Here is a 53,543-nt window from a genome sequence, read left to right on the forward strand (position 1 = left end):
GAACACGGAAGTTAAGCGCTTCAGCGCCGAAAGTAGTTGGGGGTCTCCCCCTGTGAGGATAGGACGTTGCCAGGCAACATGAGACGATCAAGCATCTGCTTGGTCGTCTTTTTTGTGCGACGATGCGCTGCATCGTCGCTTTTCGTTTGCCTTTTTTTGAATCAATGATAAAATATAGTCAAAAGTCAAAGATGGTCAGAGGGTGGTGGAGATGAGAAACATATCTGATGTAATCGAACAGTATTTGAAGCAAGTACTCAAAGAAAGTCAGGCCAATGCAATTGAAATTAAACGACAAGATATTGCGAAACGTTTCGAGTGTGTCCCGTCTCAAATCAACTATGTCATCAACACACGATTTACCGTCGAAAAAGGCTATCTTGTTGAAAGCAAACGAGGGGGAGGCGGATATATTCGCATTCGCCGCGTCATCTTACATGAGAAGCAAGATTTATTAGCTAGTCTCATCGACTTCTTGCATGATCAACCTAATTTGAATGAACAAGTCGTCGAAAACATATTAATTCGTCTATTTGAAGAAGGATTGTTAAGTGAACGGGAAGTTCGACTTCTTTTTCACGTATTGTCTGATGAATCACTCGGTCTCCACGCAACCGATCGTCACTTGATTCGCCGACAACAATTATTAGCGCTTATGAAATTGTTAAGTTATCGCTGACGGAGGCGGGATAACATGCTATGCGAACGATGTAAACGGCGACCTGCCGTCAATGAAATGGTCATTAATGAGAACGGGGTATCTGTCACACGTAAACTGTGTCGGAATTGCGCGTTTGAAGTCATGACAGGTTACGTCCCGGTCGTGAAGCGGTGTCCGACGTGTCAAATGACGCAACATGCGTTACAACAAACGAGAAAAGCCGGCTGTACAATGTGTTACACCGTGTTTCGAGATGATTTATTAAAAATAACGCGTCAATATCAACAAGGGCATGATCATCACGTCGGTTCAATTCCGAACTTGTTACGTACGCCTGACGAACGAATTGAAGAACGACTCGTCAAGCTGGCAGGGGAGTTGGAGCAAGCTGTCGAACAAGAAGATTATGAACGTGCAGCCCGTATCAAAAAAGAAATGATTCAATTGAAAGGACAAGGTGAGGCGTGATGGAGACATTCCTCGAACAACCGCTCGGTCCGAAAATGCGTGAACGAGCGAAACTTGACGACCTTGTCATCTCAACGCGAATCCGACTGGCTCGCAATTTGAAGGACACGGTCTTCTCCCCAGTACTTTCAGAAGAAGGACAACGATATTTATGTGAACGTGTCGAATCTTCTCTTGGTGGTTTGCAAGGATTTAAGTATATTCATATGGGTTCCTATGATTACGTGACCCGCCAAGCGCTTGTCGAGAAGCATCTAATCAGTCCAACCATTGCTACAAAAGATGAAAGTGCCGTCTTTTTAAGTGAAGATGAGACGATTAGTGTGTTAATCAACGAGGAAGATCATTTACGAATTCAAACGTTACTTCCAGGGTTTCAGGTGATTGAGGCATTTGAACTCGCTAAACGCGTCGATGCTTTGTGTGAAGAATCACTTCCTTACGCCTTCGATGAAACATTAGGGTACTTGACGACGTGCCCGAGCAACATCGGGACAGGTCTTCGCGCCTCGGTCATGCTTCACTTACCAGGCTTGGTATTGACAGGTCGAATTACTCCTATACTAAAAGAACTTCGCAAACTAGGTTACACAATTCGTGGCCGGTACGGGGAAGGTAGTGACGCAGCGGGACGTTTATTCCAGTTGTCGAATCAACGTACACTTGGGAGCCATGAATCCCAACTCTTATCGGACTTTATGGAAATAACGGAACAACTCATTCAGGCCGAACGCCAAGCACGTGAGGATTTGCTCAAAAACAAGGAAGACGAGTTAGAAGATCAGTTTTATCGCTCTTATGGGGTGTTGCGTTATGCGAAGTTACTGTCTTCGACAGAAGCAATTGAGCGTCTGTCTGACTTACATTTAGCGAGCGATCTTGGCCTATTGTCAGATTGGAGCCCGCCACAGTTTCATGAACTGATTGTAAGGTTGCAATCAGGTTTCCTACAAAAACATTTCGGGAAAACATTATCTACGAAAGAACGAGATCGGGAACGAGCAACGCTCGTTCGTCGCATGCTAGATCACGGTTTAGTTTGATTTAACTCTCAAGGAGGTTTTGTCCATGATGTTTGGTCGATTCACAGAACGAGCTCAGCGCGTATTAGCTTTAGCACAAGAAGAAGCGGTACGGCTTGGCCATCATAATATTGGTACGGAACACATTTTACTCGGCTTGATTCGAGAAGGCGAAGGGATTGCTGCAAAAGCACTTTTCGCCCTCGGTATGACGTCTGAGAAGATTCAACAAGAAGTAGAGGCGCTCATTGGACGCGGGTCAGAGAACGGGTCAACGATTCATTACACGCCGCGTGCGAAAAAAGTGATTGAACTTTCGATGGACGAGGCCCGTAAACTCGGTCACTCATACGTTGGGACAGAGCACATCTTGCTCGGCTTGATTCGAGAAGGCGAGGGTGTGGCGGCGCGCGTCATGAACAACCTCGGCATCAGTTTGACAAAAGCACGTCAACAAGTGCTTCAATTGCTCGGTAACACAGAATCGTCAGCTAACGCCTCACAACCTGGAACGAGCGCTGCGACACCGACACTCGACGGATTAGCTCGCGACTTGACGCAACAAGCTCGTGAGTCACGTCTTGATCCGGTGATCGGGCGCGCTGGTGAGATTCAACGGGTCATCGAAGTCTTGTCACGCCGGACGAAAAACAACCCGGTTCTCATCGGTGAGCCAGGTGTCGGGAAGACGGCTGTCGTCGAAGGATTAGCTCAACAAATCATCAATAATGAAGTGCCAGAGACGCTTCGTAACAAACGAGTGATGGTCCTTGATATGGGAACACTCGTCGCGGGTACAAAATACCGCGGTGAATTTGAAGATCGATTGAAAAAAGTGATGGATGAGATTCGTCAGGCGGGGAACGTCATTCTCTTCATTGACGAATTGCACACGTTAATCGGCGCTGGTGGGGCGGAAGGGGCAATCGACGCCTCGAACATCTTGAAACCATCACTCGCCCGTGGTGAGCTTCAATGTATCGGTGCGACGACGTTAGATGAGTATCGGAAGTATATCGAAAAAGATGCCGCGCTCGAGCGTCGCTTCCAACCGATTCAAGTGAATGAACCGACTGCAGAAGAAGCAGAGCAGATCTTACTCGGTTTACGCGACCGTTATGAAGCGCACCATCGCGTGACCATCACGGACGAAGCGGTCCACGAAGCTGTCGTTCTTTCAGACCGCTACATTTCAGACCGTTTCCTTCCGGATAAAGCGATTGACCTCGTCGATGAGGCCGCGTCAAAAGTCCGCCTCCGTTCGTTCACGGCGCCACCGAACTTGAAAGAGCTCGAAGCACGTCTCGAATCGATTCGTAAAGAAAAAGATTCGGCCGTTCAGAGCCAAGAGTTCGAGAAAGCAGCCTCGCTTCGAGATACGGAACAAAAAGTTCGAGAAGAGCTCGAACAGTTGAAGTCCGAATGGCAGAACAAACAAGGCAATGAGAAACTTGAAGTGACGAAAGAAGATATCGCCCAAGTCGTCGCCAACTGGACCGGCGTTCCGGTCACAAAAATCGCAGAGGAAGAGACAGATCGTCTCTTGAAACTCGAGTCGATTTTGCATAACCGTGTCATCGGTCAAGACGAAGCGGTCAAGTCGATTTCGCGGGCAATCCGCCGGGCCCGTGCCGGGTTGAAAGACCCGAAACGTCCAATCGGATCGTTCGTCTTCCTTGGGCCGACCGGTGTCGGTAAGACCGAACTTGCCCGTGCCGTTGCCGAAGCGCTCTTCGGCGATGAGGACGCGATTATCCGCATCGACATGTCCGAGTACATGGAGAAACATGCGACGAGCCGACTCGTCGGTTCGCCTCCAGGGTATGTTGGGTATGAAGAAGGTGGACAATTGACAGAAAAAGTTCGCCGGAAGCCATACTCGGTCATCTTGCTTGATGAGATTGAGAAAGCGCACCCGGAAGTGTTCAACATCTTGCTCCAAGTGCTCGACGACGGCCGCTTGACAGACTCGAAAGGCCGCACGGTCGACTTCCGCAACACCGTCATCATCATGACATCAAACGTCGGGGCCGCCGCGCTCAAACGGAACAAATATGTCGGATTCACGGTTGAAGACGATGTGAAACGTGAATATACAGAGATGAAGGACAAAGTCATGGAAGAGCTCAAAAAAGCGTTCCGTCCTGAGTTCTTGAACCGGATCGATGAGATCACGGTATTCCACTCGCTCCAAAAAGAGCATATCCAACAAATCGTCAAGCTCATGGCTGAGACACTCACGAAACGTCTTGGTGAACAAGGCATCGATTTCACATTGACGGAATCGGCGCTTGAGAAGATTGCTGAAGTTGGATACGACCCAGAGTACGGAGCTCGACCGCTCCGCCGGGCGCTCCAACGTGAGGTGGAGGACCGACTCTCAGAAGCGATGCTCAGTGGAGACATCACCAAAGGCAGTAAAGTCGCGCTCGACGTGCAGGACGGAGAGTTCATCGTCCGTAGCGAAGGTGTCGTTCAATAATGCGAAGCTCCCTCTCTCAAGTGAGGGAGCTTTTTTAAACAGAGAGGATTAAGTATGGCTAAACTAAAAACAAAGTACGTGTGTCAATCGTGCGGCTATGAGTCCGCCAAATGGATGGGACGTTGCCCCGGGTGTAATGAATGGAACACGCTCGTCGAAGAGTTTGTCGAAGAGAAGAAAGCGAAGCGTGGGGCCGCGTTCGTTCACAGTTCATCGCGACAGTTGAAACCGGAGCGCCTCGCCGACGTTGTCTCACAGGAGGAGACGCGGGTTCACACGAACAGTCAAGAGTTCGACCGTGTGCTTGGCGGGGGAATCGTCCCGGGATCACTCGTTCTTGTCGGGGGTGACCCGGGGATCGGGAAGTCGACGATTCTCCTTCAAGTGAGTGCGCACCTTGCTCATAGTGGTCGAAAAGTGCTCTACATTTCTGGTGAGGAATCGCTCAAACAGACGAAGCTTCGTGCGGAACGACTCGGTTTGCCGACACAGGATTTATATGTCCTCGCCGAGACCGATATGTTGATGATCGAACGGGTCATCGATGAAGAAAAGCCGGGATTCGTTATCATTGACTCGATTCAAACAGTATATATGGATGAGATTCAATCGGCGCCGGGTAGTGTCGCCCAAGTACGGGAATGTACGGCAGCGCTCATGAAAATTGCTAAAACGCGGGGTGTGGCCGTCTTTATCGTCGGGCACGTTACGAAACAAGGTTCAATTGCGGGACCACGTCTACTCGAGCATATGGTGGATGCGGTGTTGTATTTCGAAGGTGAGCGTCATCATACGTTTCGGATTTTACGGGCCGTGAAGAATCGATTTGGCTCGACGAATGAGATTGGTATTTTTGAGATGAAAGAGAGTGGGCTCGAAGAAGTGCTGAACCCGTCTGAGATTTTCCTCGAAGAACGGACGGCCGGTGTATCCGGCTCAACGGTCGTCGCTTCGATGGAAGGGACGCGAACGGTACTCGTCGAACTCCAAGCGCTCATCTCACCGACGTCATTCGGGAATCCGAGACGCATGGCGACGGGAATCGACCAAAACCGCGTCGCGCTGCTCATGGCCGTGCTCGAGAAACGTTCCGGTCTCTTGCTCCAGACGCAAGATGCGTATTTGAAGGCGGCTGGTGGCGTGAAGCTTGACGAGCCGGCCATCGATTTGGCAATCTGTGTCTCCATCGCCTCAAGTTTCCGCGACCGTCCGACACGCCCGACCGACGTCTGTATCGGGGAAGTCGGATTGACCGGTGAAGTACGCCGGGTGTCACGAATCGAACAACGCGTCGCCGAGGCGGCTAAGCTCGGCTTCACGCGTGCGATCATTCCGAAAAACAACCTTGGCGGCTGGACGGCACCAGCCGGAATCGACGTCGTCGGGGTCAGTACTGTCGATGAGGCGCTACAACTCACCATTCCGTTCTGACGGGCGCCTCCGACAGGTTTTTAACGCTTTGTAACGAACGCTTTCAAACGAACCGTGTTACAATAAAAGTGCTGTTTTCATGAAATTTAAATTCAAACGAAGGAGGTGGAATGAGTGAAGATTGCAGTGCGAATCGGATTTATTTTAATCGGTCTCGTCGTCGGATGGTTCGGGATTATCGAGTTGATGATTTTACTAAGTGACCTCGGTGTGAACGTGCCGGCATGGTTGACGATTCCATACGTAGCTAGTTTGATTGGTGGACTTATCTTCTTCATTCTCAGTTTATTCTTGACCGACATGGTCGTTAAATTCATCCGTTTTGTCGAAGAACGGCTCGTCCGTTTGCCGGTCGGGGATATTTTGTTCGGCTCGATTGGATTGATTATCGGGTTGTTAATCGCCTTTTTGATTAGCGTCTCGCTCGAAGTGACGAACATTTTCTTGCTCAGTAAAATCGTCCCGATTTTCGTGACCGCTTTGTTCGGATACTTCGGATTTGCCGTCGGGTACCGAAAGCGCAACGAGTGGATCAAACTGTTCGTGAAAAGTGAACGCGAAAAGCAGCCGGCTGAGCCGGTACGCCGTTCGAACGATAAGATTTTGGATACGAGTGTCATCATCGACGGTCGTATCGCCGACATCGCGAAGACAGGCTTTATTGAAGGAACGCTCATCGTTCCCCAGTTCGTCATCGGCGAACTCCAATATATCGCGGACTCTTCAGATACGTTGAAACGGAATCGCGGTCGACGCGGACTCGATATCTTAAAAGAGCTTCAAGACAACGACCGCATCGAAGTCGAGATTTATGATGGAGACTTTGAAGATGTAGCGGAAGTCGATATCAAGCTGATTAAACTCGCTGAAGTGAAGAACGGGATCGTCGTGACGAACGACTACAACTTGAACAAAGTATGTGAAGTTCGAAACGTCCCGGTGTTAAACATTAACGATTTAGCTAACTCGGTGAAACAGATTGTCATTCCAGGTGAAGAGATGGTCGTTACGGTCATCAAAGAAGGAAAAGAACAAAATCAAGGAGTCGCCTACCTCGAAGACGGGACGATGGTCGTTGTCGAAGGGGGACGTAAGCTCATTTCGAAGACGTTACCTGTCGTCGTGACGAGTGTGCTCCAGACCTCGGCAGGTCGAATGATTTTTGCTCGTCCTGAATAACTGTGAAAAAGAGACGCGCTTCGCGCTCTCTTTTTTCACGAAGTGAGGGGAATTAGTGATGCGATATGCAGTCGTCATCCCAGCGGCCGGTCAAGGCAAGCGTATGGGGGCGAACGAGAATAAATTGATGTTACAGCTCCAAGGAAAGCCGATTATCGTGTGGACGGTCGAGGCGTTCGCCCGTGACACATGGTGTGACGCCATCATCTTGGCGATTCGTCCGGAGGAAGAGCCGTGGTTTCGCTCGATGCTTAACCATATTCCGACCCCCATCACGTATGTGACCGGCGGGAAAGAACGGCAAGAAAGTGTCCGTGCCGGCCTGCATGCCGTGACGCGAGACGGTGTCGTCTTGATTCATGACGGAGCGCGTCCGTTCATTCGAGTCGAACAATTGCGGCAAGTGGCTCAAGCAGGACAAACGGGCGGTGCGATTTTAGCTGTTCCCGTGAAAGACACGGTGAAGCAAGTGGATGCTGGACAAATTACCCGCACGGTTCCGCGTGAGACGCTTTGGCTCGCCCAGACCCCGCAGGCGTTTCCGATTGAGCGGATTCGGCGCATTCACGACGAAGCGGCGGCGCAAACGTTTACGGGTACCGACGATGCGAGTCTGTTCGAATGGGCAGGTCATGAGGTCGCGGTCATCCCGGGTGACTATCACAACATAAAAATCACGACACCCGAAGATTTATTGTTCGGGGAAGCGATTTTGACGAAGGAGGATTATCGATGAGAATAGGACAAGGATTTGATGTGCATGCATTTGCGGAAGGGCGCCCGCTCATTTTAGGGGGAATCGAGATTCCGCACGACCGTGGTCTACTCGGTCATTCCGATGCGGACGTGTTGCTCCACACGATTGCCGATGCGGCCCTCGGTGCGATCGCAGCCGGAGATATCGGCAAGCATTTTCCGGACACGGACCCAGCTTTTAAAGATGCCGATTCGAAAGTGTTGCTTCAACACGTCTGGCAACTCGTGAAAGCAGAAGGGTACGTCCTTGGAAACGTCGATGCGACGGTCATGGCACAGCGGCCAAAACTTCGTCCATATATCGATGACATGCGAGCGGTCATTGCTGAGTTGCTTGAGGCTGACATCAGCCAAGTGAACGTAAAGGCGACGACGACGGAACAGCTCGGCTTCACGGGACGAGAAGAAGGAATTGCTGCCCAGGCGGTCATCCTGCTCAACCGTGCTTGACAAAAGTGGTATACTATTTGGGCAGAAGAGAAGAAAGGTGGAAATAGTATGAGTGAAGTGCGTGTACGCTATGCGCCAAGTCCGACGGGTCACCTTCATATCGGGAACGCCCGGACCGCGCTATTCAATTATTTATATGCTCGCCACGCCGGCGGGAAGATGATCCTCCGAATCGAGGATACCGATCAAAAACGGAACGTTGAGAACGGTGTCGAAAGTCAGATGAAGTATCTTGAATGGCTTGGAATCGATTGGGACGAAGGTCCAGGCCGCGGTGGTGACTACGGCCCTTACTTCCAAATGGAGCGACTCGACCTCTACAACAAACATGTGAACGAGTTGATGGAGAATGGACTCGCCTATAAGTGCTATATGACGTCGGAAGAACTCGAGGCAGAGCGCGAAGCACAAATCGCGCGCGGCGAAGCGCCGCGTTATTCGGGTGCCCATCGCAACTTGAGCGCTGAGGAGCAGGCCGCATTCGAAGCGGAAGGTCGCAAGCCGTCGATTCGCATCCGTGTGCCTGAGGGCGTCACGTACAAATGGCATGATGTCGTCAAAGGTGACGTCTCGTTTGAAGCGAAAGACTTCGGTGATTGGGTCATCGTCAAACAAGACGGGATTCCGACGTACAACTTTGCGGTCGTCATCGATGACTACTTGATGAAGATCAGTCACGTGTTACGGGGCGACGACCACATCGCCAACACACCGAAACAGATGATGGTCTATGACTCGCTCGGATGGGAGTACCCGACGTTCGGGCATATGACGCTCATTTTCAATGAGAACCATAAGAAACTCTCGAAGCGTGATGAGTCAATTATTCAGTTCATCGAGCAATATGCCGATCTCGGATACATCCCGGAAGCGCTCTTCAACTTCATCTCGCTTCTCGGCTGGTCGCCGGTCGGTGAAGAAGAGATCTTCACGAAACAACAGTTCATCGACATGTTCGACGCGGGTCGACTCTCGAAGAGCCCGGCCGTGTTTGATCAACAGAAGCTCGCGTGGATCAACAGTGTCTACATGAAACAGGCTTCGCTTGACGAAGTGGTGGCACTCAGTTTACCATTCTTACAAGAAGCGGGCCGTTTACCAGAAGCGCTCTCGATGGAAGAAGCGGATTGGGCGACAGCGCTCATCGCGCTCTATAAAGAACAGATGACGCACGGCGCTGAGATCGTCGCGTTGACGGACTTGTTCTTTAAAGACGAAGTCGAGTATGACGAAGAGGCGAACGCGGTGCTTGCCGGTGAGGCGGTACCGAGCGTCTTGGCTGAGTTCAAGGCGCAACTCGAACAGATCGAAGATTTCACACCGGAAGCGATTAAAGCCGCGACGAAAGCGACACAAAAAGCGACCGGTCAAAAAGGAAAGAACTTGTTCATGCCGATCCGTGTCGCGACGACAGGGCAGACGCACGGACCAGAGCTTCCAAATGCAATCGCATTGATTGGAAAAGAGCGTGTCTTGGCACGTCTCTCAACTTTATTAGCTTAAAGGCAATGATGAGGAAAGTAAGCGGATTGACACTTAACAGAGACTAGAACCAAGGCTGGAAGTTCTAGAAGAGTCCCCCGTCGAAGTGCACCTCGGAGCCGTTCCGGCGATACGTAGTCGGGACCGCGACTCGGCGTTAACGAGACTTGAGAGGGGAAGTTTCCCAAACAGAGTGGAACCGCGCTTACGGCGTCTCTGTGCCTTGGCACAGGGGCGTCTTTGTTTTTGATATGGAAAAGGAGAACAATTATGGGATTTTGGAAAAGTGTACGGGCCGATATTCAAAACGTGCTCGAGCTTGACCCGGCCGCGCGGTCGAAAGCGGAGGTCGTTTTAACGTATCCGGGACTGCATGCGCTCTGGGCGCACCGTATCGCACACGGCCTATGGAAACGGAACGTGAAGCTCGTCGCGAAATTGATTGCCCAAACGAGCCGTTGGTTGACTGGGGTAGAAATTCACCCGGGCGCCGTCATCGGCGAACGTCTGTTTATCGACCATGGTTTTGGCATCGTCATTGGCGAGACGGCCATCATCGGTAACGATGTCACGATTTATCAAGGCGTGACGCTCGGCGGAACGGGAAAAGAGAAAGGAAAGCGTCACCCGACGATCGGGAATGACGTGTTGATTTCGGCAGGTGCGAAAGTGCTCGGCAATATCACGATTGGCGATTGCGTCAAAATCGGAGCGAGTTCCGTCGTCTTAAAAGACGTGCCGTCGGACTCGACGGTCGTCGGAATTCCGGGTCGTGTCGTCATCCGAAACGGTGAGCGGGTCAAACAACACGACCTCGATCATCGCTTCCCGGACCCAGACCGAGAATGCCAAGAGCGACTCGAGAACGCGGTCGAACAATTAGAGAAAAAGTTAGCTTCTTTAGAGAAACGGATGGAGGAGAAGACACATGATTCAGTTTTACAACAGCCTCACGAATAAAAAGGAACCGTTCGTCCCAATCGTACCAGGGAAAGTGTCGATGTACGTGTGCGGGCCGACCGTCTACAACTATATCCACGTCGGAAACGCCCGTCCGGCGATTGCGTTTGACACGGTGCGCCGCTATTTGACGTATCGCGGGTATGATGTGAAGTACGTATTGAACTTCACGGATGTCGACGATAAAATCATTCGGGCCGCAAACGAGCTCGGAGAAGACGTCTCGACGCTGACGAACCGCTATATCGAGGCATACCTGGCCGATACCGGGGCGTTAAACGTGAAACCAGCCGACGTGCACCCGCGCGTCACTGATACGATGCAAGAAATCATCGAGTTTATCCGGAACTTAGAGACGGAAGGGTATGCGTACGCGTCCGAAGGTGACGTCTATTTCCGCACCCGTAAATTTGACGAGTACGGCAAGCTCAGTCAGCAGTCGATTGAAGACTTGCGGGCCGGCTCGCGCGTCGACGTCGGCGAGAAGAAAGAAGATCCGCTCGACTTCGTCTTATGGAAAGCGGCGAAATCGGGAGAACCGGCTTGGGAGAGTCCATGGGGACAAGGGCGTCCGGGCTGGCACATCGAGTGCTCGGCGATGGCGAAAAAGCATCTCGGCAAGACGATTGATATTCATGCCGGCGGTCACGATTTGAAGTTCCCGCACCATGAGAACGAAATCGCCCAGTCCGAGGCGTGCAACCATACGAAGTTCGCCAACTATTGGCTCCACAACGGCTTCATCAATATCGAGAACGAGAAGATGTCCAAATCGCTCGGGAATTTCTTGCTCGTCCATGAGGCGCTCAAAGAAGTCGATGCGATGGTGCTCCGCTTCTTCATGCTATCGGTGCATTATCGTCATCCAATCAACTATAGCCGGGAGCTAATCGAACAAGCAGCGAACGGGTGGGACCGAATCAAGGAGGCGTATCACAACGTCGAGCACCGATTGTCTGTAACAGCTGGCTTAGACGAGCCGAGCGAGGCGATGGAACGAAAACTTGCTGGCATTAAATCGGCATTCATTGAAGCGATGGATGATGACATCAATACGGCCAACGCCGTCACCGTGCTGTTCGACTTGGCGAGAGAAGCGAACATCTACGCGAAAGCGGACCACGTATCGAAAGAGACGCTTGAGCACGTCATCGACTTGTTCGACGAGTTGACCGGTGTCCTCGGTTTGACGTTGTCAGAAGAGAAGGAACTGTTAGATGCCGAGATTGATCAATTGATTCAAGAGCGCGACGCGGCCCGTGCCGAACGAAACTTCGCGCGTGCCGACGAGATTCGTGACCTACTGAAACAACAACAGATTCAACTTGAAGATACGGCGCAAGGCGTCCGGTGGAAGCGTCTATGAGTGTGAACCCGGCCCAACTGAACGCACTCGCGCTCGCATATATGGGCGACGTCGTCTATGAGATGGCGGTGCGGAAACGATTGCTCGAGCGGGGCTTGACGCGACCGAACGATTTACACCGTGGGGCCATCCGTTACGTCAATGCATCGTCACAAGCAGGCGTCGTCACCCACTGGCTCGAGACGAACGTACTCTCGGAAGAAGAACAGGCGGTCGTAAGGCGAGGACGGAACGCCAAGTCCGGCTCGATTCCGAAGCGGACCGACGTCCATACGTATCGGTACTCGACGGCGTTTGAGGCATTGATTGGTTACATCTACCTTACAGAAAGAAGGGATCGTCTTGAAGAACTCATCGAACAAGCGTTCATTTGGCTCGAAACCGAGCAACCCGAAACGACATGAAGGAGGCAAGTCGCGCGATAAACGTTCATTCGATCGTCCACGTAGTGACGACCGCCCGAAACGACAAAAGTTAGAACGACCGGATTATCAAGAAGTCGACGTGATGGAAGAAGGGATCGACTTCCTATACGGGCGTAACCCGGTCATGGAGGCGCTCCGGAGCGGGCGCGACATGAACAAAGTCTTCATCATGGAAGGCCAACAAAAAGGGCCACTCGCCCAAATCATCGCGATGGCGAACGAAGCGTCGGTACAAGTGTCATTCGTCCCGAAAACGAAACTCGAGAAAATGGCCGGCAGTGAACACCACCAAGGTGTCGTCGCGGCCGTCGCGGCATACGAGTATAAGTCGATTGAAGACATGTTCGCGCTAGCTGAATCAAAAGGGGAGACACCGCTCTTCATCTTGCTCGATGAGCTTGAAGACCCGCACAACCTTGGCTCGATTTTACGGACGGCGGACGCTGTCGGCGCCCACGGGATTATCATCCCGAAACGTCGTTCGGTCGGGTTGACGCAAACGGTCGCGAAAGCATCAACGGGCGCAATCGAGTACATCCCGGTCGCGCGCGTCACGAATTTGACGCGAACGCTCGAAGAGTTGAAAGAGAAAGGGTTGTGGGTCGTCGGGACTGACGCGAGCGAGAGCCAAGACTATCGCCGCCTCGATGGCAACATGCCGCTCGTCGTCGTCATCGGTAGTGAAGGCAAGGGGATGAGCCGACTCGTACGGGAGACGTGTGACTTCCTCGTCCATATGCCGATGGTTGGTCATGTGACGTCGCTCAACGCCTCGGTCGCAGCTGCGCTTCTCTTGTATGAAGTGCATCGCACCCGCCATCCGCTGTCATGAGTGTGAAAAAGCGGGAACTTCTACTCGTTGACGGCTATAACATTATCGGAGCGTGGCCACATCTTCGGAAGTTACGCGAAATCGACTTCGACAAAGCGAGAAACGACCTCATTGAAGCGATGGCCGAGTATCAAGCCGTCACCGGTCGGGAAGTGACAATCGTCTTCGACGCCCATATGCGCTATGGTCGCGAGTCGAAAGCGACACAGAGCCGGGTCGCGGTCGTTTATACGAAAGAGAACGAGACGGCCGATGAATGGATTGAGCGTCGGGCGCATGAACTCGTCGATAACCGTCTCGTCACCCTGTTCGTGGCGACGAACGACTTCACGGAGCAATGGGTCATCTTTGGTCAAGGGGCGCTCCGCGTTCCGGCGACCGAACTGTTGAAGGACTGGAAGCACGCCCAGCTGTTAATCGAACAAGAGCGATCGGCGCTCAAACAAGACCGGTCGAACCGAAAAACGATCGACCTCTCGCCGGAAGTGCGAGCCCGATTGGAAGAAATGCGTCGTCGCAAATGAGGCGGTGACGCACGTCACGGACGAGTTCATGAAATGAACTCGTCTTTGTTTTTAGTTTGACATTTTTTTGAAAGGAAATGTTGTATACTAATAGATGTATGCGTTACACGAATTGTAATTGACGGAATTTTTAGAATTTTGTTTGACGGTCGTTTTACCTGCTGTCTATAATGAGGTCACAAACTTACATAGTTCATCATCAATTGCCGGGGGGTATGAAACATGAACGGATGGCCATACGAACAGTTTGAAAACATGTCGGACGAAGAGCTCGTCTTGCTCGCGCGCAACGAAGGGGATAGCGATGCGTTAGAATTTCTGATTGAGCGCTATCGTTATTTCGTGCGAGCGAAAGCACGGTCGTACTTCTTGATTGGAGCCGATCACGAGGACATCGTCCAAGAAGGGATGATCGGGCTTTATAAAGGGGTTCGGGATTACCGCGACGAGCGGCTCGCCTCATTCAAAAGCTTTGCCGAGATGTGTATCACGCGTCAAATGATTACGGCGATTAAGACGGCCACGCGCCAAAAACACATCCCGCTCAACTCGTACGTGTCACTCGATAAGCCGATCTTTGACGATGAGTCAGACCGCACGTTGCTTGACGTCATCTTGCCCCCGCACCCGACCGACCCACAAGAACTGCTTGTCACGCGGGAAGACCAGTTGTTCATGGAAGAAAAGATGGATGAGCTGCTTAGCGACTTGGAACGAAAAGTGCTTCGGCTTTATTTGGATGGCCGCTCGTACCAAGAGATCTCGGACGACCTCGATCGTCACGTCAAATCGATTGATAACGCCTTGCAGCGTGTGAAGAAGAAGTTTGAACGTCACGTCGATGTGAAGACGTTGACGAGTTAACCGATATTGACCCCACGCCTCCTATGTGATACTTTTAAGGCAGCGCCTTGTCCGTAGACGCCATTTTACAGGAGGCGTTTTTTTTTCGCTCTTTTTTAATGAGAGCCGTCGAAAGGGGCGCTTATGAATGGCAAAGAAAGTAAGTCTCGCCTGTGCACAATGCGGATCACGTGAGTACTCGACGACGAAACGCGATGACGTCGCGACACGCCTCGAGCTGAACAAGTTTTGCCGTCGTTGCAATGCGCATACGGTGCATCGAGAATCAAAGTAACGTCAATTGGCATTCAATGTAGGAGGAAGCTACCATGAACTTTTTGCGTGATGTATGGAAAGAGCTAAAGAAAACGAGTTGGCCGACTCGTAAAGAGCTCACGAAATATACCATCACAGTCATCGCGACCGTCGTCGTGATTGGCTTGTTCGTGTTTGGCGTGGATACTGGTGTCAGCTATCTCGTCAACTTATTGATTAACTAAGGAAAGAGGTGAAAGCCGTGGAGAAACAATGGTTTGTTGTCCAGACGTATTCTGGCTTTGAAAACAACGTCAAAGAAAACCTAGAACGTCGAATCGGTTCGATGAACATGGAAGATAAAATTTTCCGCGTCCTCGTTCCGACTGAAACAACGCAAGAAGAAGTCACATTGAAAAGTGGCGAGAAAAAGATCAAAGAACGTGAAGTGAAAAACTTCCCGGGCTATGTGTTCGTCGAGATGATCATGACGGACGATTCATGGTACGTCGTTCGGAACACACCGAACGTCACAGGCTTCCTCGGTTCGACGGGTGGCGGCGCCAAGCCGATCCCGCTTCAACCGGACGAAGTGACGAACGTGCTTTCACAGATGGGCCTCATCGAGAAGAAAGACCGTTACAACTACGAGCTCGGCGATCTCGTCCGTGTCAAAGAAGGCGCGTTCGAGAACTTTGAAGGGACGATTGATGAAATCGAAGCTGACAAAGAGAAGCTCAAAGTCGTCGTCGACATGTTCGGCCGCGAAACGAAAATCGAGCTTGATTTCGAACAAGTTCAGAAAATTAACTAAACCCACTTGCCATCTTCGGAAACGGATGGTACAATCGGAAATGTTTGATGTTGTGCTTTTTTTTCGGTACAAACTCGACCTAATAGATTGAGTGGGAGGGCGCACAACGTCCAAGAAACCACATTTTAGACTTAAGGAGGTGTGTCTCGTGGCGAAAAAAGTTACTAAACTCGTTAAACTTCAAATCCCAGCTGGTAAAGCTAACCCAGCACCACCAGTAGGACCAGCACTTGGTCAAGCAGGTGTTAACATCATGGGGTTCTGTAAAGAGTTCAACGCTCGTACACAAGACCAAGCCGGATTGATTATTCCTGTAGTCATTACGGTATACGAAGATCGTTCGTTTACATTCATTACGAAAACTCCACCAGCTGCAGTTCTTTTGAAGAAAGCTGCTGGTATCGAGAGCGGTTCTGGTGAACCGAACCGTAAGAAAGTAGCAACGGTTAAGCGTGATAAAGTTCGCGAAATCGCTGAACTTAAAATGCCTGACCTTAACGCGTCGTCTGTAGAAACAGCGATGCTTATGGTTGAAGGTACTGCGCGCAGTATGGGTATTGTAATCGAAGACTAATTGATTAGTCTCTGGGATTGACGGTGAATATTGTACTCACCCTCAATCCCTTCATTATGTGGGAGGAAATTCCGCTAACCACAAGGAGGAAAAGAATCATGGGTAAAAAACACCAAGAAGCAGCGAAGCTTGTTGATCGCACGAAGTCTTACGACCTCGCTGAAGCGGTCGAACTCGTTCAAAAAACTGCTACTGCTAAGTTCGATGAAACAATCGAAGTGGCTGTACGTCTCGGCGTAGATCCAAAGAAAGCAGACCAACAAATCCGCGGTGCCGTTGTACTTCCACACGGTACTGGTAAAACACAAAAAGTTCTCGTCTTCGCAAAAGGCGAAAAAGCTAAAGAAGCTGAAGCAGCTGGCGCTGACTATGTCGGTGACTCTGAGTTCATCACGAAAATCCAACAAGGATGGTTCGACTTCGATGTCATCGTTGCGACACCTGACATGATGGGTGAAGTTGGTAAACTCGGTCGCGTTCTCGGACCAAAAGGCCTCATGCCTAACCCGAAAACAGGCACAGTTACGTTTGATGTCGAGAAAGCAATCGCTGACATCAAAGCTGGTAAAGTAGAGTACCGCGTTGACAAAGCCGGTAACATCCACGTACCAGTTGGTAAGAAGTCGTTTGAAGCAACGAAACTCTCTGAGAACATCGAGACAATCATCGAGACACTCATGAAAGTGAAGCCTGCTACTGCAAAAGGAACTTACCTCAAAAACATCGCGCTTTCGTCAACAATGGGTCCTGGAATCCGTGTTGCGACTGCCGACTTCATCAAGTAATCTACTTGAAATAAACTGTTGACAACGTGTGATACCGCTGTTAAAGTAAGACACGTTCAACCGAATATGTTGGATTACCGCAGACAGAAGGTGGACATCGGTCCGTAAACCCTTCCGAGGTGTCTTTGCTCGAACTTGAGCCTGTTGTCACAGGTTTACTTTCAAACAATTACGCCCTCGTATGTCTTCATACGAGGGATTTCTTTTTGAAGAGCAGCCTCTCGTCCGGTACAAGAAATGACTAGGAGGTGCAAACACATGGCAAGCGAAAAAATCGTAGCTCAGAAATCGGCACTCGTCGATGAAATCTCTGAGAAAATGCAAGCGAGCGTTGGAACAATCGTTGTTGACTACCGTGGACTTACAGTTGAAGAAGTGACTACACTCCGTAAATCACTCCGTGACGCTGGAATCGAGTTCAAAGTATACAAAAACGGACTTCTTCGCCGCGCGGCTACTCAGTCTGGTTTTGACGGTCTTGACGAAGTCTTCACAGGTCCTACAGCAGTCGCGTTCTCGAACGAAGACGTTGTCGCTCCAGCGAAGATCTTGAACGACTTCTCGAAAGAGCACAAAGCGCTCGAACTCAAAGGCGGAATCATCGAAGGCAAAGTAACTTCACTTGAAGAAGTGAAAGCTCTTGCAGAACTTCCATCACGCGAAGGTCTTCTCTCGATGCTTCTCAGCGTACTTCAAGCTCCAATCCGTGGGCTCGCAGTCGCAACAAACGCAATCGCAGAACAAAAAGAAGAGCAGTCTGCTTAATTTTTGTCGCGTAGCGTAACCAAACATGTTCACAACATCAAAGGAGGAAAACCATAATGGCTTTCAACAAAGAGCAATTCATCGAAGACCTCAAATCAATGACGGTTCTCGAACTTAACGAACTCGTAAAAACAATCGAAGAAGAATTCGGCGTATCAGCAGCAGCTCCAGTAGCAGTTGCAGGTGCAGGCGCAGCAGCAGCTGAAGAGCAAACTGAATTCGACGTAATCCTCACAAACGCTGGCGCTGGTAAAATCAACGTCATCAAAGCGGTACGTGAACTTACTGGCCTCGGTCTTAAAGAAGCGAAAGCACTCGTTGACGGAACTCCAGCTCCAGTCAAAGAAGGCGTTTCGAAAGAAGACGCAGACGCAGTTAAAGCTAAGCTTGAAGAAGCTGGCGCAACTGTCGAAGTTAAGTAATCTAACTTTTACTTCACAACCTATAGAAGCTCGCCGTGGCGAGCTTCTTTTATTTCCTTGAAGATTGGGTTAGGAGGTTCAACGCATGGGAGATCATTACTATACGAACGATCCGAGTTCGAAAAGTGACCCTGAGACGTGGTCGTATGAGTTGCGAGGGAAGACGTATCGCTTCACCTCGGACCGCGGCGTGTTCTCGAAAGGATCGGTCGATTTTGGGTCACGTCTCTTAATCGAGTCATTTGAAGTGCCTGTCGTTTCGGGCCGTATTTTAGATGTCGGCTGTGGTTACGGTCCAATGGGGATCTCGCTTGCCGACGCCTCTGGGCGTGAAGCACTCCTCGTCGACGTGAACGAGCGGGCGCTCGCTTTGTCCGAACAAAACGCCACCCAGAACGGAGTGACGATTGAGACGCGACTCAGTCACGCTTACGATGCGGTCGGAGAGGAACGGTTCGCCGCAATTGTGACCAATCCTCCGATTCGCGCCGGTAAACAAGTCGTGCATACGATCCTTCGGGACGCGTATGACCATCTTGTGAGTGGTGGTGCACTCTATGTCGTCATTCAAAAGAAACAAGGAGCACCTTCTGCGAAGAAGTTGCTTGAAGACGTGTTTGGTCACGTCGAGACGCTTGCGAAAGAAAAAGGCTATTTCATTTTCCGTGCAATTCGGTCTTGACAAACGGCGAAGTCTTGTTGACTCGCTATAACGTATATGCTAACATTATAAAATGCCATTGGAATGGAATTCGCTTGAAACTGCCGCGTTTGCCGCTTTTTAGACGCGGAAAACGAGCGACATTCAATGACAATGTTCGATTATTACGCCCGAAAAATTCGCTAAAGAATTGGGGGTCTGCGAGGTGAATCAGTTGACTGGTCAACTTGTTCAGTACGGTCGTCACCGTCAGAGAAGAAGCTTTGCCCGTATCAGTGAGGTATTAGAGCTTCCGAATTTGATTGAAATTCAAACTGCTTCGTATGAGTGGTTCTTGCGTGAAGGATTGAAAGAGATGTTTACGGACATTTCGCCAATCTCTGACTTCACAGGAAACCTCGTACTCGAGTTCATCGATTACTCGCTCAGCGAGCCGAAGTACTCGATCGATGAGTCGAAGGAGCGAGACGTTACTTACTCTGCGCCACTTCGCGTAAAAGTACGTCTGCAAAACAAAGAAACAGGTGAATTGAAAGAGCAAGAAGTGTTCATGGGTGATTTCCCGCTCATGACAGAATCAGGAACGTTTATCATTAACGGCGCCGAGCGCGTCATCGTTTCTCAGCTTGTTCGTTCACCGAGCGTTTACTACAACTCGAAACTCGATAAAAATGGTAAGCGTGGTTTCGGTGCGACAGTCATCCCGAACCGTGGTGCATGGCTCGAACTCGAAACAGATGCCAAAGATATCGTGTATGTCCGTATCGACCGTACCCGTAAAATCCCGGTAACGGTGTTGTTGCGTGCGCTCGGATTCGGCACGGACCAAGAAATTATCGACCTTTTAGGCGACGACGAATATCTTCGTAACACCCTTGAAAAAGATAACACCGAGTCGACAGAGAAAGCGTTGATTGAGATTTATGAGCGTCTCCGCCCTGGTGAGCCACCAACGGTTGAGAACGCGAAATCACTTCTCGTCTCACGTTTCTTCGACCCGAAACGCTATGACCTCGCAAACGTTGGTCGCTATAAGATGAACAAAAAGCTTCATCTAAAGAATCGCTTGTTCGGACAGAAGTTGGCGGAAACGCTCGTTGACCCGGAAACAGGCGAAGTGATCGCGGAAGCTGGCACGGTACTTGACCGTCGTAACTTAGATCGTGTTCTTCCACACTTGGAGAACGGTCTTGGCTACATGGACGCAGAGCCGACTGGCGGCGTCGCGGAAGGTGAACCGTTCGGTCTTCAGTCGATTAAAGTCATCTCACCGGATGACCCAGATGGAGAGCGTATTTTGAACATTATCGGTAACGGCAATATCGACCGGAGCGTGAAACATATCACACCGGCCGATATCATCGCATCGATCAACTACTTCTTCAACTTACTTCACGAAGTCGGAACAACAGATGACATCGACCACTTAGGAAACCGTCGTCTTCGTTCAGTCGGAGAGCTTCTCCAAAACCAATTCCGCATCGGTCTTTCGCGGATGGAACGTGTCGTAAAAGAACGGATGTCGATTCAAGACCAAAACGCGATCACACCTCAGGCGCTCATCAACATCCGCCCGGTGATTGCATCACTGAAAGAGTTCTTCGGTAGCTCGCAGTTGTCACAGTTCATGGACCAAACGAACCCGCTCGCAGAATTGACGCACAAGCGTCGTCTGTCTGCACTTGGACCGGGTGGTTTGACGCGTGAGCGTGCCGGCTTCGAAGTTCGAGACGTTCACTATTCGCACTACGGTCGGATGTGTCCAATCGAAACACCAGAAGGACCAAACATCGGACTCATCAACTCACTTTCGTCTTATGCGAAAGTAAACGAGTACGGGTTCATCGAAGCGCCGTACCGTCGTGTTGACCCGGAAACTGGTCTCGTCACAGACGAGATTCAATATATGACGGCGGACGAAGAAGATCTCTACGTCGTCGCCCAGGCGAACATGCCGCTCACGGAAGACGGTCACTTTGCCGACGCACAAGTCCTTTGCCGCTTCCGCGGACAAAACTTGTCAGTTGAGCCGAGCCGAGTCGATTACATGGACGTTTCACCGAAACAGGTTGTTTCTGCCGCAACGGCATGTATCCCGTTCCTTGAGAACGATGACTCGAACCGTGCCCTCATGGGAGCGAACATGCAACGTCAAGCTGTACCACTTCTCCAACCAGATTCACCGATTATCGGGACTGGAATGGAGTACGTGTCAGCGAAAGACTCTGGAGCCGCGATTATCGCCAAGTTCCCAGGTGTCGTCGAGCGTGTCACAGCACGTGAAATCTTGGTCCGTCGCACGTCTGACGTGAACGGGTCTGAAGTTTCAGGTGACCTCGACCGCTACAAACTTCAAAAATATGTCCGCTCGAACCAAGGGACATGCTACAACCAGAAGCCAATCATCGCTGCTGGCGACCGTGTCGAAAAAGGAGAAATCCTTGCTGACGGTCCGTCGATGGATATGGGTGAGCTCGCGCTCGGCCGTAACGTCGTCGTCGCCTTCATGACATGGGACGGTTACAACTATGAGGATGCGATCATCATGAGTGAGCGTCTCGTGAAAGATGATGTGTACACGTCGATTCATATCGAAGAGTACGAATCAGAGTCACGCGATACGAAACTCGGACCTGAGGAAATCACACGTGATATTCCAAACGTCGGTGATGACGCACTTCGCAATTTGGACGATCGTGGGATCATCCGCATCGGTGCGGAAGTCAAGGATGGCGACATCCTCGTCGGTAAAGTAACGCCTAAAGGTGTGACGGAATTGACGGCGGAAGAGCGTCTCTTGCATGCGATCTTCGGTGAGAAGGCACGTGAAGTCCGTGATACGTCACTCCGTGTACCAAACGGTGGCGACGGCATCATCTTGGACGTCAAAGTGTTCGATCGTGAAAACGGTGACGAACTCTCACCAGGCGTGAACCAAATGGTTCGTGTCTACATCGTTCAAAAGCGTAAGATTCACGAAGGGGATAAAATGGCGGGACGTCACGGTAACAAAGGTGTTATCTCGCGCATTCTCCCAGAAGAAGATATGCCATACATGCCAGACGGCACACCAATTGACATCATGCTTAACCCACTTGGTGTTCCATCACGTATGAACATCGGTCAGGTACTCGAACTCCACCTTGGGATGGCGGCGAAGAAGCTCGGCATCAAAGTGGCGACACCTGTATTCGATGGTGCGCGTGAGGAAGACGTATGGGCAACGATTGAAGAAGCTGGAATGGACAAGGATGCCAAGACTCGTCTCTACGACGGTCGTACTGGTGAACCGTTCGATAACCGTGTCTCGGTCGGTGTCATGTACATGATCAAACTCGCGCACATGGTTGATGATAAACTTCACGCTCGTTCGACTGGACCATACTCACTCGTCACGCAACAACCGCTCGGTGGTAAAGCACAGTTCGGTGGACAGCGCTTCGGTGAGATGGAAGTTTGGGCACTTGAAGCGTACGGCGCAGCCTACACGCTCCAAGAAATCTTGACAATCAAGTCGGATGACACGGTCGGTCGTGTGAAAGCATACGAAGCGATCGTGAAAGGCGAGAGCGTTCCGAAAGCGGGCGTTCCTGAATCGTTCCGCGTCTTGATTAAAGAGCTTCAAGCACTCGGTATGGAAGTCAAGATGATGTCTGCGGACGATGAAGAAGTCGAAATGAAAGATGAAGATGACGACAACATCCCGAACGCAACATCGGCGTTAGAACAAGTCGTTCAACCGACTGTTACGGAAGAGGAATAAGGCGAAAAGGGAGGTCGGCCCCTTGGTAGATGTTAATCGATTTGAATATATGAAAATCGGCTTGGCTTCACCGGAGAAGATCCGTTCGTGGTCTTACGGGGAAGTCAAAAAGCCGGAAACAATCAACTATCGTACACTTAAACCAGAGAAGGACGGATTGTTCTGTGAACGAATCTTCGGTCCGACGAAAGACTGGGAATGTTACTGCGGGAAGTACAAACGAATCCGTTATAAAGGAGTCATTTGTGACCGCTGTGGCGTTGAAGTGACGAAAGCGAAAGTGCGTCGCGAGCGTATGGGCCATATCGAGCTCGCGGCACCGGTTTCGCACATCTGGTACTTCAAAGGAATTCCAAGCCGGATGGGCCTTGTGCTCGACATGTCACCACGTGCGCTCGAAGAAGTGATTTACTTCGCGTCGTACGTCGTGACCGAGCCAGGTGACACGCCGCTCGAGAAGAAGCAACTCCTCTCGGAAAAAGAATTCCGTCTCTACCGCGAGAAATACGGTAGCGACTTCAAAGCAGACATGGGTGCGGAAGCGATTCGGACACTCCTTCAAGACGTTCAACTCGAGAAGGAAGTCGGAGAACTCCGCGAAGAATTGAAGACGGTTCAAGGACAGCGTCGTACACGTGCGATCAAACGCCTTGAAGTACTCGATGCATTCTTCACGTCAGGGAACAATCCGGACTGGATGATCCTTGAAGTACTTCCTGTCATCCCGCCAGAGCTTCGCCCGATGGTGCAGCTCGACGGTGGACGCTTCGCGACATCGGACTTGAACGATTTATATCGTCGTGTCATCAACCGTAACAACCGTCTCAAACGTTTGCTCGACCTCGGCGCGCCGAACATCATCGTGCAAAACGAGAAGCGTATGCTTCAAGAAGCGGTTGACGCTTTGATTGATAACGGTCGTCGTGGACGTCCGGTCACAGGTCCTGGTAACCGTCCGCTCAAATCACTTTCACACATGTTGAAAGGGAAACAGGGTCGTTTCCGTCAAAACCTTCTTGGTAAACGGGTCGACTACTCAGGACGTTCGGTTATCGTCGTTGGACCAAACTTGAAGATGTACCAGTGTGGTCTCCCGAAAGAGATGGCACTCGAACTCTTTAAGCCGTTCGTGATGAAAGAACTCGTCGGTCGCGGCATCGCGTCGAACATCAAGAACGCAAAACGCAAGATTGAGAAGATGCAACCTGAAATCTGGGGCGTCCTTGAAGAAGTCATCCGTGAGCATCCGGTTCTCTTGAACCGTGCCCCGACGCTTCACCGTCTCGGAATCCAGGCGTTTGAACCGATTCTCGTAGAAGGTCGCGCGATTCGCCTTCACCCGCTCGTATGTACGGCTTACAACGCCGACTTCGATGGAGACCAAATGGCGGTTCACGTTCCACTTTCTGCAGAAGCGCAAGCGGAAGCTCGTCTTCTCATGCTCGCAGCACAAAACATTTTGAACCCGAAAGATGGAAAACCAGTCGTTACACCATCGCAGGATATGGTCCTCGGTAACTACTACATCTCGCTTGAGCGCGACGATGCCATCGGTCAAGGGAAAGTCATGTCGAACGTCAACGAAGCACTCATCGCGTACCAAAACGGTTACGTCCACTTGCACTCGCGTGTGGCGGTTCCGGCGCGGACACTCAACAACCCGACGTTCACAGACGAACAAAATGAGAAACTATTGATCACGACGGTCGGGAAGATGATCTTCAACGAAATCTTGCCGAACACGTTCCCATACTTGAACGAGCCGTCAATGGAAAACTTGCAGGAAGCAACACCTGACAAGTACTTCATCGACAAAGGTGCGAACGTCGCGGAAGAAATCGCCGCACGTCCACTCGTCGAGCCGTTCAAAAAAGGATTCCTTGGAAAAGTCATCGCGGAAGTGTTCCAGAAGTTTGAAACGACTGAAACAAGCCGCATGCTTGACCGGATGAAAGACCTCGGCTTCAAACACTCGACAAAAGCGGGTGTGACGGTCGGGATCTCGGACATCATCGTTCTTCCGGATAAACAAGAAATCCTCGATGAAGCACAGAAACAAGTCGACCAAATCATGAAATCGTTCCGCCGTGGTCTCATCACTGAAGATGAGCGCTATGAGCGTGTCGTCCGGTCGTGGAACGAAGCGAAAGATGAGATTCAGTCACGCTTGATGAAATCCCTCAACCGCTTGAACCCGATCTTCATGATGTCTGATTCTGGTGCCCGTGGTAACGCGTCCAACTTCACGCAGCTCGCAGGGATGCGTGGTTTGATGGCCGCTCCATCTGGCCGCATCATCGAACTTCCGATCAAATCGTCGTTCCGTGAGGGACTGACGGTTCAAGAGTACTTCATCTCGACGCACGGTGCGCGTAAAGGTCTTGCCGATACAGCCCTTAAGACGGCTGACTCAGGTTACTTGACGCGTCGTCTCGTCGACGTTGCCCAAGATGTCATCATCCGTGAAGAAGATTGTGGAACGGACCGCGGAATCCGCGTCGCCGCTCTCCGCGAAGGCACGGAAGAAATCGAGAGCTTGTATGACCGCCTCGTCGGCCGTACATCGTTCGAGACAGTGGCACATCCGGAAACGGGAGAAGTCATGGTCGAGAAGAACCAACTCATCACCGAAGAGCTTGCCCGTGAAATCGTCGATGCTGGCGTTGAGCGCGTTGAAATCCGTACTGCCTTCACATGTAACACGTCACACGGCGTATGTAAGAAGTGTTACGGACGCAACTTGGCGACCGGTTCGAACGTCGAAGTCGGGGAAGCAGTCGGAATCATCGCCGCGCAATCAATCGGTGAGCCAGGAACGCAGCTTACGATGCGTACCTTCCACACAGGTGGGGTAGCCGGAGATGATATCACACAAGGTCTTCCGCGTATCCAAGAGGTATTTGAGGCCCGTAACCCGAAAGGTCAAGCGGTCATCTCGGAAATCCCGGGTACAGTCATCGACTTCACAGAGTCGCGCGACAAGCGTGAACTCACAGTCGAAGGACTCAGCGAAACACGTTCATACACGATTCCGTTCGGAGCACGTCTCCGTGTCCAAATCGGTGATACGGTCGACGCTGGGGAAGTCTTCACGGAAGGTTCGATCGATCCGAAAGAGTTGCTCACCGTCCGTGGTGTATCGGGTGTTCAGAACTATCTTCTCCAAGAAGTTCAAAAAGTATACCGGATGCAAGGGGTAGAAATCGGCGATAAGCACGTCGAGGTCATGGTTCGCCAAATGCTTCGTCGCGTCAAAGTCATCGAATCAGGTGACACGCCGCTTCTCCCAGGTTCGCTCGTCGATATCAGCGTCTTCAAAGAGGCATGTAAAGATGCTCTCCGCGATGGCAAGAGCCCGGCGACAGCCAAACCGGTCCTTCTCGGAATCACGAAAGCATCGCTTGAGACAGACTCGTTCCTCTCGGCCGCTTCGTTCCAAGAAACGACTCGCGTGTTGACAGACGCTGCCATCAAAGGCAAGCGTGACTATCTCCTCGGTCTCAAAGAGAACGTCATCATCGGTAAGCTCGTTCCTGCTGGTACAGGGATGCCGGTTTACCGCGATGTCGAGCTCAAAGAGGACAAGGCAGAAGTCGCTCTCGAAGACACGACAGTGGAATAAAAACGTCTTGACAGCATTCGTTGGCGGTGCTACTATGATTTAGTGCCGCCAATCGGTTGTTGTCGTAGACAACGGTGTCCAGCAGTCGGCAAGCTACTTGGACGTCACCCGATCTTTCTTCGGAAGGATTTGGCTGCTATCTTTGCCACTTTCAAGGTATAACTCACGTTTTTGCGAGGTCATGGAATGCCTACGCCTCGTAAAAGCGTTTCGTTATGACCTTAAATGAACCACCCGGGTCGGTGGGTCTAGAAAATAGCACAATTCAGGAAGGGAGGATCTTCAAAGATGCCTACTATCAACCAGTTAGTCCGTAAAGGACGTAAATCGAAAGTCGTTAAATCTGACTCTCCAGCACTTAACAAAGGTTACAACAGTTTCATCAAGTCACAAACAAACGTGAGCTCGCCACAAAAACGTGGTGTTTGTACACGTGTTGGTACAATGACTCCGAGGAAACCGAACTCGGCGTTACGTAAGTATGCTCGTGTTCGCTTGACGAACCAAATCGAAGTGACTGCGTACATCCCAGGTATTGGCCACAACCTTCAAGAGCACAGCGTTGTTCTTATTCGTGGAGGACGTGTAAAAGACTTAGCAGGGGTACGTTACCACATCGTTCGTGGTGCGCTTGACACTGCAGGTGTTGACGGACGTATGCAAGGCCGTTCTAAATACGGTACGAAACGTCCGAAAGCTGCGAAGAAGTAATTCTCGCTTACTAAAACTACAACTACTGAAATTTTGAAAGGAGGGTACTCGGATGCGTAAAAACCGTGCAGAACGTCGTGACGTTATCGCAGATCCGATCTACAACTCGAAATTGGTAACTCGCCTCATTAACCGTGTCATGTTAGACGGTAAAAAAGGTACAGCTCAAACTATCATTTACAACGCATTTGGCCTCATCGCTGAACGCTCAGGCAAAGAGCCTATGGAAGTGTTCGAAGAAGCAATGAACAACATCATGCCTGTACTTGAAGTTAAAGCTCGCCGTGTTGGTGGAGCAAACTACCAAGTTCCTGTTGAAGTTCGTCCAGAGCGCCGTACGACACTTGGTCTTCGTTACCTCGTGAACTACGCTCGTCTCCGCAACGAGAAGACGATGGAGCAACGTATCGCGAACGAAATCATGGATGCAGCCAATAACACTGGTGCTTCAGTTAAGAAACGCGAAGACATGCATAAGATGGCAGAAGCGAACAAAGCGTTTGCTCACTATCGTTGGTAATTTAAACGTAAAGTCCACTCCACGTCACCAAGCGGTGGCTTAATGGAGTGGCTTTCGGGTATAATCATATCGTGTGCCAGCACACGAAAAACACATGCGGAAGGAGAATACCCAGTATGGCAAGAGAATTCTCCCTAAAGAATACTCGTAACATCGGGATCATGGCTCACATCGATGCCGGTAAAACGACAACGACTGAACGTATTCTTTATTACACAGGTCGTATCCACAAAATTGGTGAAACTCATGAAGGAGCTTCACAAATGGACTGGATGGAGCAGGAGCAAGAGCGTGGAATCACGATCACTTCTGCAGCGACAACTGCACAGTGGAATGGCCACCGTGTAAACATCATCGATACACCTGGACACGTAGACTTCACAGTTGAAGTTGAGCGTTCACTTCGTGTACTTGATGGCGCAGTAGCAGTACTTGATGCACAATCAGGCGTTGAACCACAAACAGAAACTGTATGGCGTCAAGCGACGACTTACGGTGTTCCACGTGTCGTATTCGTCAACAAGATGGATAAGATCGGTGCGGACTTCTTGTACTCGGTGAAAACACTTCACGAGCGTCTTCAAGCCAATGCACACCCAATCCAACTTCCAATCGGTGCGGAAGACGAATTCAAAGGAATCGTTGACCTCGTCGAAATGAAGACGTACATGTACTCGAACGACCTCGGTACAGACATCGAAGTAATCGAAGGCTTCCCAGCTGACATGGCTGACCAAGCTGAAGAACTTCGCGGTCAATTGATCGAAGCGGTCGCGGACTACAACGAAGAGTTGATGATGAAATACCTCGAAGGCGAAGAGATCTCAATCGAAGAACTCAAAGCTGGTATTCGTAAAGCAACACTCAGCGTAGAATTCTACCCTGTACTCGTTGGTTCGGCCTTCAAAAACAAAGGTGTTCAATTGATGTTGGACGCAGTTGTTGATTACCTCCCATCACCAGTTGATGTTGAGTCAATCAAAGGGGTTAACCTCGATACAGAAGAAGAAATCACGCGTGAACCTTCGGATGAAGCGCCGTTCTCGGCACTCGCATTCAAAGTCATGACTGACCCTTACGTCGGTAAATTGACATTCTTCCGTGTGTACTCTGGTACAGCACAAGCTGGTTCGTATGTGAAGAACTCGACTAAAGGGAAGCGTGAGCGTCTCGGTCGTATCCTTCAAATGCACGCGAACAGCCGTGAAGAAATTCCAATGGTATACGCTGGTGACATCGCCGCAGCTGTTGGTCTTAAAGATACAACGACTGGTGATACGCTTTGCTCAGAGAAAGACAACGTCGTTCTCGAGTCAATGACATTCCCAGAACCGGTTATCTCGGTCGCAATCGAGCCTAAATCGAAAGCTGACCAAGACAAGATGGGTCAAGCCCTCGCGAAACTCGCAGAAGAGGATCCAACATTCCGCACTGAAACAAACCAAGAGACAGGTCAAACGATCATCTCTGGTATGGGTGAGCTTCACCTTGATATCCTCGTTGACCGTATGCGTCGCGAATTCAAAGTAGAAGCAAACGTTGGTGCACCACAAGTTGCTTACCGTGAGACAATCCGTGGCGCTGCGAAGATCGATTCGAAATTCGTACGTCAATCGGGTGGACGCGGTCAGTACGGTCACGTTGTCGTAGAATTCGAGCCGAACGAAGAAGGCGCTGGATTCGCATTCGAGAACAAGATCGTCGGTGGTGTTGTCCCACGTGAATACGTCCCAGCTGTTCAAAACGGGATTGAAGAAGCTCTCGAAAACGGTATCCTCGCTGGCTACCCAGTAGTTGACGTTAAAGCTGCCCTCGTCTTCGGATCGTACCACGATGTCGACTCGAACGAGATGGCGTTTAAAGTTGCTGCTTCGATGGCGGTTAAACAACTTAAGGAACAAGCGAAAGCTGTTATCCTTGAGCCAATGATGCGTGTTGAAGTTGTTATCCCAGAAGAATACTTGGGAGACATCATGGGTGACGTCACGTCACGCCGTGGACGCGTAGAAGGTATGGAAGCACGCGGTAACGCACAAGTCGTTAAGGCGATGGTTCCACTTTCGGAAATGTTCGGATATGCAACGTCACTTCGTTCACGTACACAAGGACGCGGAACGTACTCGATGCACTTCGACCACTACGAAGAAGTACCGAAGTCAATTGCTGAAGAAATCATCAAAAAAGCGAACGGCTAATAACGGTTGTAACGCTGAATTGATTGTTGTAAGCTAAGGAGGACGTATGTTAAAAGTAGCCTACGTCTTCCTAGTTAAATAAAAACTAATTGTCTAATAGAGGAGGAATCTAGAATGGGTAAAGAAAAATTCGACCGTTCTAAACCGCACGTTAACGTTGGTACAATCGGCCACGTCGACCACGGTAAAACTACTTTGACTGCAGCAATCTCTGCTGTACTTTCAAAAGCACAAGGTAAGGCTGCTACGAAGTTTGACCAAATCGATGGTGCTCCTGAAGAGCGCGAGCGCGGTATCACAATCGCAACAGCTCACATCGAGTACGAAACTGAGAAACGCCACTATGCACACGTTGACTGCCCAGGTCACGCTGACTATGTTAAAAACATGATCACTGGTGCTGCACAAATGGACGGCGCGATCCTCGTTGTTTCTGCAACAGATGGCCCAATGCCACAAACACGTGAGCACATCCTTCTTTCACGTCAAGTAGGTGTTCCTTTCATCGTCGTATTCATGAACAAAGTTGACATGGTTGACGACGAAGAACTCCTCGAGCTCGTTGAAATGGAAATCCGTGAACTTCTTTCTGAGTACGACTTCCCAGGCGACGACCTTCCAGTAATCAAAGGTTCAGCACTTGGCGCGCTTAACGGCGAAGCTCAGTGGGAAGAAAAAATCATGGAACTCATGAACGCTGTTGATGAGTACATCCCTGAGCCAGTTCGTGACACGGACAAAGACTTCATGATGCCAGTTGAGGACGTATTCTCAATCACTGGTCGCGGTACTGTAGCGACTGGTCGTGTTGAGCGTGGTGTTCTCCGCGTCAACGACGAAGTTGAAATCGTTGGTCTTACAGAAGAAACGAAGAAAACTGTATGTACTGGTGTAGAGATGTTCCGTAAGCTTCTCGACTACGCTGAAGCTGGCGACAACATCGGTGCACTTCTCCGTGGTGTATCACGCGACGACATCGAGCGTGGACAAGTACTTGCTAAGCCAGGTTCAATCACGCCACACTCGAAGTTCAAAGCTTCAATCTACGTTCTTTCTAAAGAAGAGGGTGGCCGTCACACGCCATTCTTCGCGAACTACCGTCCGCAGTTCTACTTCCGTACAACTGACGTAACAGGTATCGTTCACCTTCCAGAAGGTACTGAAATGGTAATGCCAGGAGACAACATCGAGTTGACGATCGAATTGATTTCTACAATCGCGATCGAAGACGGAACACGTTTCTCAATCCGTGAGGGTGGCCGTACTGTAGGTGCTGGTTCTGTAACACAAATCATCGAGTAATCGATGTTCAAAGCGGTCCGCATTTGCGGATCGCTTTTTTTGTTTAGGTGGCGTCATGGTAAGATAGCACATATGGAATCAAAGGAGCGATGATGATGAAAGAGAAACTAGAGACGCTGTGCCGATTGAACGGAATCGAATGCCGCATCGGGGGTTCGACGTTACTGAAACATCATGGACTCATCGACGTGGCAAATGATTTCGATATTTTTGTAGAACCCGATCAATTTGAGCGACTTGATAACGTGCTCAGTCGAGTTGGGGAAAAGCGTGATTCAAAACCGCATGCCGATTATTTAACAACGTACTTTGGTGAGTATGAAGTTGAAGGGGTGGAGGTCGATGTGATGGCGTCGTTTCGGATGAAGTGCACGGACGGCATCTATACACATCCATACGTCGAGCCCGTGAACGGCTGGATGCATCTCGAGGAGTGGGCCGTGCTTTACACGGTCATGGAGCGAACGGATAAAGTCGACCGTATCAAGGCGTATTTCCACGATCATGCATTCGATAAGGCGATTGTTCGAAAGTGCCTCTTGCGGGCCCCGGATTCGATTGTCGAGCAGGTGATGACGCGGTTTCAAGTTGAAATGAAACGCTAGGTCGAGTTGACACAGGAGTTCGTTTCGAAAATAGTTCAACAAAAGAAAGAAAATAGCTTGCAAATGGCTCGGAATCTTGTTACATTAGTGAACGTTGAATAACTCATCAGACATCCGGCGCGTTCAAAAAAATCAAATCTTGCAATTCATTTGCGGATTCGATATAATGATTAAGTGTTTGTGCGAGTGGTGAGAGACTTTACAGCAGAAAACGGGTCCAATCGTTGATTTGCAATGATCGGATGCCTCTGCAGACACAAGCACGCTGCGATGAAGCGGGAGGTTATGACACGCCAGGCAGCTTTGCCATGGCCGGTGTGGAAATTTCCGCGGAGAACTGTCTATTTTTAAAATAGGCGACAAAGGAGGGAAACTTACATGGCAAATGAAAAAATCCGTATTCGTTTAAAAGCATACGACCATCGCGTTCTCGATCAATCAGCTGAGAAAATCGTTGAAACTGCGAAGCGTTCAGGTGCAAAGGTTTCGGGACCAATCCCGCTTCCAACTGACAAATCGATCTACACGATTCTTCGTGCGGTTCACAAGTACAAAGATGCTCGTGAGCAGTTCGAGATGCGTACACACAAACGCTTGATCGACATCGTCAACCCAACACCAAAAACGGTTGATGCGCTTATGCGCCTCGAATTACCATCAGGTGTTGACATCGAAATCAAACTTTAATTCTTCATATAGTAGATACTAGCCAGAAGAGACAATAATTATTAAACAGGAGGTGTATCTCATGGCTAAAGGAATCTTAGGAACAAAACTCGGTATGACTCAAATCTTCAACGAAGCAGGCGAAGTCGTACCAGTAACAGTAGTTGCTGTCGAAGGAAACGTTGTGCTTCAACTTAAAACAGTTGAAACGGACGGTTACGAAGCAGTCCAACTCGGTTTCAGCGACGTGAAAGAATCACGTCAAAACAAACCGGCAAAAGGTCACGCTGCGAAAGCAAACGCGACACCTAAGCGCTTCATTAAAGAGATTCGTACTTCAGTAGAAGGATACGAAATCGGTCAAGAGATCAAGGCGGACATTTTCGCTGCAGGTGAATTAGTAGACGTTACAGGTACTTCAAAAGGTAAAGGATTCCAAGGTGCGATCAAGCGTCACGGACAATCACGTGGACCAATGGCTCACGGTTCGCGCTACCACCGTCGTCCTGGTTCGATGGGTCCTGTAGCTCCTAACCGCGTATTCAAAGGGAAGCTTCTTCCTGGTCAAATGGGCGGCGAGCGTAAAACGATTCAAAACCTTGAAATTGTTAAAGTTGACGTGGAACGCGGCCTTGTACTCGTTAAAGGCGCAATCCCAGGCGCTCGCAAGTCGAACGTCATCATCAAAACAGCGGTAAAAGGTAACTAATTAACTGCACGGAAAGGAGGAATTACGAATGCCTAAAGTAGCTTTGCTTAACCAAACAGGTTCACAAGTTGGCGAAATCGAATTGGCAGAAGCCATCTTCGGTATCGAGCCAAACGATTCAGTACTTTATGACGCGATCGTCATGCAACAAGCATCACGCCGTCAAGGTACTCACGATACGAAAGGTCGCTCGGAAGTACGCGGTGGCGGCCGTAAACCATGGAAACAAAAGGGAACTGGTCGTGCGCGCCAAGGTTCGATCCGCTCACCACAATGGGTTGGTGGTGGAACAGTCTTCGGTCCAACTCCACGTTCATACGCTTACAAGCTTCCTAAGAAAGTTCGTCGTCTTGCACTTCTCTCGGCTTTGTCGACTAAAGTACAAAACAACGAAATGATCGTCCTCGAAGGCCTTGCTTTCGATGCACCAAAAACAAAAGATATGGCTGCTGTACTTAACAGCCTTTCAGTAGAACGTAAGGCTCTCGTAGTCACAGCGGACTACAATGAGACTATCGCTCTCGCAGCTCGTAACATCCCAGGAGTGACTGTGATCGAAGCAGCAGGCGTGAACGTTCTTGACCTCGTTGCTAACGACAAAGTCATCTTCACTAAAGATGCGGTTGCGAAGGTAGAGGAGGTGCTTGCATAATGGCTCAAGCATACGATATCATCAAACGCCCGATCATCACTGAGCGTTCAGTTAGCCTCATGGAAGCTAACAAATACGTTTTCGAGATCGAAGTTAAAGCGACTAAATCGCAAGTGAAACACGCTATCGAAACAATCTTCAACGTGAAAGTTGCTTCGGTAAACACAATGAACATGAAACCGAAAGCGAAACGTGTCGGTCGTCACTCTGGTTACACATCGCGTCGTAAGAAAGCGATCGTAACTCTTGCTGAAGGCAACACAATCGACTTCCTCGGTTAATTGATTACTTTACAAGAAAAGGAGGGAATCCTCGATGGCAATTAAAAAGTTTAAGCCGACCACTAACGGTCGCCGTAACATGACATCTCTCGACTTTGCAGAGATCACTACGAATCGCCCTGAAAAATCGTTAACTGAAAAGCTTTCGAAAAAAGGCGGACGTAACAACCAAGGTCGTTTGACTGTACGTCACCAAGGTGGCGGACACAAACGTAAATACCGTATCATCGATTTCAAACGTAACAAAGATGGCATCGTCGGACGCGTAGCAACGATCGAGTACGATCCAAACCGTTCAGCGAACATCGCCCTCATCAACTATGCAGATGGTGAGAAACGTTACATCCTCGCTCCTAAAGGGATCAAAGTAGGCATGGAAATCATGGCTGGCCCAGAAGCGGACATCAAAGTAGGGAACGCGTTGCCACTCGCAAACATCCCTGTCGGTACTACTATCCACAACATCGAGCTTAAGCCTGGTAAAGGCGGTCAGCTTGTTCGTGCGGCTGGTGCATCGGCACAAATCCAAGGACGTGACGGCAAGTACGTCATCGTTCGTCTTCAATCAGGTGAATCACGCTTGTTCCTCGGCACTTGCCGCGCGACAGTCGGTTCAGTTGGTAACGAAGAACACGAACTCGTTAACATCGGTAAAGCAGGACGTTCACGTTGGTTAGGCAAACGCCCAACAGTACGTGGTTCTGTCATGAACCCGGTTGATCACCCACACGGTGGTGGTGAAGGTCGTGCGCCAATCGGTCGTTCGGGCCCACTTACTCCTTGGGGTAAACCAGCTCTTGGTCTTAAAACACGTAAGAAAAACAAATCGAGCGACATGTACATTCTCCGTCGCCGTAAGAAATAATCACTACATGATTCTCGGGCGGTTCGAAAGGGCCGTTCCCGAATCATTCCAAAGGGAGGTTCTATCATGGGTCGCAGCTTGAAAAAAGGTCCATTCGCAGATCACCACTTGCTCGCTAAAGTTGACAAACTCAACGAATCTGGTGAGAAGCAGGTTATTAAAACTTGGTCACGTCGCTCGACGATCTTCCCAGAATTCATGGGTCACACGTTCGGTGTACACGATGGTCGCAAACACGTACCAGTATTCGTGACAGAAGACATGGTTGGTCACAAACTTGGTGAGTTCGCTCCAACACGCACGTACAAAGGTCACGGATCAGACAAGAAAACGAAACGGTAATTTGAGGGGAGGTCAAATCCATGCAAGCTAAAGCATCAGCTAATATGGTCCGTCTTGCTCCTCGCAAAGCACGTCTCGTTGTAGACTTAATTCGCGGGAAACAAGTCGGCGAAGCGCTCTCTGTCCTTGCTCACACGAACAAGGCAGCGTCGCCAGTTGTTGAAAAAGTATTGAAGTCGGCAATTGCTAACGCAGAGCACAACTACGATATGAACATTGAGAACCTTGTCGTTACAGAAGCATTTGTTAACGAAGGTCCAACACTCAAACGCTTCCGCCCACGTGCGATGGGTCGCGCAAGCCGTATTAACAAACGCACAAGCCACATCCACATCGTGGTAACTGAAAAATAAGGAGGGATATGTAGTGGGTCAAAAGGTAAATCCGCACGGTCTTCGCGTTGGTATTATCAAAGACTGGGATTCGCGTTGGTACGCTGAGAAAGACTACGCAGATCTCCTTCATGAAGACTTCGTTATTCGTGAATATATCGAAAACAAAATGAAGGATGCTAGTGTTTCTAAAGTAGAAATCGAGCGCGCTGCAAACCGCGTAAACATTTCGCTTCACACTGCGAAACCAGGTATGGTTATCGGTAAAGGTGGTTCGGAAATCGAGTCACTCCGTAAAAACATCACGAAACTTGCAGAAGGCAAACGTGTTCACATCAACGTTGTTGAAGTGAAAAACGCGGACGCTGTTGCAAAACTCGTTGCTGAAAACATCGCTCGTCAATTGGAAGGTCGCGTATCTTTCCGTCGTGCAATGAAGCAATCAATTCAACGTTCGATGCGCACTGGCATCAAAGGGATCAAAACAGAAGTTTCTGGTCGTCTTGGTGGCGCTGACATCGCTCGTTCAGAGAAATACTCGGAAGGAACAGTTCCACTTCACACACTCCGTGCCGATATCGACTACGGAACAGCTGAAGCAGACACAACTTACGGTAAAATCGGAATTAAAGTCTGGTTGTACCATGGTGAAGTTCTTCCAATAAAAAACAACACAGCGAAAAACGCTGAATAATAAACACTCTTTCAGGAAGGAGGCAACACACTATGTTGTTACCTAAACGCGTGAAATATCGTCGTGTACACCGTGGTAAAATGCGCGGGAATGCAAAACGCGGCACAACAGTACATTTCGGTGAATTCGGTCTCCAAGCTCTCGAAGCGAGCTGGATCACAAACCGTCAAATCGAATCAGCACGTATCGCAATGACACGTTATATGAAACGTGGTGGTAAAGTGTGGATCAAGATCTTCCCACACAAACCATACACGAAAAAGCCTCTCGAAGTCCGAATGGGTTCGGGTAAAGGTGCTCCAGAAGGCTGGGTAGCTGTAGTTAAGCCTGGCAAAGTAATGTTCGAAATCGCAGGTGTATCTGAGGAAGTGGCACGTGAGGCACTTCGTCTTGCATCGCACAAACTTCCAGTTAAATGTAAGTTCGTGAAACGTGAAGAAAATGGTGGTGATACGAATGAAAGCAACTGATCTCCGTCAATCAACAACTGAAGAGCTCAACGGTAAAGTCGGCGAGTGGAAAGAAGAACTCTTTAACCTTCGTTTCCAATTAGCTACAGGTCAGCTTGAGAATCCTGCTCGTATCCGTGAAGTACGCAAGTCGATTGCGCGTGCTAAAACGATTCTTCGTGAACGCGAACTCGGCATCAACAACGGCTAATCTAATCGGATTCTTGAAGAGGAGGTAACACTCATGGAACGCAATCAGCGTAAAGTGCTCACTGGACGCGTCGTGTCTGACAAAATGGACAAAACGATCGTCGTTGCAGTTGAAACAAAAGTACGTCATAAGCTTTATGGTAAGCGTGTAAACTACACGAAGAAATTTAAAGCGCATGATGAGAACAATGTCGCTAAAGTTGGCGATATCGTACGCATCGCGGAAACACGTCCACTTTCGAAAGACAAACGTTTCCGTCTCGTAACAGTAATTGAAGAATCAGTAATCATCTAATAACAGTTCGGATCTATAAACATCCGGAGGGAGGTACACTCGCATGATTCAACAAGAATCTCGCTTGAAAGTAGCAGACAACTCTGGCGCGCGTGAACTGTTGACAATTAAAGTCCTCGGTGGTTCAGGTCGTAAGACTGCAAACATCGGTGATATCATCGTCGCGACGGTAAAACAAGCAACACCAGGTGGCGTTGTTAAAAAAGGTGACGTTGTCAGAGCAGTTGTCGTTCGTACAAAACGCGGCGCTCGTCGTAAAGATGGTTCGTACATCCGTTTCGATGAGAACGCAGCAGTCATCATCAAAGATGACAAGAGCCCACGCGGCACACGGATCTTCGGGCCAGTTGCACGTGAACTTCGTGAAAAAGAATTCATGAAGATCGTTTCGTTGGCACCGGAAGTACTTTAATTTCCAATTTCAATCCTATAAGGAGGTGCGCAAACGATGCATGTTAAAAAAGGCGATACAGTCCAGGTAATGTCTGGTAAAGATAAAGGCAAGCAAGGGGTTATCCTCAAAGCGATGCCAAGCAAGAACCGCGTAGTCGTAGAAGGTATCAACGTGATTAAAAAACACTCGAAACCATCACAAGCGAATCCACAAGGCGGTATCCTTGAAATCGAAGCACCAATTCACGTCTCGAACGTCATGCCACTCGACCCGAAAACGGGCAAACCAACTCGTGTTGGTTTCAAAGTAGTCGATGGTAAAAAAGTTCGTGTCGCGAAATCGGGCGAAGTACTCGATAAATAAGAAGAACGTGACGAAAGGAGGTCCATTCGACTATGAACCGTTTGCAAGAGAAGTATAAAAGCGACATCGTGAAAGCGATGATGGATAAATTCAACTATGACTCAGTCATGCAAGTACCGAAGGTCGACAAGATCGTCATCAACATGGGTGTAGGTGACGCTGTTTCGAACTCGAAAGCACTTGATATGGCAGTGGAAGAATTATCAATTCTTTCTGGTCAAAAACCACTCGTAACGAAGGCTAAGAAATCAATCGCTGGTTTCAAACTTCGTGAAGGCATGCCAATCGGAGCGAAAGTAACACTTCGCGGCGAGCGCATGTACGATTTCCTCGACAAATTGGTAACTGTTTCACTTCCACGTGTACGTGACTTCCGCGGTGTATCGAAGAAAGCATTCGACGGACGCGGTAACTACACGCTTGGCGTGAAAGAGCAACTTATTTTCCCTGAGATCGATTACGATAAAGTATCTAAAGTACGCGGTATGGACATCGTTGTTGTTACAACAGCGAACACAGACGAAGAAGCTCGTGAATTGCTCACACTTCTCGGAATGCCATTCCAAAAATAATCTAAAGGGAGGTCGACAACATGGCTAAAAAGTCAATGGTGAATCGCGAAATCAAACGCGAGAAACTCGTTGCCCAGTACGCTGAAAAACGTGCGAAGCTTAAAGCTGAAGGCGATTATATCGGACTCAGCAAATTGCCACGTAACTCGTCACCTGTTCGCTTGCACAACCGTTGCAGCATCACAGGTCGTCCACATGGTTACATGGGTAAATTCGGGATCAGCCGTATCAAGTTCCGTGATCTTGCATACAAAGGTCAAATCCCTGGTGTTAAAAAAGCAAGCTGGTAATCCACTAAAGTGTGAAAGGAGGTACATCGCATGGTAATGACAGACCCAATTGCAGATATGCTTACACGTATCCGTAACGCTAACATGGTTCGCCATGAAAAATTGGAGCTTCCAGCTTCGAACATCAAACGTGAGGTTGCAGAGATCCTCAAGCGTGAAGGTTTCATTCGCGATGTTGAATATATCGAGGACGCTAAACAAGGTACACTTCGTCTTTTCCTTAAATATGGAGCAAGCAACGAACGTGTTATCACTGGTCTCAAACGTATTTCGAAACCAGGTCTTCGCGTATATGCAAAAGCAGATGAAGTACCAAAAGTACTCGGAGGACTCGGTATCGCAGTTCTTTCGACATCAAAAGGTCTTATGACTGATAAAGAAGCTCGCCAACAACAAGTCGGCGGCGAAGTGATCGCCTACATCTGGTAAGTCACTTTTCTAACAAGAACGGAGGTGTAATCAATGTCACGTATTGGTAAAAAACCAGTTACGATTCCAGCTGGCGTTACTGTCACGGTTGCAGAAGACAACACGGTCACAGTAAAAGGTGCTAAAGGTGAACTTTCGCTTTCAGCTAACCCAGCATTGGAAATCAAAGTTGAAGAGAACGAATTGACTGTCGTTCGTCCGGATGACTCGAAAGAGAACCGTACGATCCACGGTACGACACGTGCCCTTATCGCCAACATGGTGGAAGGTGTGTCTAACGGATTCCAGAAAACACTTGAGATCTCAGGGGTTGGTTACCGTGCTGCTAAGCAAGGGAACAAACTCGTCCTCAGCCTCGGTTACTCGCACCCAATCGAGTACGTTGCTGAAGAAGGTATCGAGATCGAAGTACCTTCAAACACGCAAATCATCGTAAAAGGGATTAACAAAGAGCGCGTCGGTCACGTTGCTGCTCAAATCCGCTCGTACCGTGCTCCAGAACCTTACAAAGGTAAAGGTGTTCGTTACTCTGATGAACGTATTCGCCGTAAAGAAGGTAAGACTGGTAAGTAATTCGTCACGAAATGAACGGAAAGGAGTGGCATAAATGATCACAAAAGCAGATAAAAATGCAGTTCGTAAAAAGCGTCATGCTCGTGTACGTCGTACGATCTCGGGGACAGCAGTTCGTCCACGTTTGAACGTCTTCCGCTCAAGCAAACACATTTACGTACAACTCATCGATGACGCGTCACAAACAACGCTTGTGTCAGCATCTTCGAAAGATAAAGCTCTCGATCTTACAAACGGTGGTAACGTTGAAGCAGCGAAAGCTGTCGGTAAACTTGCTGCTGAACGTGCACTCGAGAAAGGTATCGACACAGTTGTGTTCGACCGTGGTGGATACCTCTATCATGGCCGCGTCAAAGCTGTTGCTGAAGCAGCTCGTGAAGCAGGTCTTAAATTCTAATAAAAAGGAGGGGACACTCGATGCGCCAGTTAGACGTTAACATGGAACAACTCGAAGAACGCGTTGTTACCGTAAACCGCGTCGCGAAAGTCGTGAAAGGTGGCCGTCGCTTCCGTTTCGCCGCTCTCGTCGTCGTAGGTGACAAAAATGGTCACGTCGGTTTCGGTACAGGTAAGGCACAAGAGGTGCCAGAAGCGATCCGCAAGGCTATTGAAGCCGCTAAGAAAAACATGGTTCAAGTACCAATGGTCGGTACAACGATTCCACACGAAATCACAGGAGTATTCGGAGCAGGTCGTGTATTCATGAAACCAGCTTCTGAAGGTACTGGGGTTATCGCAGGTGGTCCGGTTCGTGCCGTACTCGAACTTGCAGGTGTAGGTGACATCCTTTCGAAATCGTTAGGTTCGAACACACCAATCAACATCGTCCGCGCGACGGTACAAGGCTTGACAGAGCTTAAAAAAGCAGAGGAAGTTGCTAAACTACGCGGTAAAAGCGTAGAAGAACTTCTTAAATAAGGGAGGGAACTAGACATGGCGAAACTCGCAATCACCCTCACACGCAGCATTATTGGCCGTCCTGAGGATCAGCGTGTAACAGTACGTACACTTGGTCTTCGCAAAATGCATCAGACAGTCGTTGTCCCTGACAACGTCGCGATGCGCGGTATGGTCAAAAAAGTGTCGCACCTTGTGACTGTAAAAGAAATCAACGAATAATCAAAAGATCTTATTAAATAAGGAGGTGCCACTATGAAACTCCATGAATTGAAGCCAACTCCAGGTTCACGTCACGAACGCAACCGTGTCGGTCGCGGTATGGCGACTGGTAACGGTAAAACTTCTGGCCGTGGACACAAAGGTCAAAAAGCTCGTTCGGGCGGTGGCGTTCGTCCAGGATTTGAAGGTGGGCAAAACCCACTCTACCGTCGTCTTCCAAAACGCGGTTTCAACAACCCGACTCGTAAAGAGTACGCAGTTGTATCCCTAGACACGCTTAACCGTTTCGAGGCAGGTACTGAAGTAACTCCAGAACTCTTAATCGAGACTGGTGTTGTCAGCTCTGCTAAAGACGGGATCAAAGTACTTGCTAACGGCAAGCTTGAAACGAAATTGACTGTAAAAGCCAACAAATTCTCGGGTGCAGCGAAAGAAGCGATCGAAGCAGCTGGCGGTTCCGTTGAGGTGATCTGATGTTTCAGACGATCTCCAATATGTGGCGCGTGAAAGATATTCGACAGCGTATTCTCTTCACACTCGCAATCATCATCATTTTCCGCATCGGGGCCCATATCCCGGTGCCGATGGTGAATACGGATGTGTTGCGTTTTGACTCAGGTGGTCTTCTCGACTTCCTGAACTTGTTTGGAGGAAATGCTTTACAGAACTTCTCCCTGTTCGCAATGGGGATCATGCCGTACATTACGGCATCGATCGTCGTACAACTCTTACAGATGGATGTCGTTCCGAAGTTTGCCGAATGGGCAAAACAAGGAGAGGCGGGTCGTAAGAAGTTAGCGACGGTCACGCGCTATGGGACGATCATCTTAGGATTTATTCAAGCGACTTCGTTGTCGTTTGGGTTCAACCGCCTCTACCCAGGTCTCGTCAATGAGACGTGGGGAACGGCTACCTACTTTGTGATCGCGATTGTACTCACTGCAGGTACAGCGTTCTTGATGTTCTTAGGTGAGATGACGACGGAGAGAGGTGTTGGGAATGGTATTTCCATCATTATCTTCGCCGGTATCGTCGCTGGGTTCCCAAGAATCTTCACGCAGATTTATGAGACGAAGCTCCAAAATGCTGGAGACGCGTTATTCATTAACGTTGTTTACTTGGTTGTATTGGCACTCGTTATTTTGGCTGTGACGGTTGGGATCATTTATGTTCAACAAGCGGCACGCAAAATTCCGATTCAATATGCGAAGCGTACGGCGAACCGCACCCCTGTGGGCGGTCAGTCAACGCACTTGCCAATCAAGCTAAACGCGGCTGGTGTTATCCCGGTTATCTTCGCGATTTCCTTCATGGTGACACCGCCAACTGTTGCAAGCTTCATTGCTTCTCCTGAAACGACGCAGAAGTTGCAGACCTACTTCGATACGACAGCTCCGATTGGAATGTCCATCTATGTAGCGCTCATCATCGCGTTCGCTTACTTCTATACATTCGTTCAGGTTAACCCGGAACAGATGGCAGAAAACTTGCAGAAGCAAGGTGGTTATATCCCTGGGATTCGTCCTGGGGCGCAAACAGAACAGTACATCACGAAGTTGCTTTATCGATTGACGTTCTTCGGGGCGATCTTCTTATCGGTCGTCGCGATCATGCCGACAATCTTCATTAAGCTTGCCGGTCTCCCAACTTCGGTGCAAATCGGAGGAACGAGCTTGTTGATCGTCATCGGGGTAGCCCTCGAGACGATGAAACAAATCGAAAGCCAACTCGTAAAACGACACTACAAAGGCTTTATCCGTTAAAGCGGAAGGAAGGGTAAACCCTTCCTTCCTGTCGTGTTACGACTAGTTCGTGAAAAACAAAACTGGAGGCTAACTGAGATGAATCTAGTACTCATGGGCTTACCGGGTGCAGGGAAAGGGACTCAAGCGTCGAAAATCGTCGAAGAGTACCAAATCCCACACATTTCGACAGGCGACATGTTTCGTGCGGCAATCAAAGGCGGAACGCCACTCGGCAAAGAAGCAAAATCGTTCATGGATAAAGGCGAACTCGTACCGGATGAGGTTACAATCGGAATCGTACGTGAGCGCTTGAGTCAAGATGACACGAAGAACGGCTTCCTACTCGATGGATTCCCGCGTACTGTTGCTCAAGCAGAGGCACTCGAAAGTTTGCTTAAAGATTTGGGAAAACAGATTGACCATGTCGTGAACATCGATGTGGATGCGGAAATTCTCGTCCCGCGTTTGACAGGTCGTTGGATCTGCCCGACGTGTGGTGCGACATATCACGTCATCTTCAACCCACCAAAAGTGGAAGGGATTTGTGATGTGGATGGGTCGGCTCTCATGCAACGTGAAGACGATAAAGAGGAAACGGTTCGCCGTCGCCTTGACGTCAACGTCGAGCAATCGAAACCACTCATTGACTTTTACGCTGAAAAAGGGTATCTTCGTACATTGGATGGAGATCGTCCAATCGATGTCGTTTACGCCGATGTCAAAGCGTTACTCGGTGATACTGAATGATCATCACGAAGACGCCTCGTGAAATTGCGATTATGCGTGAGGCTGGGCAAATTGTTGCTCGAACGCACCAGGTGCTTAAACAGCACATCAAACCAGGAATTACAACGCTTGAGCTCGACCGGATTGCGGAAGATTATATTCGCAGCCAAGGTGCAACACCTTCGTTCAAAGGTTACAACGGGTTTACCGGTAGCGTTTGTGCGTCGGTGAATGAAGAGCTTGTTCATGGCATTCCGGGGGAACGGGTATTGAACGACGGAGATATCATCTCCATCGACATCGGTGCCCATTACAACGGATACCATGGAGACTCTGCCTGGACTTATCCAGTCGGAACAATCTCGGACGAGACGCAGCGGTTACTTGACGTAACCGAAGAAAGTCTGTATAAAGGATTGGAGCACGCCAAGGCTGGACAGCGATTAACGGATATCTCGCATGCGATTCAAGCGTATGTCGAGGCACACGATTTTTCTGTCGTCCGCGAATACGTCGGTCATGGTGTCGGTCAAAATTTGCATGAAGAACCGCAAATCCCACACTATGGTCCACCGGGGAAAGGGCCACGCCTGAAGACTGGAATGACGTTAGCTATCGAACCGATGGTGAACGCTGGTCAACGCTATGTTCGAACACTGGCTGACAACTGGACAGTTGTGACAGTGGACGGTAGCATGTGCGCCCACTTTGAGCACACCATCGCCATCACAGACGATGGATACGAGATTTTAACGAAACTCGATTCCGGTGAATGAGGCTCTATTGCTTCGTGCTGATCCGTTACGGATCCTTCTCTCACAGTACAATGCGATAGATCGTCTGTGCTCCTAAATATCTTCATATAGAAAGGGGAATAAATGATGGCGAAACAAGATGTCATTGAAGTGGAAGGCACTGTTGTCGAACCACTTCCAAACGCAATGTTTAAAGTGGAGTTAGAAAACGGCCACACGGTGCTCGCGCACGTCTCAGGGAAAATTCGGATGCACTACATTCGAATCCTTCCAGGTGACCGCGTAACTGTCGAGTTGTCTCCGTACGACTTGACTCGCGGGCGGATTACGTACCGTTACAAGTAACTCCGATTTTTCCAGGAGGAGGGTATAATCATGAAAGTAAGACCGTCGGTAAAACCGATCTGCGAAAAATGTAAAGTTATTCGTCGTAAGGGTAAAGTAATGGTAATTTGCGAAAACCCGAAACACAAACAAAAACAAGGTTAATCTAAGAGGAGGTGCACACATGGCACGTATTGCTGGTGTAGATATTCCACGCGAAAAACGTATCGTTATTTCGCTCACATACATCTTTGGTATTGGTAAAACAAGAGCACAAGAAATTTTGAAGGCTGCAAACGTATCTGAAGATTCACGCACACGTGATTTGACAGAGGACGAAATCAACCGCATCCGTGAAGCAATTGACGGAATCAAAGTTGAAGGTGACCTTCGTCGTGAAGTTTCACTCAACATTAAGCGTTTGATCGAAATCGGCGCATATCGCGGTGTTCGTCACCGTCGTAGTCTCCCTGTTCGCGGTCAAAACACGAAGAACAACTCGCGTACTCGTAAAGGCCCACGCCGTACAGTAGCGAACAAGAAGAAGTAAAGGAGGGAATTGAACAATGGCGAAACGTAAGCAAAACGTACGTTCTAAACGTAAAGTTAAAAAACATGTTGAATCTGGTGTGGTCCACATCCGTTCTACATTCAACAACACAATCATCACAATCACTGATACGCAAGGTAACGCGATCTCATGGGCTACTTCTGGTAACCTTGGATTTAAAGGATCACGTAAATCGACTCCGTTCGCAGCACAATTGGCTGCTGAAACTGCAGCGAAAGTTGCAATGGACAACGGTATGCGCACAGTAGAAGTTAACGTTAAAGGTCCTGGTGCTGGACGCGAAGCGGCTATCCGTGCCCTCCAAGCTACTGGTCTTGAAGTAACTGCAATCCGTGACGTAACACCAGTTCCGCACAACGGTTGCCGCCCTCCAAAACGTCGCCGCGTATAATCGCTTGAGCGTGTGATGGGCATTCCTAGCACGGACAGCATATACAATGCAGTGCAAACTGCATGGCAGGATACACTCAAGGAGGGGTTCAGATGATCGAGATTGAAAAACCAAAGATCGAAACGGTCGAAATCAGCGAGGATGCTACGTTTGGTAAATTCGTAGTCGAACCGCTTGAACGTGGATATGGCACGACTCTTGGTAACTCACTACGTCGAATTTTATTGTCATCGCTTCCTGGTGCAGCGGTAACGGCAGTTCAAATCGATGGCGTGCTTCACGAGTTCTCTACGATTGACGGTGTCGTTGAAGACGTCACACAAATCGTATTAAACCTGAAGAAGTTAGCGCTCAAAGTGTACTCGGACGAAGAGAAGACGCTTGAGATTAACGTTTCAAGTGCCGGTGCTGTCACTGCGGCAGACATTACCCATGATAGCGACGTTGAAATCTTGAATCCTGAGCTCCACATCGCGACTCTCGCTGACAACGCGACGCTTCGCATGCGTTTGACTGCTCGCCGTGGTCGTGGTTACGTCCAGGCAGAAGACAACAAACGTGATGATATGCCGATTGGTGTCATTCCAATCGATTCGATCTACACACCGATTCAGCGTGTAAACTACGAAGTAGATAAAACACGTGTCGGTCAAGACGCTAGCTTCGATAAGCTTCTATTAGACGTGTGGACAGATGGTTCAATCCGTCCGGAAGAAGCGGTATCGCTCGGGGCGAAAATTTTGACAGAACACTTGAACATCTTTGTTGGCTTGACGGACGAAGCTCTCAATGCAGAAATCATGGTCGAGAAAGAAGAAGACCAAAAAGAAAAAGTACTCGAAATGACGATTGAAGAACTCGATCTTTCAGTTCGTTCGTACAACTGCTTGAAGCGCGCCGGCATCAACACTGTTCAAGAACTCGCAAACAAATCAGAGGAAGAGATGATGAAAGTCCGTAACCTCGGACGTAAATCACTCGAAGAAGTTCAACTCAAGTTGGACGAGCTCGGTTTGGGCTTGCGTAAAGAAGACTAAGTTCAACCGAAGGAGGGAAATGTAATGGCTTATTCGAAACTTGGCCGTACAAGCTCACAACGTAAGGCACTTTTGCGTGATCTTGCAACTGACCTTATTATCAACGAGCGCATTCAAACAACTGAACAAAAAGCGAAAGAACTTCGCCCAGTCGTTGAAAAATTGATCACTCTTGGGAAACGTGGCGATCTTCATGCCCGTCGTCAAGTTGCTTCATTCGTTCGCAAAGAGAACGCTGGAGAAAAAGACGCAATCCAAAAATTGTTCGAAGACGTGGCACCACGCTACGCTGAACGTCAAGGTGGATACACGCGCATCATGAAAGTCGGCCCACGCCGCGGTGATGGTGCAGAAGTTGTAATCATCGAACTCGTCTAATTCATTAGGCAGTCAACAGGGCATGCGGTGACGTATTGCCCTGTTTCCACATCGAAAGGAGTCGGCCCATGGAACCTCAAATTATGGTACGCGATATCGTGTTTCGTTACCCGGGACAAACCGAGCCTGCCCTTAACGGGTTGTCGCTCGATGTATACAAAGGGGAATGGCTCGCCATCGTCGGCCATAACGGTTCTGGCAAGTCGACTTTAACGAAATTGTGGAACGGGCTTTTGCTTCCCCAAGAAGGAGAGGTCCGGGTAGAGTCACTCGATCCGACGGACGCCACAGACGTGTGGGACGTCCGGAAACGGGTCGGTGTCGTCTTCCAAAATCCTGACAACCAGTTTGTCGGGGCGACCGTGCGCGATGATGTGGCATTCTCTCTCGAAAACATGGGACTTCCACGTCAAGAAATGGTTCGTCGAATTGATGACAGTCTAGCGCGCGTTGGATTATCGGAACTAGCGGACCGTGAACCGCATCAGTTATCCGGTGGACAAAAGCAGCGTGTTGCGATTGCTTCGGCTCTCGCAATGCGCCCGCATGTCCTCGTGCTCGATGAAGCGACCTCGATGCTCGACCCGATTGGGCGCAAAGAGGTGTTACAAACGGTACGACAGCTCGTCTCGGAAGGGATGACCGTTGTCGCCATTACCCACGAGCTCGACGAAGTGTTGTTTGCTGACCGTATCATTGCCCTGTCTAAAGGCGAAATTGCCATGACAGGCACTCCTGAAGACGTGTTTCAACGTCCGGACGCATTACGTGCCATTCAACTGGATGTGCCGTTCATTGTCAGGATGCAACTCGAACTGAAGGAACGCGGCATTCCACTCGATCGTCTGATGCTACAACATTCGGAGTTGGTGAATCATCTATGCCGATTAGCATTGAAGAAGTGACCTATTTGTACCAATTGAATACTCCGTTTGAACGAACCGCGCTGCGCGATGTGAATGTATCCATTCCGTCGGGAGCGCTTGTTGCGTTTCTTGGCCATACCGGCTCAGGGAAGTCGACACTCGTCCAACATTTGAACGGATTGTTGCGCCCGACGAAAGGGCGTGTCGTCGTCGATGACATCGAAGTCCGGGCCATCACGAAACGTCGTGACAAAAAAGAAAGCTTACTACCGCTTCGGCGCCGCGTTGGGCTCGTCTTCCAATCTCCCGAACATCAGCTGTTCGAAGAGACGGTCGAACGCGACGTCATGTTTGGTCCGCGCAACTTCGGCGCGACCGAGGCCGAAGCGAAAGAACGGGCCCATAAAGCCTTACGTCTCGTCGGGCTAGACGAGTCGCTGTGGACCCGTTCACCATTTGACTTGTCTGGGGGTCAGATGCGTCGTGTGGCGATTGCAGGCGTGCTTGCAAGCCGTCCAGACGTCCTCGTCGTCGATGAGCCGACAGCAGGACTCGATCCGCTCGGGCGCCGCGACATGCTCAGTTTGTTCAAACGCTTAAAACATGAACTGGATTTGACACTCATCCTCGTGTCGCACGACATGGACGATGTCTTGACGTATGCCGAGCGTGTCGTCGTGATGGAACGCGGCGCTGTCGCCTTCGACGGGGATCCGTTCGACTTATTCCGTGATGAAGCGCTCGTCACGTCGTTACAACTCGACGTTCCGAACGTGCTCCGGATGGCCCAAGCGTTCGAGCCGACGTTCGGGACAATCCCGCCGGCATTACGGACCGAGGCGGAACTTGCCGATTGGATTGCGCTGCATCTTCGGAAGGAGGGGTCCGTTTGATTATCGGGCAATATATCCCGGGACACTCGTGGCTCCATTCGCTCGACGCCCGGGCGAAGACGTTGTTCGTCCTCTTGTTTATCCCGATTGTCTTCTTGGCGGATAACTTATGGACGAACGTATTTTTGCTGGCGTTCACGTTGTTCGCCGTCAAACTGTCCCAACTGTCGTGGCGTTTTCTGTGGAACGGTTTACGGATGATCCTGTTCTTGATTATCTTCACGCTGTTCTTGCAACTGTTCTTCAATCGGGACGGGCAGTTGCTCCTTTCGATCGGGCCGTTTGCGATTTACTCGGAAGGGATTCGGATGGGGATGATCGTCTCGCTCCGTTTCTTCTATCTCGTCATGCTGACGACGCTCGTGACGCTCACGACGACACCGATGGAACTGACCGACTCGATCGAGGCCGGACTCCGTCCGCTCGAACGGTTCAAAGTGCCGGCCCATGAGATCGCCCTCATGTTGTCCATCTCACTTCGTTTCTTGCCGACGCTTGCCGACGAGACCGATCGCATCATGAAAGCCCAACAAGCTCGCGGCGTCGATTTGAAGAGCGGCCCCGTTAAAGACCGGTTGAAGGCGGTCGTCCCACTCATGATTCCGTTATTCGTATCGGCGTTTAAACGGGCTGAGGATCTCGCCACGGCGATGGAGGCCCGCGGGTATCGTGGGGGGGAAGGACGGACAAGATGGCGTGAGATGACGTGGCATCGCCGTGATACGGGCTTACTCGTCGCGTTCGTCGTGTTGACACTCATCTTATTAGGATTGCGAGGGATTGGATGAGACGGATTAAATTGACGATCGCTTATGACGGGACGAACTACGCAGGCTATCAAGTACAACCGAACGGCAACACGATTCAAGCCGAGGTCGAGGCCGTGCTAGCGCGGATGCATGGGCAACGCGTTAAAGTCGTCGCCTCAGGCCGCACCGATGCACGTGTTCACGCGAAAGGCCAAGTGCTCCACTTTGACACGCAGTTACAAATGCCGGCGGACCGGTTCGTCAAAGCGTTGAACGCGATGCTACCGGACGACATCCATGCTTGTTCGGCGGAAGAGACCGAAACGTCATTTCACGCCCGTTACGGGGCGAAGCGGAAGGAGTATCGGTACGTCATCCGCCAGGACGTGGATCCGTTTCGTCGGCACCATGCCGTGACGGTGACATATCCGCTCGACGTCGAGCGGATGCGACAAGCACTCGCTCACTTGGTCGGGACGCATGACTTCACGTCGTTCTCCGTGACGAAGGCGGAAGTCGAGGATCGTGTCCGGACCATCTATGAGGCAGAGCTCGTCGAAACCGGGGAAGAGATGTACTTCCGGTTCGTCGGGTCGGGGTTCCTATACAATCAAGTCCGCATCATGGTCGGCACCGTGCTTGACGTCGGCCGCGGGAAGTATGAGCCTCGGGACATCGAGCGAATGTTGGCGGAAAAAGACCGTCGGGTTGCTGGAATTACGGCACCGCCGCACGGCCTTTATTTATGGAATGTGAATTATGAAAAAGTAGATTGACATTCCCCTTATAAAATCGTATCATATTCATTGGCATTTCATTTTCATATTGAGAGATGAACCACAATCTTAGCCCCGTAAACTAGGATTATGATAAAGCATCACCCAAGCAGTAAAAAAATTAAGCGAACAGACATTTTAGGAGGTATTCCACATGCGCACGACATTCATGGCAAAAGCATCTGAAGTAGAACGCAAATGGCTCCTTATCGACGCAGAAGGCAAAACACTTGGTCGTTTGACTAGTGAAGTAGCATCACTTCTTCGCGGTAAGCACAAGCCGACTTTCACACCACACGTTGATTGCGGAGACCACGTCATCATCATCAACGCTGAGAAAATTCACTTAACTGGTAACAAGTTGAATGACAAGATCTACTACCGTCATTCAGGTCATCCAGGCGGTTTGAAATCACAAACTGCAAAAGAGCTTCTTGCAAAACGCCCAGAGCGTATGCTTGAACTCGCGATCAAAGGGATGCTTCCAAAAGGATCACTCGGTCGTCAATCATTCAATAAACTCCACGTTTACGCTGGAGCTGAGCACAAGCACGAAGCACAAAAACCAGAAGTTTACGAACTTCGCGGTTAATCGGGACACAGGGAGGAACTAAACGATGGCAGATGTACGTTACTACGGAACAGGCCGCCGCAAACACTCGGTGGCTCGCGTTCACCTCGTTGCAGGTGACGGTAAAGTTGTTGTAAATGGCCGTGATATCTCAGAATACTTCGGTCATGAGACTTTGATCATGATGGCTAAATCACCACTCGTATTGACTGAAACAGAAGGTAAATACGATGTAATCGTTAACGTTAACGGTGGTGGATACACTGGACAAGCTGGAGCGATTCGCCACGGCGTATCACGTGCGCTTCTTCAAGCGGACCCAGAATTCCGTCCAGGCCTCAAAGAAAAAGGCTTCTTGACTCGTGACGCACGTATGAAAGAGCGTAAAAAATACGGTCTTAAAGCAGCACGTCGCGCACCACAGTTCTCGAAGCGTTAATCTTCGGGCAAGTTGGTCTTTTACTCTCCCCCTTTCTGGGTGGAGAGTTTTTTGTATGCAATTTACCGATTTCTGTTTCATCAAGAAAACGCTTTTTTTGATATACTGTTAGCGAGACAGAAATTAGGGGGAAATGACATGCTTACAGTCGAACAAGTTCGTGAAGAATTAGCGGGGTTAGTCGATCCGACAATTAACCGTACGCTTGGAGATACAGCTGGTGTGAAAGACATCCGAATCAAAGAAGATTACGTGAGTGTGAAAGTGGCGCTCGGTCAAACCGGGAGCGGCGAACAGTTGCAACTGCAGCAAGAGATTGTGACACTCTTAAAAGGGAAAGGCTTCAAGACGGTCGGCCTTCGCTTTGAGGCGCTCAATGACGAGAGTTTGAAAGAAGCGACGAAACCGGCTATCTTGCGTGAAAACTCAGGAACGACGTTTATCGCCATCGCCTCAGGTAAAGGTGGCGTTGGTAAATCGACCGTATCCGTCAACTTGGCTGTCGCACTCGCGCGTGCCGGTAAAAAAGTCGGATTGATTGATGCGGACATTTACGGTTTCAGTGTGCCGGACATGCTCGGGATTGAAGAACGTCCGGTCGTGCGCGGAGAGAAGATTATCCCGGTCGAGCGGTTCGGTGTCAAAGTCATCTCGATGGGCTTCTTCGTCGAGGACAATGCGCCGGTCATTTGGCGGGGGCCAATGCTCGGGAAGATGCTCAATAACTTCTTCAATGACGTCGAGTGGGGTGATCTCGATTACCTGCTCCTCGATTTGCCGCCAGGAACGGGTGACGTCGCGCTCGACATCCACTCGATGCTCCCAGCTTGTCAGGAGTTGATCGTGACGACGCCTCACGCCACGGCAGCGTTCGTCGCGGCCCGTGCCGGTGCGATGGCGATTAAGACGAACCATAAAGTACTCGGCATCATCGAGAACATGGCTTACTTCGAGAGCAAGGTGACAGGCGAGAAAGAATACGTCTTTGGTTACGGTGGTGGGGAGAAATTGTCTGAAGCGTTGAAGAGTAAGCTGCTCGCCCAAATCCCGCTCGGCCAACCTTATGACAATGAAGAAGACTTTGCGCCGTCGGTCTACCGTGACGGCCACCCGTTTGAAGCGACTTACGATGAATTGGCACAAGCGGTGATTGAACAAATAGAAGGGTGAATGGTTAACAGATGAAAGTACAAGGTTTTTTACGGTTGTTTTGGACAACACTCGTCTTCGGGACATTATTTGGGTTCGTGATGAACTTGTTGGCGAACCCGGGTTATTTAGTGAGTCAGTCATGGGCCGCCATCGTGACGGCACTCAGTTATTCAAGCACGTGGACCGGAATCAGCATGATGGGCTTTTTTGCTTATTTGATCGTGCATCGTGTCGGACTGGATTTATTTCGTGGACCGAGGCTTTGGAATCGTGTCCAAGTGCTCTTGATCGCCTTCGCCTTATTTGATGCAGTCTACCTTCGTATGCTTGCGTTTAGTAACGATCATATGTGGCGCTATATCGGAGAGATGGTCGTGTTAGTCATCGTCTCTTGGATTGTCGCGACGAGCAAGGCGAGACAGACGAATGCGAGTGCGTTTATCCCGACCCTCTTCTTGATGATTGTCATCACGTTGATTGAATGGATTCCTGCGCTTCAAACGACAGATGAGGTCGCGCTTCTTTGGCCGGCCTTAGCGACGCTTGTGTTCGCGAACGCGTATCAAGTGTTGATGTTGCATCGGTTCCAGGCGCCTGTTGAGGCACCGGTCGAGGCGCGTCAGCCAAAAGGTTCGAAAAAACGTGTCACGTCAAAGTCGTCTTAACTGAAAAGTCGAGAAAGGGGAACGTCCGACTGGATGTTTCCCCTTTTTTTGCTACAGGAATGATCAGGCGAAAGAAATGCAAAAAACAATAAAGTTTTTTTAGAAAAACAGTTGACGAATATTAGGGGCGCTGATATATTAATAAACGTCGCTGCTGTTCCTTTCGGAACATCAGAAAGTAAGTGAAAAAAATAATAAAAAGTGATTGACTTTCACAAGTCGAATCGCTATTATTAAAAAGTCGCTAACACGACAACGAATTGGTCTTTGAAAACTGAACGATGAGGCAAAAATAAGTTTTACAATTTTTGAATGAAGCGCAAGCTTCGTCATTTCAAGAGCTATATCAAATTCTTTGGAGAGTTTGATCCTGGCTCAGGACGAACGCTGGCGGC

68 protein-coding genes, 1 rRNA gene and 2 other annotated features are annotated in these 53,543 nt (G+C 49.7%); all 69 genes read left to right on the forward strand.

Annotation, left to right across the window (positions count from 1 at the left end):
• Positions 1 to 75: ribosomal RNA gene (gene rrf / locus KNP76_RS16110) — 5S ribosomal RNA — on the forward strand; the annotation flags it as partial.
• A 136-nt stretch (positions 76 to 211) separates the two neighbouring features.
• Positions 212 to 679: a CtsR family transcriptional regulator gene (locus KNP76_RS09675; RefSeq protein ID WP_034806331.1), complete on the forward strand. Its 468-nt coding sequence runs from the start codon at positions 212 to 214 to the stop codon at positions 677 to 679.
• Positions 680 to 694: 15 nt separating this feature from the next.
• Positions 695 to 1,129: a UvrB/UvrC motif-containing protein gene (locus KNP76_RS09680; RefSeq protein ID WP_034806332.1), complete on the forward strand. Its 435-nt coding sequence runs from the start codon at positions 695 to 697 to the stop codon at positions 1,127 to 1,129.
• Positions 1,129 to 2,172 (forward strand): protein arginine kinase, encoded by a 1,044-nt coding sequence (locus tag KNP76_RS09685; RefSeq protein WP_081825823.1) that lies wholly within the window; start codon positions 1,129 to 1,131, stop codon positions 2,170 to 2,172. The genes KNP76_RS09680 and KNP76_RS09685 overlap by 1 nt, the downstream gene beginning before the upstream one ends.
• Positions 2,173 to 2,197: 25 nt before the next feature.
• Entirely contained in the window at positions 2,198 to 4,633 is a 2,436-nt protein-coding gene (locus KNP76_RS09690; RefSeq protein WP_034817108.1) for an ATP-dependent Clp protease ATP-binding subunit, read from the forward strand.
• 54 nt (positions 4,634 to 4,687) lie between these two features.
• Positions 4,688 to 6,064, forward strand: coding sequence for a DNA repair protein RadA (radA, locus tag KNP76_RS09695; RefSeq protein ID WP_034806339.1), 1,377 nt, complete (start codon positions 4,688 to 4,690; stop codon positions 6,062 to 6,064).
• A 114-nt stretch (positions 6,065 to 6,178) separates the two neighbouring features.
• Positions 6,179 to 7,243 (forward strand): PIN/TRAM domain-containing protein, encoded by a 1,065-nt coding sequence (locus KNP76_RS09700; RefSeq protein ID WP_034806342.1) that lies wholly within the window; start codon positions 6,179 to 6,181, stop codon positions 7,241 to 7,243.
• A gap of 58 nt (positions 7,244 to 7,301) precedes the next feature.
• Positions 7,302 to 7,979 (forward strand): 2-C-methyl-D-erythritol 4-phosphate cytidylyltransferase, encoded by a 678-nt coding sequence (ispD, locus tag KNP76_RS09705; protein ID WP_034817110.1) that lies wholly within the window; start codon positions 7,302 to 7,304, stop codon positions 7,977 to 7,979.
• Positions 7,976 to 8,449, forward strand: coding sequence for a 2-C-methyl-D-erythritol 2,4-cyclodiphosphate synthase (gene ispF / locus KNP76_RS09710; protein ID WP_034817112.1), 474 nt, complete (start codon positions 7,976 to 7,978; stop codon positions 8,447 to 8,449). The genes ispD and ispF overlap by 4 nt, the downstream gene beginning before the upstream one ends.
• Positions 8,450 to 8,497: 48 nt before the next feature.
• Positions 8,498 to 9,952: a glutamate--tRNA ligase gene (gene gltX, locus KNP76_RS09715; RefSeq protein WP_214844432.1), complete on the forward strand. Its 1,455-nt coding sequence runs from the start codon at positions 8,498 to 8,500 to the stop codon at positions 9,950 to 9,952.
• Positions 9,949 to 10,152 (forward strand) — a binding site (T-box leader). It overlaps the preceding gene by 4 nt.
• A 49-nt stretch (positions 10,153 to 10,201) precedes the next feature.
• A complete protein-coding gene (cysE, locus tag KNP76_RS09720; RefSeq protein ID WP_034817116.1) occupies positions 10,202 to 10,891 on the forward strand; it encodes a serine O-acetyltransferase in 690 nt (229 codons plus the stop codon).
• Positions 10,860 to 12,257 (forward strand): cysteine--tRNA ligase, encoded by a 1,398-nt coding sequence (cysS, locus tag KNP76_RS09725; RefSeq protein ID WP_214844433.1) that lies wholly within the window; start codon positions 10,860 to 10,862, stop codon positions 12,255 to 12,257. Before cysE ends, cysS begins: the two co-directional genes overlap by 32 nt.
• Complete coding sequence (locus KNP76_RS09730; RefSeq protein ID WP_034806359.1) at positions 12,254 to 12,661, forward strand: Mini-ribonuclease 3; 408 nt, start codon at positions 12,254 to 12,256, stop codon at positions 12,659 to 12,661. The genes cysS and KNP76_RS09730 overlap by 4 nt, the downstream gene beginning before the upstream one ends.
• Positions 12,662 to 12,764: 103 nt before the next feature.
• A complete protein-coding gene (gene rlmB / locus KNP76_RS09735) occupies positions 12,765 to 13,514 on the forward strand; it encodes a 23S rRNA (guanosine(2251)-2'-O)-methyltransferase RlmB (protein ID WP_034806379.1) in 750 nt (249 codons plus the stop codon).
• Positions 13,511 to 14,038 (forward strand): NYN domain-containing protein, encoded by a 528-nt coding sequence (locus tag KNP76_RS09740; RefSeq protein WP_034817121.1) that lies wholly within the window; start codon positions 13,511 to 13,513, stop codon positions 14,036 to 14,038. The genes rlmB and KNP76_RS09740 overlap by 4 nt, the downstream gene beginning before the upstream one ends.
• Positions 14,039 to 14,260: 222 nt before the next feature.
• On the forward strand, positions 14,261 to 14,902 hold the full coding sequence (gene sigH / locus KNP76_RS09745; protein WP_034806365.1) for an RNA polymerase sporulation sigma factor SigH: 642 nt from the start codon (positions 14,261 to 14,263) through the stop codon (positions 14,900 to 14,902).
• Positions 14,903 to 15,029: 127 nt separating this feature from the next.
• Positions 15,030 to 15,176, forward strand: a complete 147-nt coding sequence (rpmG, locus tag KNP76_RS09750) for a 50S ribosomal protein L33 (protein WP_214841829.1) — start codon at positions 15,030 to 15,032, stop codon at positions 15,174 to 15,176.
• A gap of 34 nt (positions 15,177 to 15,210) precedes the next feature.
• Positions 15,211 to 15,381: a preprotein translocase subunit SecE gene (secE, locus tag KNP76_RS09755; RefSeq protein ID WP_012727692.1), complete on the forward strand. Its 171-nt coding sequence runs from the start codon at positions 15,211 to 15,213 to the stop codon at positions 15,379 to 15,381.
• Positions 15,382 to 15,398: 17 nt separating this feature from the next.
• Complete coding sequence (nusG, locus tag KNP76_RS09760) at positions 15,399 to 15,950, forward strand: transcription termination/antitermination protein NusG (protein ID WP_024372172.1); 552 nt, start codon at positions 15,399 to 15,401, stop codon at positions 15,948 to 15,950.
• Positions 15,951 to 16,098: 148 nt separating this feature from the next.
• Positions 16,099 to 16,524, forward strand: a complete 426-nt coding sequence (gene rplK, locus KNP76_RS09765) for a 50S ribosomal protein L11 (protein ID WP_021066593.1) — start codon at positions 16,099 to 16,101, stop codon at positions 16,522 to 16,524.
• A gap of 98 nt (positions 16,525 to 16,622) precedes the next feature.
• Positions 16,623 to 17,309: a 50S ribosomal protein L1 gene (gene rplA, locus KNP76_RS09770; RefSeq protein ID WP_034817123.1), complete on the forward strand. Its 687-nt coding sequence runs from the start codon at positions 16,623 to 16,625 to the stop codon at positions 17,307 to 17,309.
• Positions 17,310 to 17,368: 59 nt separating this feature from the next.
• Positions 17,369 to 17,522: a sequence feature (ribosomal protein L10 leader region), on the forward strand.
• A 45-nt stretch (positions 17,523 to 17,567) separates the two neighbouring features.
• Entirely contained in the window at positions 17,568 to 18,074 is a 507-nt protein-coding gene (gene rplJ / locus KNP76_RS09775) for a 50S ribosomal protein L10 (protein WP_211780266.1), read from the forward strand.
• Between the two features lie 56 nt (positions 18,075 to 18,130).
• Positions 18,131 to 18,496 carry a 50S ribosomal protein L7/L12 gene (gene rplL / locus KNP76_RS09780; protein WP_024372175.1) on the forward strand — a complete coding sequence of 122 codons (366 nt, stop codon included), beginning with the start codon at positions 18,131 to 18,133 and terminating at the stop codon, positions 18,494 to 18,496.
• An 85-nt stretch (positions 18,497 to 18,581) separates the two neighbouring features.
• The gene (locus KNP76_RS09785) at positions 18,582 to 19,178 is read left to right on the forward strand and encodes a class I SAM-dependent methyltransferase (protein ID WP_211780267.1); all 597 of its coding nucleotides are present in this window, start codon (positions 18,582 to 18,584) and stop codon (positions 19,176 to 19,178) included.
• Positions 19,179 to 19,371: 193 nt separating this feature from the next.
• Positions 19,372 to 22,920, forward strand: coding sequence for a DNA-directed RNA polymerase subunit beta (gene rpoB / locus KNP76_RS09790; protein ID WP_211780890.1), 3,549 nt, complete (start codon positions 19,372 to 19,374; stop codon positions 22,918 to 22,920).
• Positions 22,921 to 22,942: 22 nt separating this feature from the next.
• Positions 22,943 to 26,542 (forward strand): DNA-directed RNA polymerase subunit beta', encoded by a 3,600-nt coding sequence (gene rpoC / locus KNP76_RS09795; protein WP_214844434.1) that lies wholly within the window; start codon positions 22,943 to 22,945, stop codon positions 26,540 to 26,542.
• A 288-nt stretch (positions 26,543 to 26,830) separates the two neighbouring features.
• Positions 26,831 to 27,253, forward strand: coding sequence for a 30S ribosomal protein S12 (gene rpsL / locus KNP76_RS09800; protein ID WP_214709847.1), 423 nt, complete (start codon positions 26,831 to 26,833; stop codon positions 27,251 to 27,253).
• A 52-nt stretch (positions 27,254 to 27,305) separates the two neighbouring features.
• On the forward strand, positions 27,306 to 27,773 hold the full coding sequence (gene rpsG, locus KNP76_RS09805; RefSeq protein ID WP_021066600.1) for a 30S ribosomal protein S7: 468 nt from the start codon (positions 27,306 to 27,308) through the stop codon (positions 27,771 to 27,773).
• Between the two features lie 116 nt (positions 27,774 to 27,889).
• The gene (gene fusA, locus KNP76_RS09810) at positions 27,890 to 29,968 is read left to right on the forward strand and encodes an elongation factor G (protein ID WP_034804017.1); all 2,079 of its coding nucleotides are present in this window, start codon (positions 27,890 to 27,892) and stop codon (positions 29,966 to 29,968) included.
• 114 nt (positions 29,969 to 30,082) lie between these two features.
• Positions 30,083 to 31,270 (forward strand): elongation factor Tu, encoded by a 1,188-nt coding sequence (tuf, locus tag KNP76_RS09815; protein ID WP_034817130.1) that lies wholly within the window; start codon positions 30,083 to 30,085, stop codon positions 31,268 to 31,270.
• 95 nt (positions 31,271 to 31,365) lie between these two features.
• A complete protein-coding gene (locus tag KNP76_RS09820) occupies positions 31,366 to 31,875 on the forward strand; it encodes a hypothetical protein (protein ID WP_214844435.1) in 510 nt (169 codons plus the stop codon).
• 378 nt (positions 31,876 to 32,253) lie between these two features.
• Positions 32,254 to 32,562 (forward strand): 30S ribosomal protein S10, encoded by a 309-nt coding sequence (gene rpsJ / locus KNP76_RS09825; protein WP_016508894.1) that lies wholly within the window; start codon positions 32,254 to 32,256, stop codon positions 32,560 to 32,562.
• Positions 32,563 to 32,623: 61 nt separating this feature from the next.
• Positions 32,624 to 33,250 (forward strand): 50S ribosomal protein L3, encoded by a 627-nt coding sequence (gene rplC, locus KNP76_RS09830; RefSeq protein ID WP_214844436.1) that lies wholly within the window; start codon positions 32,624 to 32,626, stop codon positions 33,248 to 33,250.
• A 28-nt stretch (positions 33,251 to 33,278) separates the two neighbouring features.
• On the forward strand, positions 33,279 to 33,902 hold the full coding sequence (gene rplD / locus KNP76_RS09835) for a 50S ribosomal protein L4 (RefSeq protein ID WP_214844437.1): 624 nt from the start codon (positions 33,279 to 33,281) through the stop codon (positions 33,900 to 33,902).
• Positions 33,902 to 34,183 (forward strand): 50S ribosomal protein L23, encoded by a 282-nt coding sequence (gene rplW, locus KNP76_RS09840; RefSeq protein WP_024372184.1) that lies wholly within the window; start codon positions 33,902 to 33,904, stop codon positions 34,181 to 34,183. The genes rplD and rplW overlap by 1 nt, the downstream gene beginning before the upstream one ends.
• Before the next feature lie 34 nt (positions 34,184 to 34,217).
• Complete coding sequence (gene rplB / locus KNP76_RS09845) at positions 34,218 to 35,048, forward strand: 50S ribosomal protein L2 (protein WP_034817133.1); 831 nt, start codon at positions 34,218 to 34,220, stop codon at positions 35,046 to 35,048.
• Positions 35,049 to 35,114: 66 nt separating this feature from the next.
• A complete protein-coding gene (rpsS, locus tag KNP76_RS09850; RefSeq protein ID WP_012727673.1) occupies positions 35,115 to 35,390 on the forward strand; it encodes a 30S ribosomal protein S19 in 276 nt (91 codons plus the stop codon).
• A 20-nt stretch (positions 35,391 to 35,410) separates the two neighbouring features.
• A complete protein-coding gene (rplV, locus tag KNP76_RS09855; RefSeq protein WP_024372186.1) occupies positions 35,411 to 35,743 on the forward strand; it encodes a 50S ribosomal protein L22 in 333 nt (110 codons plus the stop codon).
• A 13-nt stretch (positions 35,744 to 35,756) separates the two neighbouring features.
• Entirely contained in the window at positions 35,757 to 36,416 is a 660-nt protein-coding gene (gene rpsC, locus KNP76_RS09860) for a 30S ribosomal protein S3 (RefSeq protein ID WP_214844438.1), read from the forward strand.
• A gap of 32 nt (positions 36,417 to 36,448) precedes the next feature.
• A complete protein-coding gene (gene rplP / locus KNP76_RS09865; protein ID WP_012727670.1) occupies positions 36,449 to 36,886 on the forward strand; it encodes a 50S ribosomal protein L16 in 438 nt (145 codons plus the stop codon).
• On the forward strand, positions 36,873 to 37,076 hold the full coding sequence (gene rpmC / locus KNP76_RS09870) for a 50S ribosomal protein L29 (protein ID WP_012727669.1): 204 nt from the start codon (positions 36,873 to 36,875) through the stop codon (positions 37,074 to 37,076). Before rplP ends, rpmC begins: the two co-directional genes overlap by 14 nt.
• A gap of 33 nt (positions 37,077 to 37,109) precedes the next feature.
• A complete protein-coding gene (gene rpsQ / locus KNP76_RS09875) occupies positions 37,110 to 37,370 on the forward strand; it encodes a 30S ribosomal protein S17 (RefSeq protein ID WP_034804034.1) in 261 nt (86 codons plus the stop codon).
• Positions 37,371 to 37,413: 43 nt separating this feature from the next.
• Positions 37,414 to 37,782, forward strand: a complete 369-nt coding sequence (gene rplN, locus KNP76_RS09880) for a 50S ribosomal protein L14 (protein WP_012727667.1) — start codon at positions 37,414 to 37,416, stop codon at positions 37,780 to 37,782.
• 36 nt (positions 37,783 to 37,818) lie between these two features.
• On the forward strand, positions 37,819 to 38,127 hold the full coding sequence (gene rplX, locus KNP76_RS09885) for a 50S ribosomal protein L24 (RefSeq protein ID WP_021066612.1): 309 nt from the start codon (positions 37,819 to 37,821) through the stop codon (positions 38,125 to 38,127).
• A 32-nt stretch (positions 38,128 to 38,159) separates the two neighbouring features.
• Positions 38,160 to 38,699 carry a 50S ribosomal protein L5 gene (gene rplE / locus KNP76_RS09890; protein WP_024372189.1) on the forward strand — a complete coding sequence of 180 codons (540 nt, stop codon included), beginning with the start codon at positions 38,160 to 38,162 and terminating at the stop codon, positions 38,697 to 38,699.
• Positions 38,700 to 38,719: 20 nt separating this feature from the next.
• Positions 38,720 to 38,989, forward strand: a complete 270-nt coding sequence (gene rpsN / locus KNP76_RS09895) for a 30S ribosomal protein S14 (protein WP_034804036.1) — start codon at positions 38,720 to 38,722, stop codon at positions 38,987 to 38,989.
• Between the two features lie 30 nt (positions 38,990 to 39,019).
• On the forward strand, positions 39,020 to 39,418 hold the full coding sequence (rpsH, locus tag KNP76_RS09900) for a 30S ribosomal protein S8 (protein WP_034804038.1): 399 nt from the start codon (positions 39,020 to 39,022) through the stop codon (positions 39,416 to 39,418).
• 33 nt (positions 39,419 to 39,451) lie between these two features.
• Positions 39,452 to 39,991, forward strand: coding sequence for a 50S ribosomal protein L6 (rplF, locus tag KNP76_RS09905; RefSeq protein ID WP_024372191.1), 540 nt, complete (start codon positions 39,452 to 39,454; stop codon positions 39,989 to 39,991).
• A gap of 34 nt (positions 39,992 to 40,025) precedes the next feature.
• Positions 40,026 to 40,388: a 50S ribosomal protein L18 gene (gene rplR / locus KNP76_RS09910; RefSeq protein WP_034804040.1), complete on the forward strand. Its 363-nt coding sequence runs from the start codon at positions 40,026 to 40,028 to the stop codon at positions 40,386 to 40,388.
• A gap of 20 nt (positions 40,389 to 40,408) precedes the next feature.
• Entirely contained in the window at positions 40,409 to 40,909 is a 501-nt protein-coding gene (gene rpsE, locus KNP76_RS09915; protein ID WP_034817136.1) for a 30S ribosomal protein S5, read from the forward strand.
• Positions 40,910 to 40,924: 15 nt separating this feature from the next.
• Positions 40,925 to 41,110 carry a 50S ribosomal protein L30 gene (gene rpmD / locus KNP76_RS09920; protein ID WP_024372193.1) on the forward strand — a complete coding sequence of 62 codons (186 nt, stop codon included), beginning with the start codon at positions 40,925 to 40,927 and terminating at the stop codon, positions 41,108 to 41,110.
• 33 nt (positions 41,111 to 41,143) lie between these two features.
• Positions 41,144 to 41,584, forward strand: coding sequence for a 50S ribosomal protein L15 (rplO, locus tag KNP76_RS09925; RefSeq protein ID WP_021066618.1), 441 nt, complete (start codon positions 41,144 to 41,146; stop codon positions 41,582 to 41,584).
• Positions 41,584 to 42,873, forward strand: coding sequence for a preprotein translocase subunit SecY (secY, locus tag KNP76_RS09930; protein ID WP_034804046.1), 1,290 nt, complete (start codon positions 41,584 to 41,586; stop codon positions 42,871 to 42,873). The genes rplO and secY overlap by 1 nt, the downstream gene beginning before the upstream one ends.
• A 78-nt stretch (positions 42,874 to 42,951) precedes the next feature.
• Positions 42,952 to 43,602, forward strand: coding sequence for an adenylate kinase (locus KNP76_RS09935; RefSeq protein ID WP_214844439.1), 651 nt, complete (start codon positions 42,952 to 42,954; stop codon positions 43,600 to 43,602).
• Positions 43,599 to 44,357, forward strand: coding sequence for a type I methionyl aminopeptidase (gene map, locus KNP76_RS09940; protein WP_034804052.1), 759 nt, complete (start codon positions 43,599 to 43,601; stop codon positions 44,355 to 44,357). The genes KNP76_RS09935 and map overlap by 4 nt, the downstream gene beginning before the upstream one ends.
• A gap of 105 nt (positions 44,358 to 44,462) precedes the next feature.
• Positions 44,463 to 44,681, forward strand: coding sequence for a translation initiation factor IF-1 (gene infA / locus KNP76_RS09945; protein WP_021066622.1), 219 nt, complete (start codon positions 44,463 to 44,465; stop codon positions 44,679 to 44,681).
• A gap of 30 nt (positions 44,682 to 44,711) precedes the next feature.
• The gene (gene rpmJ / locus KNP76_RS09950; protein ID WP_003156543.1) at positions 44,712 to 44,825 is read left to right on the forward strand and encodes a 50S ribosomal protein L36; all 114 of its coding nucleotides are present in this window, start codon (positions 44,712 to 44,714) and stop codon (positions 44,823 to 44,825) included.
• 19 nt (positions 44,826 to 44,844) lie between these two features.
• The gene (rpsM, locus tag KNP76_RS09955; protein ID WP_024372197.1) at positions 44,845 to 45,210 is read left to right on the forward strand and encodes a 30S ribosomal protein S13; all 366 of its coding nucleotides are present in this window, start codon (positions 44,845 to 44,847) and stop codon (positions 45,208 to 45,210) included.
• 16 nt (positions 45,211 to 45,226) lie between these two features.
• The gene (rpsK, locus tag KNP76_RS09960) at positions 45,227 to 45,622 is read left to right on the forward strand and encodes a 30S ribosomal protein S11 (RefSeq protein WP_034804056.1); all 396 of its coding nucleotides are present in this window, start codon (positions 45,227 to 45,229) and stop codon (positions 45,620 to 45,622) included.
• A gap of 92 nt (positions 45,623 to 45,714) precedes the next feature.
• Positions 45,715 to 46,659 carry a DNA-directed RNA polymerase subunit alpha gene (locus KNP76_RS09965; protein ID WP_021066625.1) on the forward strand — a complete coding sequence of 315 codons (945 nt, stop codon included), beginning with the start codon at positions 45,715 to 45,717 and terminating at the stop codon, positions 46,657 to 46,659.
• Between the two features lie 24 nt (positions 46,660 to 46,683).
• Positions 46,684 to 47,037 carry a 50S ribosomal protein L17 gene (gene rplQ, locus KNP76_RS09970; RefSeq protein ID WP_012727650.1) on the forward strand — a complete coding sequence of 118 codons (354 nt, stop codon included), beginning with the start codon at positions 46,684 to 46,686 and terminating at the stop codon, positions 47,035 to 47,037.
• A 68-nt stretch (positions 47,038 to 47,105) separates the two neighbouring features.
• A complete protein-coding gene (locus KNP76_RS09975; protein WP_034804059.1) occupies positions 47,106 to 47,942 on the forward strand; it encodes an energy-coupling factor transporter ATPase in 837 nt (278 codons plus the stop codon).
• Positions 47,918 to 48,796 carry an energy-coupling factor transporter ATPase gene (locus KNP76_RS09980; protein ID WP_214844440.1) on the forward strand — a complete coding sequence of 293 codons (879 nt, stop codon included), beginning with the start codon at positions 47,918 to 47,920 and terminating at the stop codon, positions 48,794 to 48,796. The genes KNP76_RS09975 and KNP76_RS09980 overlap by 25 nt, the downstream gene beginning before the upstream one ends.
• The gene (locus KNP76_RS09985) at positions 48,793 to 49,584 is read left to right on the forward strand and encodes an energy-coupling factor transporter transmembrane component T family protein (protein ID WP_034804065.1); all 792 of its coding nucleotides are present in this window, start codon (positions 48,793 to 48,795) and stop codon (positions 49,582 to 49,584) included. The genes KNP76_RS09980 and KNP76_RS09985 overlap by 4 nt, the downstream gene beginning before the upstream one ends.
• Entirely contained in the window at positions 49,581 to 50,321 is a 741-nt protein-coding gene (truA, locus tag KNP76_RS09990) for a tRNA pseudouridine(38-40) synthase TruA (protein ID WP_214844441.1), read from the forward strand. The genes KNP76_RS09985 and truA overlap by 4 nt, the downstream gene beginning before the upstream one ends.
• Positions 50,322 to 50,475: 154 nt before the next feature.
• A complete protein-coding gene (gene rplM, locus KNP76_RS09995; protein ID WP_024372202.1) occupies positions 50,476 to 50,913 on the forward strand; it encodes a 50S ribosomal protein L13 in 438 nt (145 codons plus the stop codon).
• 25 nt (positions 50,914 to 50,938) lie between these two features.
• Positions 50,939 to 51,331, forward strand: a complete 393-nt coding sequence (gene rpsI, locus KNP76_RS10000; RefSeq protein WP_034807525.1) for a 30S ribosomal protein S9 — start codon at positions 50,939 to 50,941, stop codon at positions 51,329 to 51,331.
• A gap of 138 nt (positions 51,332 to 51,469) precedes the next feature.
• Entirely contained in the window at positions 51,470 to 52,501 is a 1,032-nt protein-coding gene (locus KNP76_RS10005) for an Mrp/NBP35 family ATP-binding protein (protein WP_214844442.1), read from the forward strand.
• An 11-nt stretch (positions 52,502 to 52,512) separates the two neighbouring features.
• The gene (locus KNP76_RS10010) at positions 52,513 to 53,148 is read left to right on the forward strand and encodes a KinB-signaling pathway activation protein (RefSeq protein ID WP_034807521.1); all 636 of its coding nucleotides are present in this window, start codon (positions 52,513 to 52,515) and stop codon (positions 53,146 to 53,148) included.
• The last annotated feature ends 395 nt before the right edge of the window (positions 53,149 to 53,543 follow it).

It is taken from the genome of Exiguobacterium sp. s150, assembly GCF_018618435.1.
GTDB classification, from domain to species: domain Bacteria; phylum Bacillota; class Bacilli; order Exiguobacteriales; family Exiguobacteriaceae; genus Exiguobacterium; species Exiguobacterium alkaliphilum.

Coding starts and splice junctions, on each gene's coding strand:
- KNP76_RS09675 (WP_034806331.1), top strand. CDS start 212: ATGAGAAACATATCTGATGTAATCGAACAGTATTTGAAGCAAGTACTC.
- KNP76_RS09680 (WP_034806332.1), top strand. CDS start 695: ATGCTATGCGAACGATGTAAACGGCGACCTGCCGTCAATGAAATGGTC.
- KNP76_RS09685 (WP_081825823.1), top strand. CDS start 1,129: ATGGAGACATTCCTCGAACAACCGCTCGGTCCGAAAATGCGTGAACGA.
- KNP76_RS09690 (WP_034817108.1), top strand. CDS start 2,198: ATGATGTTTGGTCGATTCACAGAACGAGCTCAGCGCGTATTAGCTTTA.
- radA (WP_034806339.1), top strand. CDS start 4,688: ATGGCTAAACTAAAAACAAAGTACGTGTGTCAATCGTGCGGCTATGAG.
- ispD (WP_034817110.1), top strand. CDS start 7,302: ATGCGATATGCAGTCGTCATCCCAGCGGCCGGTCAAGGCAAGCGTATG.
- ispF (WP_034817112.1), top strand. CDS start 7,976: ATGAGAATAGGACAAGGATTTGATGTGCATGCATTTGCGGAAGGGCGC.
- gltX (WP_214844432.1), top strand. CDS start 8,498: ATGAGTGAAGTGCGTGTACGCTATGCGCCAAGTCCGACGGGTCACCTT.
- cysE (WP_034817116.1), top strand. CDS start 10,202: ATGGGATTTTGGAAAAGTGTACGGGCCGATATTCAAAACGTGCTCGAG.
- cysS (WP_214844433.1), top strand. CDS start 10,860: ATGATTCAGTTTTACAACAGCCTCACGAATAAAAAGGAACCGTTCGTC.
- KNP76_RS09730 (WP_034806359.1), top strand. CDS start 12,254: ATGAGTGTGAACCCGGCCCAACTGAACGCACTCGCGCTCGCATATATG.
- rlmB (WP_034806379.1), top strand. CDS start 12,765: ATGGAAGAAGGGATCGACTTCCTATACGGGCGTAACCCGGTCATGGAG.
- KNP76_RS09740 (WP_034817121.1), top strand. CDS start 13,511: ATGAGTGTGAAAAAGCGGGAACTTCTACTCGTTGACGGCTATAACATT.
- sigH (WP_034806365.1), top strand. CDS start 14,261: ATGAACGGATGGCCATACGAACAGTTTGAAAACATGTCGGACGAAGAG.
- rpmG (WP_214841829.1), top strand. CDS start 15,030: ATGGCAAAGAAAGTAAGTCTCGCCTGTGCACAATGCGGATCACGTGAG.
- secE (WP_012727692.1), top strand. CDS start 15,211: ATGAACTTTTTGCGTGATGTATGGAAAGAGCTAAAGAAAACGAGTTGG.
- rplA (WP_034817123.1), top strand. CDS start 16,623: ATGGGTAAAAAACACCAAGAAGCAGCGAAGCTTGTTGATCGCACGAAG.
- rplJ (WP_211780266.1), top strand. CDS start 17,568: ATGGCAAGCGAAAAAATCGTAGCTCAGAAATCGGCACTCGTCGATGAA.
- rplL (WP_024372175.1), top strand. CDS start 18,131: ATGGCTTTCAACAAAGAGCAATTCATCGAAGACCTCAAATCAATGACG.
- KNP76_RS09785 (WP_211780267.1), top strand. CDS start 18,582: ATGGGAGATCATTACTATACGAACGATCCGAGTTCGAAAAGTGACCCT.
- rpsL (WP_214709847.1), top strand. CDS start 26,831: ATGCCTACTATCAACCAGTTAGTCCGTAAAGGACGTAAATCGAAAGTC.
- rpsG (WP_021066600.1), top strand. CDS start 27,306: ATGCGTAAAAACCGTGCAGAACGTCGTGACGTTATCGCAGATCCGATC.
- fusA (WP_034804017.1), top strand. CDS start 27,890: ATGGCAAGAGAATTCTCCCTAAAGAATACTCGTAACATCGGGATCATG.
- tuf (WP_034817130.1), top strand. CDS start 30,083: ATGGGTAAAGAAAAATTCGACCGTTCTAAACCGCACGTTAACGTTGGT.
- KNP76_RS09820 (WP_214844435.1), top strand. CDS start 31,366: ATGAAAGAGAAACTAGAGACGCTGTGCCGATTGAACGGAATCGAATGC.
- rpsJ (WP_016508894.1), top strand. CDS start 32,254: ATGGCAAATGAAAAAATCCGTATTCGTTTAAAAGCATACGACCATCGC.
- rplC (WP_214844436.1), top strand. CDS start 32,624: ATGGCTAAAGGAATCTTAGGAACAAAACTCGGTATGACTCAAATCTTC.
- rplD (WP_214844437.1), top strand. CDS start 33,279: ATGCCTAAAGTAGCTTTGCTTAACCAAACAGGTTCACAAGTTGGCGAA.
- rplW (WP_024372184.1), top strand. CDS start 33,902: ATGGCTCAAGCATACGATATCATCAAACGCCCGATCATCACTGAGCGT.
- rplB (WP_034817133.1), top strand. CDS start 34,218: ATGGCAATTAAAAAGTTTAAGCCGACCACTAACGGTCGCCGTAACATG.
- rpsS (WP_012727673.1), top strand. CDS start 35,115: ATGGGTCGCAGCTTGAAAAAAGGTCCATTCGCAGATCACCACTTGCTC.
- rplV (WP_024372186.1), top strand. CDS start 35,411: ATGCAAGCTAAAGCATCAGCTAATATGGTCCGTCTTGCTCCTCGCAAA.
- rplP (WP_012727670.1), top strand. CDS start 36,449: ATGTTGTTACCTAAACGCGTGAAATATCGTCGTGTACACCGTGGTAAA.
- rpmC (WP_012727669.1), top strand. CDS start 36,873: ATGAAAGCAACTGATCTCCGTCAATCAACAACTGAAGAGCTCAACGGT.
- rpsQ (WP_034804034.1), top strand. CDS start 37,110: ATGGAACGCAATCAGCGTAAAGTGCTCACTGGACGCGTCGTGTCTGAC.
- rplN (WP_012727667.1), top strand. CDS start 37,414: ATGATTCAACAAGAATCTCGCTTGAAAGTAGCAGACAACTCTGGCGCG.
- rplX (WP_021066612.1), top strand. CDS start 37,819: ATGCATGTTAAAAAAGGCGATACAGTCCAGGTAATGTCTGGTAAAGAT.
- rplE (WP_024372189.1), top strand. CDS start 38,160: ATGAACCGTTTGCAAGAGAAGTATAAAAGCGACATCGTGAAAGCGATG.
- rpsN (WP_034804036.1), top strand. CDS start 38,720: ATGGCTAAAAAGTCAATGGTGAATCGCGAAATCAAACGCGAGAAACTC.
- rpsH (WP_034804038.1), top strand. CDS start 39,020: ATGGTAATGACAGACCCAATTGCAGATATGCTTACACGTATCCGTAAC.
- rplF (WP_024372191.1), top strand. CDS start 39,452: ATGTCACGTATTGGTAAAAAACCAGTTACGATTCCAGCTGGCGTTACT.
- rplR (WP_034804040.1), top strand. CDS start 40,026: ATGATCACAAAAGCAGATAAAAATGCAGTTCGTAAAAAGCGTCATGCT.
- rpsE (WP_034817136.1), top strand. CDS start 40,409: ATGCGCCAGTTAGACGTTAACATGGAACAACTCGAAGAACGCGTTGTT.
- rpmD (WP_024372193.1), top strand. CDS start 40,925: ATGGCGAAACTCGCAATCACCCTCACACGCAGCATTATTGGCCGTCCT.
- rplO (WP_021066618.1), top strand. CDS start 41,144: ATGAAACTCCATGAATTGAAGCCAACTCCAGGTTCACGTCACGAACGC.
- secY (WP_034804046.1), top strand. CDS start 41,584: ATGTTTCAGACGATCTCCAATATGTGGCGCGTGAAAGATATTCGACAG.
- KNP76_RS09935 (WP_214844439.1), top strand. CDS start 42,952: ATGAATCTAGTACTCATGGGCTTACCGGGTGCAGGGAAAGGGACTCAA.
- map (WP_034804052.1), top strand. CDS start 43,599: ATGATCATCACGAAGACGCCTCGTGAAATTGCGATTATGCGTGAGGCT.
- infA (WP_021066622.1), top strand. CDS start 44,463: ATGGCGAAACAAGATGTCATTGAAGTGGAAGGCACTGTTGTCGAACCA.
- rpmJ (WP_003156543.1), top strand. CDS start 44,712: ATGAAAGTAAGACCGTCGGTAAAACCGATCTGCGAAAAATGTAAAGTT.
- rpsM (WP_024372197.1), top strand. CDS start 44,845: ATGGCACGTATTGCTGGTGTAGATATTCCACGCGAAAAACGTATCGTT.
- rpsK (WP_034804056.1), top strand. CDS start 45,227: ATGGCGAAACGTAAGCAAAACGTACGTTCTAAACGTAAAGTTAAAAAA.
- KNP76_RS09965 (WP_021066625.1), top strand. CDS start 45,715: ATGATCGAGATTGAAAAACCAAAGATCGAAACGGTCGAAATCAGCGAG.
- rplQ (WP_012727650.1), top strand. CDS start 46,684: ATGGCTTATTCGAAACTTGGCCGTACAAGCTCACAACGTAAGGCACTT.
- KNP76_RS09975 (WP_034804059.1), top strand. CDS start 47,106: ATGGAACCTCAAATTATGGTACGCGATATCGTGTTTCGTTACCCGGGA.
- KNP76_RS09980 (WP_214844440.1), top strand. CDS start 47,918: ATGCCGATTAGCATTGAAGAAGTGACCTATTTGTACCAATTGAATACT.
- truA (WP_214844441.1), top strand. CDS start 49,581: ATGAGACGGATTAAATTGACGATCGCTTATGACGGGACGAACTACGCA.
- rplM (WP_024372202.1), top strand. CDS start 50,476: ATGCGCACGACATTCATGGCAAAAGCATCTGAAGTAGAACGCAAATGG.
- rpsI (WP_034807525.1), top strand. CDS start 50,939: ATGGCAGATGTACGTTACTACGGAACAGGCCGCCGCAAACACTCGGTG.
- KNP76_RS10005 (WP_214844442.1), top strand. CDS start 51,470: ATGCTTACAGTCGAACAAGTTCGTGAAGAATTAGCGGGGTTAGTCGAT.
- KNP76_RS10010 (WP_034807521.1), top strand. CDS start 52,513: ATGAAAGTACAAGGTTTTTTACGGTTGTTTTGGACAACACTCGTCTTC.